The organism is Legionella worsleiensis, assembly GCF_001467535.1.
GTDB classification, from domain to species: domain Bacteria; phylum Pseudomonadota; class Gammaproteobacteria; order Legionellales; family Legionellaceae; genus Legionella; species Legionella worsleiensis.
In genome coordinates, this window is record NZ_LNZC01000027.1 from 232,460 (window position 1) to 290,130 (window position 57,671).

Below are 57,671 nucleotides of genomic sequence, written 5' to 3' on the forward strand. Positions count from 1 at the left end.
TTAGAAGACTTGCTTCACTGTGCAGGCTTTGGCATGCGCACAAAGGCAGAAACTATTTTCAAGATTTATCCTTCATTTTTAGTCTTGCGTAGCACGTTAACCGATATTGCCAAAATGACTTATGAAAATATTACAGCTTTTGAATATGCTGTTTTGGTAAAGGACTCCTATTTTGTCAGGAAGGTCGTTGACTTCCTTGAAACATATAAGGGCGAGGATAAATCCGAAATAGTTACAAATATTTTGGAACAATTTGACCGATGTTTTAGTAATGGGCGCCTTGCCGTTGTGCATGGATTTCTTGAAGCAAGCAATGCCTGGTGCGCTGATTTTCCGAACCGAACGCTGGAAGAACGAGTTCACCACTTAGTAGAGGATGTTGGTGAAGCGCAGGCAAAATTTCCGGCGCATATTCTACAGGAATATTGCCACCCGATTCGAGCATTTGACCCCATTCCGAAGTTTAGTGAAGCGGAGCTTCCGGAGAGCCTGAATTTTTATAACTGGAATTGCTTGCAGACCACTTCAATACTCGTTTCTTCTCCTGGGGTATCTGGTGATTTTGCTTTATTGCGCGGTGAGAAGGAGGACGCACAAGTTGGGTGGCCGATGCCCGACAGGGATAGGCGGGCACGCCGCAGTCTCGTAATTGATTGCGCCGCACTAGACGCATTAGATAAAGCACGGACGGCTGACTTGCTGGATCTCAGAGTGCGGCTGGTATCTATTCAAACAGCAGATGATTTTCTTGAATTGAATACTCCGATACCTCTGTGTTCGTCATAGCACCTTGAAACGGCTCTTTTGATGTGCAATTCAAGTTCTGAATTAATATTTCCTTAACACAACAATGATATCTTTATCTTAATTTATCTTATTTATTGAAAGCCAACATGGGTGCATAGTATTTTTTTAATGAAATTGGCTTAATGTTAAAGCTACTTTTTTTAGTGGATTTAATAAAGGGCTAATTGAGATCTATGCTGGAGCAGGGATGCAATGATTTGAAGAACCATAGAGATTGAAATCAGCTTAGAAACTGATGCTATTACACCTATTGTTTCAATTGCTATTCAATTTGAGTTTTATTATTGACAAAAAAGACAAATAAGTGTAAATTTGGTCAAATATTAATCGATATGCCATTTCGAAAGTCAAATGGAAGTTACATAATACCATCTTTTGCATTATATCTAACAAGAATGATCAGCGAAATCTTCTTGATAATAGACGCATCAGACTGATTGATAAGGGAATTTTTTTCGAGTTGGCTCTATAACTAGAGAGCTTGCCATGCCCAAACCTAATGACTTAAATGCGCTACAACAGATTTTATCCCAGGATTCCGCTGTTAGAAATCCTCATTATTTTCTGTTTATGTTGGGAACAGATACCGTATACACGCACAGACCAACTGCTACTGAACCGTTCACCAGTCCTGCAGATGTACCTAAACCACAAAGAGCGTATATCTATGGTGAAACCCTCTCTTATATGGCGCAGGTGGTTGCAGATCGGTTGGATGAAGGCGAGCCAGAGATTAATACTGCACAACCATTATCATTCAGTACGCCATCTGTTGATGTAGTCAATGGGCCTACAACTCTAGGTTATGAAGTTGGTGAGCGTATCGCCCAAGGTGTTTTTCTTGTGCTACAAGCACTTGCTGAAGGCAAGCAAACCATTCAAATTTCTGCGCACAGTCGGGGTGCGGTGGAATCCATTTTGATTGCTCATGAATTAGAACGTATCAAAACTGAACTGCAAATGGAACCAGGAAAAACACTATTTCAAATAATGTCTCAATCGCCTTGCACTTATACCAAAAAAGCGGTTGTAAAATTTTTTAGTGAAGTTAATGAACCAGTTGAGGTGAGGCAGGAATTATCTAAACGATTAACATCTTGCCAAATAAACATGTTTTTAATCGACCCAGTTCCTGGCGGTAGTTATCTGGGGCTTGGTCGCAAAATCGCCTGGAGGGATGATAGATTTTATCAAAAACCACCGTGTTCACATGCAGAGTTAATCATTTTTCGCGATGAACGTACCCGTTGCTTTATTCCGGTTAAGCCTCAAGGTCTTATCCCATTAATTTTACCAGGACATCATGGTACCGCTAGCGGAAACGTGTACACTCAACAATTTGATGATATAACGATTACTGATTCGCACAACGATACATCCTTGGTTCAAAAACTCGCAGTTTTTAAGTTGCTGCATTTTATTAACAAGTCTACAAACCTTCTTAATCGCATCCCTAAAACTGTTGCGCTCGAGCACTCCGAACTGGATATCATTTCAAACGAATTCGGTCGAAAAAACGAGCAGGAACGTGCTCAATTTATTTTGGAGCTTTATAAAGAAATTAGGAAAAACGATCAGGCCTATCAGTATTTTTCCGCAACTTCTTATGCTGTTTTGGGTAGAGAAGCTTCAAAAACCCATGCACGTTACATTCATGCAGATGGTCATAATTATACCTCTTTAGATACTTTGTCATCATCTTTCGGTAGAAAATTCATCAATAAAGAACATGCTATTTTATATTTGTTGCAACTGGGTAATTTTGAGCAAAGTGCTGAGGAATCTCAACCTGATGACCTTATCAGACAATTAGATTCATTACTCAATACGATATTGACAGCATACGATCAAGCAGTGTCTGCGCCAGTTGATGGTTTAGCAAGTTTAGTATTAAATTCTCAGGCCTTATTGCACAACGATGAAGATCGCAAAACAACGTTCGAAGCACTTTCCCTGATTTTAGAAACTATAGGGCAGCGCTTTTTACGTAATCACTTATCAGTTGCCGAAAAATCAAATTTATTAAGTTCAATTGACGGTATTTTTGGTACCTTGCAGAGATTCAAAAAACCAGCACATGACGCTCCCATCAATAAAATCATCAGTGAATGTGAATCGATTTTAAGAACTAATTTTAAAAATACGGCACAAACCTATTACAGTTCGTTGATTGAACAATCAAACAGAATGCTTGAGCAACTTCGCAGTTATGGTAGTCAGGGGGATCAAATCAACGGAACCGTGAATTCATTTATTGCAGGACTCGAACGTTCGGTTACACCAGATGACGAACACTATCCGTTAATAATACAGGTAATTACCGCCTTAAAGGCAGTTTCTCCGGTCAGTATTTCTGCTTTTAGAACCGCATTAAACGAGCAAATTTCATCAATTCAGGATGAAAATAAATCGGGTATGGAACAGGCTTTAACTATTATTGCCCAAAATGTGACGAGTCCAGAACATAATTTGGATTATTATTTAGAACTTGATTCAGAAAGTGATGACTCATTATTTGCCAAGTTGGATCGTTTGCATGACGAATTTGAGTCTTTGATTAATGGCTTTAACCATGTGAAGCATTTGGCTGGTGAACAAGAGCTTAATATGGATATTAATACTCTTACCATACACTCTGATTTACTGATCCGATGTGCAGCAGATAAACTTGTCAAAAGTAACTCGGATTTGCGTAACAAACCTGAAGCTATGAGAGATGACTTTTTTAACAAAGTAAAAACTCAAGCGATTATTTTGGGTGGTACAAACCCAGAGGTTGCTGATTTGTACAGAGATGTCCAATCATTAAGAGTTGATCTTGCTCATATTCAAGAGCATGTGCACCACTTAAACAGTGTGCAACAGGAGGAAAACCAAAAACTTACTATACTGCGTGACCAATATCAGCAGTTAGCTGAGCGTATTCCTCAAGACAGAAAATATACTGAAGCCGTGCATAAAAATCTAAAAAATTTTAAAGAGCAGTATAAAAGTGAAACGGCTCAACGCACACAGCAACACGAGGAATTAAATGCACAGTTGTTGGAATGTAATGCAAAACTCGAGGCTCTGAGTAGTGAACTTGCAGAGAGTAAATCTGCCCGCATAACCGAAATGCAAGAACTTAGAGAAGAGTATAATCGCTTGTTTCAACAATTAGCTGATAACCGTTCAGCTTTTGATGAGTTGCAAAGAGATTTTGGACAGAGTAAAACAGCTCAAAGCAATCAAATTCAGATTTTACGAGATGAGCAAACTCAATTGACTCAAAGCGTGACGAAAAACCGCTCGGCTTTTGACGAACTACAAGAAGAATTTAGACAAACTAAGGCTGGGCTTAATAACGAAATTGAACAACTCAAAGCAGAAGTTAGAGGATTAGCGCAACAACTGACGGATATTAAGGCCAATAATGACTCGCAAAACCATTTGGACGTTCAAGCTGATGATGTTCAGAAATTACGAGACGAGCAGCGCAGGCAATTAACTCAAGAGTTAGATGGAATTAGAGTTCAATTTAATGCTGAGTTACAAAAAGTTCAAGAAGAACAGCAGGTAAGAAAAGCTGAAATAGCTGCCCAAGCCATGCAACTTAAAGCACAGGAAGAATTAATACAAAAATTATGCACACCAGCAGAAATGTCTTGCATGCAGCTTATAGAAACAAAGTTAATTCCTTTGACTAAAGATTACATGATTCATTTGCTTACGGAAGCTCGGAAATTTAATCCTGCAGTCGATCCGAATAGCCTGAATACTGTTCTTCCAGAATTGACAGGTAGAAACGAGTCAGACTTGGAAAAATATCAAAAAATTAGTACCAAACTTACTGTTTTGAATGATCTGTTGAATGATTTGGAAAACAAAGAAAAGACCCCGTTACCTAGTGCGCGGATTAAATTATTTACCCAATCGCTCAAGGATCATGAACGTGATATAAAACAGCACCGAGATTCCAAATGGATGCAATTTTATAAAAATTGCATGGTAAGCATAGGGATAATCTGTTCTGGAATTATTCCCGGTTTGGTTGCTCTTGTTGCGTACTCACGCTTTGAAGAGAAATCCTCACCTTTGTTTTTTACCCGTTCAAAAGGTGATGAGTACACTCATCAAGTGGCTGAGCGCTTAACTCAATTGCCGAAAAATATATAATTAATCAGGGTGTTGAATGCACAAGTTTGGCACCCTTATTTTCAGCTTAATGAAATATCAATAAAATACACCATCTAAAACCCGGTAAGGGAATATTTAGTCTTTAGGGTCTGTTGACAATTCACTGCTGCCAACGTGCCGTGGTCAAGCCACGGCACGTTGGCGTTGCTGAATTGTCAACAGACCCTAAAAACAATTGCAAAAAAAAAAGCGGGCAGGGATGACGCAGCTTAAGCATTCTTTGCATGCTAAATTCCGAATGTTGGCATATTTTTAATGAAACAGCAGTAGTTGCCATCCTCGCTAAAAATGACAAAGATAAACTTCGTGTGATATTCTTCACCATTATGCATTTCCTTGGTTAAGATGTTAATTTTACGAACAAACCGTAGGGTTTTGCTTTCATACATCACTTAAAAATGAGATGTGAAATTGTTTAATGTGATCGTTTAATGAGATTATTTCCATGAAGAGAATCAAACAAAGGCCAGATCCTAAAATCCAAAAAGCGCAAATTGTGAATTTAAGCCATGACGGAAAGGGGGTTGCTCGAATAGATGGAAAAGCTACCTTTATTCAAGGAGCACTTCCAGACGAGTTAGTAGAGTTTCAATACACTCGAGTAAAAAAAGATTTTGATGAGGGGAGACTGATATCCGTTATTGAACCTTCTCCACTCAGAGTAGAGCCTAAATGCCCTCATTATCAATTGTGTGGCGGATGTTCGCTACAGCATCTAAACGAAGAAGAGCAAATCCTTCTGAAACAGAATCAATTGCTTGATCTGTTAACCCGCTTTGGACACACTAGCCCGCAAGTCGTTTTGCCGCCTTTAAAAAGCGCTCATTGGAATTATCGAAACAAAGCACGATTAAGCGTTCGTTTTGTAGAAAAAAAACAGTCGGCTCTGGTTGGATTCAGAGAGCGGAATAATCCACGATACATAACTGAAATTTCTCAATGCCCGGTTTTGCACACCAAACTGGATGCTGATATTGTACCATTGCGGCATTTAATTGATTCTATGGAAGACAAACATTGCATCGCACAAATTGAAGTTGCGGCTGGAGACAGTGAGATAGGATTAATTTTCCGTAATTTATCACCGCTTCATCCCAATGATGAACTTAAGATTCAACAATTTGCAGAACGCTACTCCTATAAGATATTTCTCCAGCCAGGTGGTCCTGATTCGGTTTATTGCTATTATCCTCCTGAGGCCAGTGACTATTTAAGCTATCAATTACCTGATTATAATATTAATTTTCAGTTTCATCCTACCGATTTTACTCAGGTAAACTCTGAACTCAATCGCAAGATGGTACGCTTGGCAATAGAACTTATGGCGCTTAATAGTTCAGATAAAGTGCTAGACTTATTCTGTGGGTTAGGAAACTTTTCTTTACCAATGGCAAAATTTTGTTCTAAAGTGATTGGTGTTGAGGGCAGTAAAACTATGGTTGAACGCGCCTATATGAATGCTCAGGCCAATGGCTTGGCCAATGTGGAATTTTATGCAGCAAATCTCGATGACATTTCTGAAGTTAATAAGCTTACCCGCCAATCGGTTAATAAAATGCTAATAGATCCGCCACGATCAGGTGCCTTGGAACTGGTAAAACAAATTGACGCCATTAACCCGGAACGTATAGTTTATGTGTCATGTAATCCCGTTACATTAGCCAGAGATACTGATATATTGGTAAATCAAAAAGGCTATGTCTTGATTAAAGCAGGTGTAATGGATATGTTTCCTCATACTGCGCACGTTGAATCCATAGCTTTGTTTGAAAAAGGATAATTTTCATGGTTAGAGTAAAAGATACTACGCCGTTGCTGCCAGATGGCAGCATTGATGTTGAGCAATGGCTGCATCAGCTTGGTTCCAAGGGATATTTGGATAATCTTGAACTCATCCGCAGTGCCTGTAGCTTAAGTCAGCTTGCTGGACAAGATATGGGTACTGAGACAGGACAATCCTGTTTACAACAAGGCCTATCTATGGCTGATTTACTGGCCGATCTGGAAGTAGATCACGAAACGCTGGCCGCAGCAATTATATTTGAAAACGTTCACTACTCGGATTTATCTCATGAAGATGTTGAGGAACAATTAGGCCATAACATCGCAAAGCTGGTTAAGGGTATTGAAAAGATGGGAGCCATGCATAATGTGCAGGCTTTAAACAAATACCCACAGAATAAAAATCAGATCGATAACATCAGAAAAATGTTGTTGGCCATGGTTGATGATGTTCGTGTTGTACTGATTAAACTTGCAGAACGTTTGTGCGTTTTACGTTCAGCTGGCCATTTGTCTGAGGCGGTACGTAAACAGCTCGCAACGGAAGCAATGGAAATTTATGCTCCGCTAGCCAATAGACTGGGTATAGGAGCTATAAAATGGGAAATGGAAGATCTGGCTTTTCGTTATCTCCATCCCGAAGAGTATAAATCCATAGCTAAGGGGCTGAAAGCCAAAAGACTGGATAGAGATAATTTTGTTAATATGATAGTTGAGGAACTCAACACGCACATTAGAGCCACCGGCGCCCATCATTTTGCGGTATATGGAAGATCAAAACACATTCACAGCATCTATAAAAAAATGCAGCGAAAAAATGTTTCTCTCGAAGAAATTTACGATGCTACCGCTGTTCGTATTTTGGTTGATACTGAAGCCCAATGCTATGAAGTTTTGGGTATGGTTCATACCTTGTGGAAGCAAATACCAGCAGAGTTTGATGATTATATATTTCATCCAAAACAAAATGGCTATCAATCCTTGCATACCGCTGTTGAAGGCCCTGAGGGGCGAGTCTTTGAAGTGCAAATCAGAACATTTCATATGCATGATTTAGCCGAAATGGGTGTTGCTGCACATTGGAAATACAAAGAAGGTGGAGTGTCACACAAAGAAAGTCATGAAAGAAAAATTGAATGGCTTAGGGATGTTTTGGCATGGCATCAGGAAATGGCGGCCAATAAAGGGGTAGCAGAAAATATTTCAACAGAGTTTCTTGAAGACCGAGTTTATGTTTTTACCCCTGATGGTGATGTTCTTGATTTACAACAGGGCGTAACTCCTCTTGATTTTGCCTACCATGTTCACAGTGATTTAGGTCATAGATGTCGTGGAGCAAAAATTAATGGGCATATCGTTCCATTGACTTATCAGCTAAAAACGGGTGACAAGGTTGAGGTGTTGACCGGAAAAGAAATCAAACCGTCCCGAGATTGGATTAATCCTCACCTTAATTATCTAAAAACAGCTCGTGCTAAAGCAAAAGTGCTGCATTGGTTTAAGATGCAGGATTATGATAATAACGTTCAGGATGGTCGGGAATTATTAGACAAAGAGTTGAAATCCCTAGGCATTAAATCCGACAAACTTAATGAAGTTGCTGTAGCTCTCAATTATAAAAAGGTCGATGATCTTTATGCCTGTCTTGGTCGAGGGGATATCAAGATTAGCCAAATTGTCAATCGGTTGGCTCCTCCTGAGACCTCTGAACACTCGGCTATCAAGTTAGCCAAACCACAGCAAATGCCTGAAATTACCGGAAGTGATTTACGCATAGAAGGGGTAGGTAATCTATTGACCTTTATGGCCAGATGCTGTCAGCCTGTTCCGGGTGATGAGGTGATAGGATACATTACCATAGGACGTGGCGTTTCAATTCATCGTAAGGATTGTCCCAATATCCTTCATGCCAGTGAAAAACAAAAACAGCGATTTTTACAGGTTAACTGGGGAGCATCTACCCGTGAGAATTATATAGTCGACGTGTTAATTAAAGCATTTGACCGCTCAGAATTATTGAAAGACGTGACTTCATTACTCTCAAACGAAAAGGCGCACGTCTACTCTCTACAAACCAGTACAGATAAGCATGAAAATATGGCCTATATTACTTTGACTGTAGAAATTGACGGGTTAAGCAGTTTATCCAGACTTTTGGCTAAACTGGAGCAAATCCCTAATGTATTAGAAGCACGACGCCAGGTATAAATTTTAATGGCGTCGTATTGTGAGTGGCGTTGTCGCTAACAGGTTAATGCTACAAGAATATATTGACCGTGCTGATGATCACTTGCGTTAGATGACGTCAATAAGGACGCATTATTTACCTTAATAAAAAAAACAGTGATCTACTGCGATTAAAAGATAAATCCAGCAACAACTTTGCGGTATTCGCCTAATAAAATATTATAAGTACGGCAAGCAGCCCCAACCGACATGGTTTCCATACCAATTCCAAGCTGAGATAATTTGCTGATAATGGAAAACGGGGGGAATGTTCCTGGGCGTTCGTGTCCTATGATGATTATTTCAGGATTAAATTGCGTTAACAAAGTGACATAGTTTTCGTCTATGTTTTGAATGTCGTTAATTGCAACTTCAGTAATGATTTCTTCTCGTGAAACAATTAAACTACGTTCGTAAATGACGGAATTTATCTGAATCTGTTTTTCACCGTATGCCTGAATAGCATGTTGTTCCGCAGTTTCCAGAGTGATATTCATGGTTTTAGAAAATTCCTTAGGTTATAGTAGGTATATTATATCACAGAGGTTAATAATATCATGAGCCAATTTCCACGCATTAAACGGTTACCTCCTTATGTATTTAATACGTTAAATCAATTAAAAACAGAAGCTCGGGCACGTGGAGAAGACATTATTGATTTTGGCATGGGCAATCCGGATAAGCCTACACCACCGCACATTGTGAACAAACTTGTAGAAGCTGCTTTGCGGCCAGATACCCACAGGTACTCCATGTCAAAAGGGATACCTCGTTTAAGAAAAGCCATGGCTCAATGGTATCAGCGCAATTATGGGGTTGAACTCAACAGCGAAACTCAAATTCTTGCAACTATAGGTTCAAAAGAAGGCTTAGCACATTTGGCATTGGCTATTAGTGGTCCTGGTGATACCGTTTTAGTACCTGATCCTGCTTACCCCATTCATACCTACGGGTTCATTATTGCAGGGGCTAACGTCAAGCAAATCCCTTTAATTGATGAAACGCAGTTTCTTGCTGCCGTTGAAGAGGCTATAAACCAGAGTTGGCCCAAACCCAAGGCTTTGGTTATTAATTTTCCGGCTAATCCCAGTACACATTGTGTTGATTACTCCTTTTTTGAACGAGTTGTCGCACTGGCCAAACGAAATAATATCTGGATTATTCACGATTTGGCTTATGCGGATATTGTTTTTGACGGTTATAAAGCGCCTTCTATTTTGCAGGTTCCAGGTGCTATAGATATCGCCATTGAAACCTACTCTATGTCCAAATCGTATAATATGCCGGGGTGGCGGGTGGGATTTGCTTGCGGTAATGAGGAATTGGTTGGTGCCTTGACTCGCATTAAATCCTATCTTGATTACGGTACATTTACTCCTATTCAGGTTGCTGCTATAGCTGCCTTGGAAGGGCCTGATGATTGCGTTAAAGAAATCAGAGATAGGTATGAACAACGTAGAAATTTACTGTGTGATGGATTGAATGATATAGGATGGGCAGTGACCAGGCCAAAGGCAACTATGTTTGTTTGGGCACCTATTCCTGAACATTATTTATCCATGGGTTCGCTGGAATTTAGTAAATACTTATTAAAAGAAGCACATGTTGCCGTATCACCTGGAATTGGTTTTGGGCAACAAGGTGATGGTTTTGTTCGTTTTGGATTAATAGAAAATAAGGATAGAACTCGTCAGGCTTTAAGGAATCTAAAAGCGTTATTCAAGCGAGATGGTTTACTTAAGGCGGGGTAACATGGATATTATTATTAATGCCAATTGTGCACGTGTTCCCGCAGATGTAATTCCTTTACAGTTTATGCCAGAGGCATCTCTTAACTTGCTGGCCTGTCTTGGTTATGACTCTGCCAATTTACCTTTGGCGCAATTATTAGCACGTATGTATGGTCTTGATGGTTCTTGGGTCGTATTAAGCCCAATTCATTGGCAGGCGACTCATAATGATGCCATGATTATTACTGCTGGAAGCGAGTTGCAATTGAGTGACGAAGAATCTCGTGATGCATTTCAACAATTGGCGGATTATCTTAAAGTGGATGGCCTGACTTTGCATTATCACAATGCGTTTACCTGGCTGATGAATGTTTCTGATAAGCCGTGTTTGCATGCAAAACCTGTTTATTGCCTGCAAGGTCATTCATTAATGCCTGAATTGGCACAGCTTGACACAACCATGTATTGGCAGCGATTTTTTACAGAATGCCAAATGTTTTTCGCATCACTTGCCCATCCAACGCTGTTAAACGGTGTTTGGGCATGGTCTGGAGGCAGTTTATCTTCTCGAAAATCTACATCGATTTGTGCTGATGAATCCTTTTATCCTATGGCGCAAGCCTGTTCAACTAACGTTACTTTATACAGTCCATCTGCTTGCCTTAGCAAGGAGCAAATACTTCTTGTGAATGCTATTGATGTACTGGGCGTACAACATCGGGCAGAGGTAAATACATACTCTGCCAGTTGGTATTGGCTTAACTCAGCATATGCTATAAAAAAATACAATTGGTTTACTCGTATTTGGAGAAGTTTGACCCATGCTCATTAAACAACGTCCTGTCCCTGATTATTCCTTAAATCTTCCTTCTGTTCCTAATGTACTGAAACGTATCTATGCCAGCCGCGGTATTCAGGATGAGTCGCAACTGGACAAACAATTACAAACACTACTCCCGTTTTATACATTGAAAGGAATAAATGAAGCCTGTTTGCGTCTGGAACATGCTCTTGGTGCCCAACAAAGAATTTTGATTATTGGTGATTTTGATGCGGATGGTGCTACATCCACAGCCCTGGCTGTCACTGCCTTGCGGGCTTTAGGAGCTGAGCATGTTGAATATCTGGTACCGAACCGGTTTGAGTTTGGTTATGGTTTGACTCCAGCAATAGTCGATGTGGCGCATCAGTGGAAACCTGATTTGATTATTACCGTGGATAATGGAATTGCCAGCTTTGACGGGGTAGAGCGGGCAAATCAATTGGGTATTGATGTGCTTATAACCGATCATCATCTTCCAGCAGAACGTATACCGAATGCCTGCGCTATTGTAAATCCCAATCAGGATGGATGTGACTTCCCAAGTAAATCAATTGCAGGAGTCGGGGTTATTTTTTATGTGATGTTGGCTCTAAGACGACATTTAAAAAATGCAAACTGGTTTGCTGAAAAAAACATTACAGAACCCAATATGGCCTCTTTCCTTGACTTGGTTGCTCTCGGAACGGTAGCTGATGTGGTTGGTCTTGATCAAAACAACCGGATTATGGTGAATCAGGGGATGGCAAGAATTCGTCAGGGTCTTTGCAGAGAGGGTATCAAGGCCTTAATCGACATTTCAGGCCGAGAGTGTTCCAAATTAAGAGAATCTGATTTGGGGTTTGCCATAGCTCCTCGACTCAATGCCGCTGGGCGACTTGATGATATGGCTTTGGGAATAGAGTGCCTGATTACATCAGATCCTCGTCTGGCAAAAGATTATTGTCAACAACTGGACGAACTGAATCAGGAGCGCAAACAAATAGAGGCAGAAATGAAAGAGCAGGCTATGCTTGCATTGGACAAATTAACCCTAAATCCTGATAAAAATAATCAGCTACCCATAGCATTATGTATTTTTGATAAAACCTGGCATCAAGGGGTTATTGGTATTTTAGCCGGACGAATAAAAGAACGATATCATCGTCCAGTTATTGCATTTTCTCTTGTTGGTGAGAATGAACTCAAAGGTTCCGCACGGTCAGTTCCTGATTTAAACATCAGAGATGTACTGGCTGCGATTGACAAAGATCATCCAGGTTTGATTACCAAGTTTGGTGGGCATGCTATGGCCGCAGGATTGAGTATTCGTCATGAATCATTGGGGGCATTTCGTGACGCATTCGTGTCTGAGGTAAATAAACATCTTCAATTATCTCAATGTGAAGGTGAGCTATTAACCGATGGACCATTACAACCAGAAGAGCTTACTTTGGAAACAGCTCAAATAATTCAAGAGGCGGGTCCTTGGGGACAGCAGTTTGCCGAGCCTGTTTTTGATAATGTATTTGAACTTCTGGATCAACGCCTGGTTGGCAAAAACCATTTAAAAATGACACTTGCGTTAGCGAAAAGTAGCTTACAGGTTGATGCAATTGCGTTTAACATTGATTTGAAGGCCTGGCCTAATCATCGTATTAAATACGTTCATGTGGCATATAAACTGGATATTAATTGTTACATGGGTCGATCTCGATTGCAGTTATTAGTTCAGGCTATGAATACGATTAACCAAGAGTAATGGTTTATTTAAGCTTGTTTTTTGCTCAGTTGGTATGGGTTGATGTATAATCCAGACTTTAATTTTATGGTGTCTTGCCGTGCACGCAAAATTATCTATTGCCCCTATGATAGACTGGACTTATACCCACTTTCGAGTATTGATGCGCTTAATGGCTCCTTATGCGCTTTTGTATACTGAAATGCAGACTACAGGGGCTGTACTTAATAATCCGCAAAGGTCGCTCTATTTTTCTGCGATGGAACATCCTCTTGCATTACAGCTTGGTGGTTCAGATCATCTGGCGCTATCTAAATGCGCCCTGATTGCCGAGCAAAGAGGTTATGATGAAATTAACCTAAATTTGGGGTGTCCCAGTGATAAAGTTCAGGCAGGGCGTTTCGGAGCCTGTCTGATGAACGAGCCTGAAAGAGTTATGGAGTGTATTCAAGCGCTCAAACAGGCTGTTGCTATCCCTGTTTCTGCTAAAACAAGAATAGGGATAGATAATCAGGACAGTTATGCTTTTTTTAGTGACTTTGCTCATCGTTTGATTAATGCAGGTTGTGATAAATTAATCGTTCATGCTCGCAAGGCTTGGCTTAGTGGCCTTAATCCGAAGCAAAACAGAACGATTCCCCCAGTAAATTACGATTATGTATATAGGCTTAAACAGGAAATTCCCCATGTTCCAATAATAATCAACGGAAATATCATGACCGTTTCAGACATATTTGAGCATCTCAACCATGTTGAGGGTGTTATGCTGGGACGCCTGGCTTGTGACAATCCTTATCGCATTGCTGAAATTCATCATGCGTTATATCCTGAGACTGAATTGATCAAACGCAGCACTCTAATGATGAATTATCTTGATTATCTGACTGCTGAGCAAAAAAATGGAACACCACTAAGTTTGTTAATTAAACCTATTTTTAATCTGGCCCATGGATTACCGGGCGCAAGTCTTTGGAAAAAGAAATTAATGCAGGTTTTGCAATCAAAAAACACTGAGTTATGTGCAGAATTGATAACCTACCTTACGGAGCTGGAATTAGAAACGGCGTACTAGAATTCCTGGAGTTGAGTAATTAAAAATCAGTCACTCCAAATAATAATTTAATGTTTGCATTCAACCAAATTTTACTATTAGAATCATAGAGATTCTTCAAGCAAAGGAACTGAAATGCATAAAAATACATATGGAATTATTCTTGGTTTAGGAGTTAGTCTAGGATGCTTTGCCGGGGACATGGGAGCAGAGCAAACCGGTAGTTTTTATATTCAAGGTATGGTCGATTACAATTGGCTGGATTACTCTGATGCAAACACAGCGTCTTATTTTGGACCACAAAACATTCAGGCGAGAGCAGCATCTATTGACAATCGTTGGGGCTACGGCGTTGGCGCTGGTTATGTCTTTAATGATTATTTACGTGCTGGTGTTACCTTCCAGGGTCGACCCAATGTAGGTTATTCCGTAACTGATGATGCTCCTGAAACAGCATACGGTAATTTTGATAATTATACTGTGATGTTTAATGCCTATTTATCAAGTCCTTCTTTTTCAACAATGGGCTTTAGTCCATACATCATGGGTGGTGTTGGTGTAGCGCGTAATAAAACCAGTGATATATTTTGGCCTTTAGCTAACCAAATTGAATATGGTGCAACAACTACTCCTTTTGCATGGCAGGCAGGAATTGGTACTTTGTTCAATTTTAATGAGTGCCTATACCTGGATCTGAACTATACCTTTGTTTCATTGGGTGAAGTGAAGAACTCCGGCCAATATAACGCTATAGCGGCTAACAATACACCCGCATTTGGTGCTCCTACACGATTTAACACCGTGTACAGTAACCAGGCTGAATTAGGTATACATTACCGTTTTGCAATTTAACTGCTTTTGAGTAAGGGATTGAAGACGTATTTCAATCCCTTATTAATGTCTTGCTATTAAAAATATACATTTCAAAAACACCCAAAAAATAGATTTTAAAAACAGCTCCTTAATAACGCAGAGGGGTGATGAATTTTAAACAGTCCTCATGGTTTATGATCATGATGTCCATCCGATTCAAGTCTTGCCTTAATTAATCATTCAAACATCATGTATTCGTGGCATTTTATCTGGTTTTCTAGTACATTAACGAGTTTGTTATAGAGAATATCCAGAGGATTATCCAGGCCATGCTGAATACGTTGATTAAGAAAATGTTTGGAAGCCGAAATGAGCGTACATTACGGCGTATGGAAAAGGCAGTATTGGCCGTCAATGCATTTGAATCTCAAATGCAAGCATTGACCGATGCAGAATTAGCTGCCAAGACAGAACACTTTAAAGCTCGTTTTAACGAAGGGGAAAGCCTTGATGAATTACTTGCAGAAGCTTTTGCAACGGTCAGGGAAGTGTCTGTTAGAACTCTAGGCCTTCGTCATTTTGATGTTCAGCTCATAGGCGGAATGGTTCTCCATGAGGGAAATATTGCAGAAATGCGCACTGGAGAGGGTAAGACTCTTGTTGCTACGTTGCCGGCCTATCTCAACGCAATTAGTGGCCGTGGGGTGCATGTAGTTACTGTAAACGATTATCTTGCCAAACGTGACAGTCAATGGATGAAACCTATTTTTGAATTTTTAGGTTTGACTGTTGGCGTTATTTATCCAGATATGTCACATGCTGAGAAACAAACAGCATACAAGGCTGATATAGTCTATGGTACCAACAATGAATTTGGTTTTGATTATTTGCGCGATAATATGGCATTTAGCCTTGGAGATAAAGTTCAAAGAGATTTGAATTTTGCCATTGTTGACGAAGTTGATTCCATTTTAATTGACGAAGCAAGAACTCCACTCATTATATCCGGAGCCGCAGAAGACAGCTCTGAATTGTACATAAAAATTAATAAACTCATTCCCCAGTTAAAAAAGCAGGAAGAAGAGGGCGATCAGGGTGATTTCACTATAGATGAAAAACAAAAACAAGCACATCTGACTGATGCTGGTCATCTTCATATTGAAGAGTTACTGACTAAGGCAAAACTTCTGGATGCTGGAGACAGCCTATATCACGCCAGTAATATTATGTTGATGCACCATGTAAATGCAGCGTTAAAAGCACATGCTATGTTTCATCGTGATATAGATTACATTGTTAAAGACAACCAGGTTGTGATTGTTGATGAGCATACTGGACGAACTATGCCGGGTCGACGTTGGTCTGAAGGTTTGCATCAAGCGGTTGAAGCTAAAGAAGGCGTAGCAATACAAAATGAAAATCAGACGCTTGCTTCAATTACCTTCCAGAATTTCTTTAGAATGTATAACAAGCTCTCTGGAATGACAGGAACAGCAGATACAGAGGCTTATGAGTTTCAACAAATCTATAACCTTGAAGTTGTTGTTATTCCAACAAACAAACCCATGTCAAGAATAGATGAGGCCGATTTGGTCTACTTGAATCAAACCGATAAATATCAAGCCATTATCGAAGACATTAGGGAATGCAGTACCCGTAAACAACCCGTTCTGGTCGGTACAGCATCTATTGAGGCATCTGAATACCTAAGTCAACTTCTTAAGAAAGCCAATATCAAACATCAAGTACTGAACGCCAAATTCCATGAAAAAGAAGCTCAGATTATCGCTGAAGCGGGACGTCCCGGAGCGGTGACTATAGCAACTAACATGGCTGGTCGTGGAACGGATATTGTTTTGGGAGGGAGCTTGTCTGCTGATCTGGCTCAGCTGCCTGATACGGCTACAGAAGAAGAGAAAAAAGCCCTGAAAGCTGATTGGCAAAAACGTCATGAAGCTGTACTGGCATCAGGCGGTTTACGTATTATCGGATCGGAGCGTCATGAATCTCGTCGTATTGATAACCAATTAAGAGGCCGAGCCGGACGGCAAGGCGATGCAGGAAGCAGTAGATTCTATTTATCTCTTGAAGACAATCTGATGCGTATTTTTGCATCAGAACGTGTTGCATCCATGATGCGTCGTTTGGGGATGAAGCCGGGAGAGCCTATAGAGCACAGCCTGGTAACCAAAGCCATTGAAAATGCCCAGCGCAAGCTTGAAGGACATCATTTTGATGTTAGAAAGCAGTTATTGGATTATGATAATGTTGCCAATGATCAGCGTCAGGTTATATATACCCAACGTGCTTCAATTATGGAAATAGAAAACACTGAAGAAGTTGTTGCCATGATGAGAGATGAGGTAATAAACAGTCTGGTGGATACTTATATACCTCCTCAAAGTCTTGAAGATCAGTGGGATCCCAAAGCATTGTCTGATGTTCTTATGGATGATTTTAAAATAAAGGCACCTGTTCATGAATGGATAGATGCAGATCATCATATTCAACCAGAGCAAATCAAAGAAAAAATAGTGACACTGGCTATAGAACATTATGATGAAAAAGTTCGTAAAACTGGACGTCCTGTTATATCCCAGTTTGAAAAATCGGTGATTTTGCAAACCCTGGATAACCATTGGCGGGAGCATTTGGCTGCAATGGATCAATTAAGACAAGGAATTCATTTACGTGGCTACGCTCAAAAAGATCCCAAACAAGAGTATAAAAAAGAAGCCTTTACCCTTTTCACGATGATGCTCGATAATTTGAAGTATGACGTGATCAAATTGCTTTTGTCTGTTGAGATCCAAACTGAGGAAGATGCACATGCGGTTGAAGAGTTACGGCGTGCTGAGCAGATTCGTAAAATGAATCTGCAACATGAAAGCCCAAATGATGATACACAACATGATGACTCTACGTTCAGACGTCAGGAAAGAAAAGTAGGTAGAAATGATCCCTGTCCTTGTGGTTCCGGTAAAAAATTTAAATCCTGTCACGGCAGTTTAGTGTGAAAGTAGCCGTTGCAGTTATTACTGATAGAGAACAACGGGTATTAATAACCCAGCGTTCTCTTCATGTTCCGCATGGTGGATGTTGGGAATTTCCAGGTGGCAAAATAGAGCCTGACGAATCTCCTCAGCAGGCTCTAGTCAGAGAGATCAAAGAAGAGTTAGGTATTACTGTGGTGGATTCAGTCTTTCTTGGTGAAGTGACGCATCAGTATCCAAACCAAATGATCCATTTAATTATTTTTCATGTATCACGCTTTACTGGTGAACCTTTTTGTAAAGAGGGACAGCTGAATATGAAATGGGTGCATAAAGACAAATTGAGCGATGAGGATTTTCCTCAAGCTAACAGAGATATCATTAACATGATTCAACAGACAAGTCAGCACGCTTTAAATTAATAGCAATCAATAGGCGAAATCTTCAATTTAAAAATAACAAATCCAGAAATTGGTCTAAGAATATTATTCTGTCACAGGTTAATGAGCCGGATATTCATGAAAAGGTACTATACCAATGGCAATGTAATCTTTACATTGACGAATAGTCACACGCTTGAGAAGGTAACTCTGATTGTAGATAAATTGGATAGGGTACACCTTGGCGATAACCTGAAAATCGAGAACCCTCTTCATGTCTGACTAATTTGCAATTAATTTATTACCAAATTAAGCCAAACCGATATATTCAGCACTTGATTGGATTTAGTGAAGTTAAAAGGATTTTTTATATGATAACAAATGATAAAATATCTCCGGATATTATCGGATATCAAGGGATGCCATCTGGAAATGCAAATGAAGTTATTATTCAGGTGTCAAAAAAAGATGGAGCTGTTTTAAACGGTACCTTTAGCTTTTATGACCTTAAAACGCTAAAGTCACTCCCCGTTTTTCACCAAACGGAGCCAGAAGAAGTTGAACTTTTGGTATCGCATTGGCAAACCAAAATCGCCCCGGGAGTCATTATAAAAATATGCGACTGAAAAACATGTTGCGTTTGTATTTACTTCAAAATACTCTGTGGAAGACTCATTCAAATTATTTATTTCAGTTGCTGGTATTTTTGTAAGTAATCTAACTCTTAAAGCCAAAAAGATTTGCTATTTTGATGAGATGAGGTTTATAGATTTTCTTTCATCTCATTATCTGACTTTGGATATGTTGTACCACGATTATCGTTTTAGTAAACGTCAAGTATCTTTGCTTGCAAAGCATCAACATAATTTCGATACTTTATTAAAACATGGAATCAGTCTTTCCCAAATAAAAAAGATTAATCCTAAATTACTTGGGGTATCTGATATAGAGAATGTATTAAGGCTGGTAACCTTGGAGCAAATCGCAGGAACAAGTACTACACCGCCACCTATACCAGAAAAAGTATTTAGCTACCCAAAATTGCACTTTACAGACGGAATTGTTCGATCTTTTAAAGTATATACTTACTCAAAGCTACATCCTGTCAGCAGGATTTCTCAATTTTTTAATGAACCATTTAATATAAAATCAACTACTAATCTGTGTGAAGTGGAGTATCGTAACAACAAAGGCGACATTGTGAAAATGAGCCTTAATACCTATACGCCGACCGTAGAGGAGAAAAGCCTGCTTGATGAAGAAATCAAAAACATTATTCCTGAACGCCTTATTCATGATTGGTATCATCTCTCCGAGTCTCATTCTGATTCAACTGTTGAAATCAATAAAAAAATATACAGTCCAGAGTGTAATTTTGTTATTAATAAAAAAATATCCTTGGAATTTCCTGAAAAACGCTTTAATGATGCTGTTCCTCAACCTTTTGGTATTAATCCAGCCTATCACCAGGAACAAAATTTTACACATTTTCTCATGAAAAAAGGCTATCCTTTGGAGGCATATCGTCAACTGCCTGGAATGACAACCATTAAATTATTAACTCTATGTACTCACTTTGATTTTTTAATTTTTTTATTAGAAAAAGGAATGGTTTTAACTGATTTTGTCGACATTGATGAGAATAGCCTTTTATACGTTTTTGATAATCAGTATGCAGAAATCACGGCATTAAAATTTGTTGATCCGCACGAGCTTTTTGGTTTACGGCAAAAAAAATTAAATAGTTCATCAGTAATATTTTTTAGCCAGGCTCCGTCAGAACGCAATAAAATTGATTGTTGTACTTCAGAGTATTCACACGCCGCATCAAGCACTCCAGAGTGAGAAAGTTATATTTGTAATAAAACTAAAATTTTTTCGCAATACGGGAGGATAAGTTAGATTCTATTTACGAGATCTGAATATGAAATTTACTTAACGTCTAATGTTTGGTAGTTGCGGTTGGCCTTTTTGATATGACTATTCCTTATGATAATGATAGCCATCACTTATTATCGATAACGTTTAATAACCAATATAATGCTCAAATCCTAGTTCGTTGTTTGCTTAATTATGACTGGTTCAGGTACGGGTAGGCCTTTTTCAGTTTGACATTCAGAACGATGCGGTGCAAAATTTGGCTGCATGAAAAAAATAGAGCAAAATAAACTTTGTTTGCCCAACCCCCACGAACACGAACCATGCCTTATAGAGATTTCTCATCGTTTCATAACATGAAACTATTATTTGGTAGCTCTAACCGCTCGCTTTAATTGCGTCTATAAAAAATCTGCCCCACATTAAATGCGAATGAACCCACTTTATTTGCGACTGAAGTTTTCGGCCAAAGCCAAAACTTGTTCAACCATGATTTTTTCTGTTTATTGCGATGAGAGCATTAGCGTCCTGTTATGAACAGATTCACAATTACGCATCTCTATATTCTAACAGGGCGCTTCTTTCTTAAAACATTCCTGGTTTAAAGCTTGAGTAGCCCAATATTTCACTGCTTTCTTCGGAATCGGGGCTTGTCAGAACAGTGTTTAGTTGTTCAGGAGACAACTGGAACAACTCGACAGATGAAATTTTATCATTTGTAACCAGATCAATAGCAACTGCAGAAAATTGCATTAATAATGTACTCTCACTGAGAGGAAGAGATACGATCTCTAAAATAGAAAAATTCCCCTTATTCACCAAATCGTATAAACAACCAAGATTGGTGGCAAGCTCAGCAATTAAAACGGGGTGCATACCAAAATAGCGTCATCATTATTTCAAAATCCATGGCATGCAACTGCTCAAAGGTAGCGTTGCATGCCTCTATCAATTTTCTCGCCATGTCTGGATTTTCTGAAATTAATTGGCGTTTCTCCACCGGTAACAAGTGAAATTGCGGTTGCGGAATGTCATAATAATTAATGGTTTAACACCTATTTATAATGATCGGCTGATTGAAGACCTAGACAAGAACCAAACTTCTGAGACGCAGTAACAAAACTACAAAAGGCTATTAATTCGATTAACTCATTACGAGAGAAATAGAACTCCATCTCTTGAACTTCCTCTTTAGATATAGATGTATGATCTATTGCAAATTTATTTGCAAACCTTAACGCAATCGCCGAACGTGCCGACTCGGGATTTCCTTCAGGAGGCCCTGCCTTTAACATACAATAGTGACATAAATTTTTAAAAGCCAAAGCACGCCTGATTTGTTCAAGAAACTCTAAAGTAAATGCATTACTTCGAAAAAAAACTTCCTCTAATTTTACCCATTGATTTAAAACCTCAGGTGCATGCCCCATTAATTTTTCAAAAGGTGATCCGCCGTAATTTGATAGCTCAACATGTGACATAAATATAATATTCCTAAGTACGTGTTAACATTTCTACTTTCTTTGGTCAAAAAAACATACAGGATCGGTTCAATAATTCGTATTTTCCTCAAAAGAACCCCTGTAAATGTTTCATTTATAAAAAATCGAGCAGTAAAGGTGAATGATCGGATACTTCGTCAGCCATTACCTTAAAATCATTCACTTTTATTTCCGGTGAAGTTAAAATGTAATCTGCAAATTTCTCTTCCTTAGTATAAAATCGGGTACGGGTTGAACGTATATTATAAGTCTTAATCAGGTTATTCATCCCTTGTTCTAAAATGCGCATGCTTTCAGTATCAGGTCTTAAATTAAAATCACCGCATAATATTTTGGGCGTATTTAGAGTATCCATAAATTGGCGAATACGATGAGATTGATTTAATCGCTCTGGCGTATCTTTTTTACCTTGACCGTTCCATAAACCATGAATATTGATTATGGCATAGAGTTTTTGGTTTATTTGACATTCAATCCATTGCAAATTTCGGTCATGATTTAAACCTATGCCAGGATAATGTTGTTTTTGATGAATGTTGATTTCACCTTCACTGATGATGTCTATGCTATTTTTAACTAAAAGAGCAATTCCATACACATTCTCAACAGCGGGTTTAAAAATTGCGTAATGATTAGGAAGTAATTTTTGCAAGTCGGAGAATATATTAAGGCTTATTTCTCGCTCTTTATCGTTGAGTGTGCGGTGAGCATTGGAGTAGACTTCCTGGAGGCAAAATATATCAATATCTCTGTTATGATGTATGAATTTAAGAAGAGGATTTCTTAGATGCCCACCCCAAATATTTAAAGTGATTAATTTCATTTAGATAGTGATCTCTGATGGCAATTAAAGTGATTATATTTGACAGAATGCAATTTCCATGTCTATAGATTCATCGTTGATTTCATGAGCTGTTGTTAGCTCATATAATCTGATAGTCAAGCTATTATGGCCTAATTGAAGTTTGGGAGTTATTCCCAGCGATTTATCCATCTTCAGTAAAATCAAATGGTTCATCGCTTTAGGTGATAAATTGTGTTGATAAAATCCATTTTGTGTTTTTATCGGTATGTATTCTGTAGCTTCACGCAGTAAAGACAGGTAAATTCGGACTGTATCCTCCAATTCTTTTAGTGCGCTCACCCATTGATTGATGTGTTTTTGTCTTAATTCAGGAGATGATTCAAACCAGAGAACCAGATGAGGTGAATTAAATTCACAATCTTTAGTATTAGGGTGGTGGATTTGTCTTAATGTTTTAAGAAACTCATCATCATGTATGGCATTACTGAAGCGACCAGGAACGTGATTCAAGATATGGATCTGGGTTGCCAGATCATCAAAAAGTACCATGTTATTTAATAAATTGGGTTTTTTAAGTACATGCTCTATTCTGATTAATTCTTTAATGAAACGGCTTTTTAGCTCGGGTTTTTCAACAATTTCGATTATTTCAATAATGTTTTTCAAGGCAAATCGATGTATGATCTCGTGCGATTCATTACAGGCTTGATTGATTGTTTTGAATAAAAATTCAAGTCTTAGTGCTATCCGGGATAAAAAATGGGTAGCCAATTGAAAGGTAATTGTTTTGTTACACATAACTCAAAGCCATCCTTAGCATAATCTTACCTTTAGCTTGGGTGTTACGAACACGTTAATTACGTGCTGATTTAAATCTACCCTTACTGCTCTAGGCATTGATAAGTCGCTAATATACAAAAGGGTGCAGATGCTTTTAAGACTAACACAAAACTCATTGAAAATAAAAGAGTTCTTTTAGGTGTGGAGTAGATAATTTAGTTTTCTATATGCATTTTTTTTCTTCAAAAGTAATATGCTGTATAAGTAGCATCAACAAAAAAACAGAACTAATCGGGCATCCTTTACTTGTCAGCAGAAGTGGCGATACTAAGTGGTGCACTTAAATAGTGAATATGTAACTGATTAACCGCTTGTTTTAATTGTTCATAATCTGAATCATTGATAATCACATCATCAGCTATTCTTAAGCGTTCACTTGGTGCGGGTTGAGCTGAAAGAATAGCAAGTGCATGCTCTCTAGTACAGTTGTCTCTTTGCATCACTCGTTCAATCTGCAATTCCAGTGGAGCGGTGATTACTAAAACTCGGTCCAGGTAGGGATAAAGCGTTTTATCTGTAAGAAGGGGTATTTCCAAGATACAGTAAGGTGTAGTGCAGTTGTTTACTTTTTGTTCCAGTTGATTTCTGATGAGTGGATGCAGTAAATTTTCCAGCCATTTCTTTTCCTGTGGGTGTGAAAAAATGATTCCTCTTAAATATGTTCTGTTGAGATCTTTATTTACTAAAAGAGCCTCGGGACCAAAATGGGTCACAATTGCGTTATAAGCAGGGGTATTTTGATTGGTGAGTTCTTTGGCAACAGCATCAGCACTTAAAACATCGATACCTAAATCTGAAAAAATACCAGCAACAGTTGATTTACCGCTTGCTATATTTCCTGTTAAGCCAATACATCGTGTCATGGCAAACTTAACCCTTCATTATAGTTTTTACATGTGACGAAATTGATAAAACACGTATCAGGGACACTGCTGTATTCTTTGCAATATGCTTTGGCAGCGAGAGCCGCATCATCTTGTTCGGAATAAAAGTTACTATTCCATGCTGTAGCTGTTTGATCAATAGCGCTACATCGCCATAAAGGTTTTGTACTCATACCCATATAAAAACCTTCACAACTGGACTGAGATGTTTTACAACTGGTGGGAAATTCGCTTTCTTTTTTACATAGAGCAAAAGCCTGGTTCAAGGCAACTTTTTGATAAGTGTTTTTAACCGTCCATTGTTTATTCGTTTTATCCTGGGTAATACATTGCCAGTAGCTGGAGTCGGCATTGGCAGATATTGAAATACCTGAATAAGAGACCCAGAGCAAAACAAGGAAACACCTCACGCAATAGTTCATCTTTTTTCTCCCTTAAAAAGCGTTACTAATTTATCAATGGGCAATGCCTTTGAAAAATACCAGCCTTGTAAAAATCGTACTCCGTTTTTCGATAAATAATCAAACTGCTCTTTTGTTTCAACCCCTTCGGCGATTACGGTAAGATTTAAGCCATGCGCCATGTTTATTATGGCATCATTTAATGATTCTGTAATGGCTTTGGTTCCTATGGCCTGGATAAACAATTTGTCTATTTTTAAATAGTTAAATGGAAAATGTTGCAGATAGCTGATGCTTGCATGCCCTGTACCGTAATCATCAACAGCAAGTGAATAACCGCTTGTTCTCAAATGGTGCATGGTATCGATAAACACACTATTGTTTTTGTCTAATAATTCCCGCTCAGTTAATTCAAAAATTACTTGGTCAGGAGCCAGGTCATAGCGTTTGACAAGAGCATGAAATGCAACAAAAAAAGAGGGTTCCGTGAAGTGAATGGCTGAAATATTATAAGCAAGGTGAAAGTTGCTGTTTTTTTGTAAAATGGGCTGCATGTCCTTAAGCGATATTTCAATAATTTGCAGTGTTATTGGAACAATTAGCCCTGTATTTTCAGCCTCGGCAATAAACAAATCGGGCATAATGAGTTGTTCCTCTTGATCTTTCCATCTCAGCAAGATCTCCACCCCTGTGAACGAGTTACTCTCACAGTCAAAAATGGGCTGATACTCAGGATAAAACTCTTTGTTTTTAATTGCTCGCTTGATGGCGTTTTTAAGAGAGTAGCGATCGGTTATTATTTTTTTGAGTAAAAAATACAATAGAGCAGAAAGGCACAGAATAAAGAGGGTAATCCCTAATTCAATATACAAAAGTTGTCTGATTAATTTTTCACGAGGCTCAACAACTACTACGGACATTTGATCAATATTTTGTATTTTATCAGCAGCAAATATTTGCTGTGTATTTGTTACAACTAGGCTGCTGTGTGCGGGGTTAATTATTCGGGCTTCATTGTTCTTACTTTGCTCCAGGCTCAATAGATTTTTTTTACCTTCATTATCGTATAAAGCGATCTTATGTATGTTGATACTAGGGACTTTAAGCGCATTTTCCACAACAGAGGAGAGGACGAGTATGCCAATCTGATAGTTACCTATGTTTTGCTGTACCAGATAGATGGGCTGATCAAAATACGATAGATCATAAGGCCCACTAAATGAACGAGCATGAGATGAGGTTGAAGAAATGGTGTAATTATCGGGTAATGATGAACAAACGATATGCCGTTTGTTGTCAGTGATGGTTATACCAGCAATATGTAGATTATTTAAAGTAATGTGCTCCAAATAAGGATATAACTCTGTTTTACATTCAGAAAACCGGGTGCCGAATATGGGTAAGGAGTACGCTTCCTGAAATAAATCTTCTACAAAACCATCAAAATGATTACTGATTTGTGTGGCGACATGGTTTAAATGCTCTTGAGCTCTGTTTAAAAAATAATACCAGTTAATGTAAACAGAACCTACGATCAATACGGCAGTCAGCAAAATCCAAAATAATTTGAATTGCTTTATCACAAATTCTGATAGTTCCTCAAATACCTTATTCATCGTGGCATACTTTAATATAAGCAGATTCTATTGATTCTAGTGTGATTTCTGCTAATTTCCCAATAGTTTCTGGTTCTGTATTTAAAGGTGGCATCCAGTATAGTGTATTTCCTATGGGTCTTATTAAAGCCCCATATTTTATTGCTTCCTGATACAGTTTGTTACCAATACGAGATGCCCCGGTATCCGTTAACTCTGCAGCAACGACAGCTCCTAACCCGCGAACATTAACTAACTTTCCAGATATTTGAGCAATACTGTTAAGATGTTGCAGCATTAAATCGCCTAATGCTCGTGATTTATTAATAATTCCTTCGTTATGAAAGGTTTTAATCGTTGCCAGGGCAGCACTAACTGCCAGAGGATTTCCACTGTATGTGTGTGAATGCAAGAAAGACTTGCCTGATTTATAATCATCATAAAACAGATCAAAAATAGCACTGTCTATCATGACGCAGCTAAAAGGTAAGGTTCCAGATGTTAATCCTTTGGACAAGCAGATCAGATCGGGCTCTATACCTGCATGTTGACAAGCCAGCCATTCGCCTGTTCGTCCCATACCCGTCATGATTTCATCGGCAATCAGATAAATTCCTTTCGATTTTGTCCAGCAGGATAATTTTTTTAAAAAATCTGGACTGTAACACAGCATTCCACCAGCCCCTTGAACCATGGGTTCAAGAATCACAGCGCAAACTTGATCGCTTACCTGTTCGAGTTGATTGACGATTTTTGACCAATACTCATCACAATTATTCCATAGAGGATCGTCAGGAGAAGTCACATAGGGGATTGGGTCAATAAAGTGACATCTTACCCCAAAACCTTCATAAGGTGCTTTATAAATCCCCAAATCGCTGACGCTCATGGTGCCAAGCGTTTCGCCATGATAACCATTTTTGAGGGCAATGAATTCGTTTTTATTATTCAATTCTTTTATTTTTGATCCATGAATTGCCAGCTTCATTGCTATTTCTACTGCACTGGAGCCATCACTGGCAAAGAATACATGTTGTTTGCCCGTTATTTTGGTTAATTCTTCTGCTAATTCTACCAGTAGGGGATGAGTGGTATTGGCGCCAATGACATGTTCAAAATAATTCATCTGTTTTTGTATCGCTGCAAGTACCGCAGGATGGCCGTGCCCAAGAGATTTGCACCACCAGCTCGATATGGCATCTATCAAGGGTCCTTGGTTAGTATACAAAAAGCTTCCTTTGGCACGTTCTACAACCAGAGGCGGGCAAGTTTCAAAATCTTTCATTTGAGAACAGGGATGCCAAATGTGTTTTAAATCTTTGGAGATAAGTTCGTTAATGTTGACCATTTTTTTAGATTTTGGTTGACAAGTATGGGCATGACTTTATCATGTTCATTATTACGAATTAAAGGGGGTAGTTGTGACTGAGACTAAGAAAAACTGGACTGTATCCGAAATCGCTGCAATTTATCAGCAATCATTTAATGACTTATTGTACCAGGCTCATACAGTACACCGGACGCATCATGAGGCAAATACCCTGCAATTTGCAACCTTGTTAAGTATTAAAACAGGAGCATGCCCGGAAGATTGTGGCTATTGCTCTCAGAGTGGACATGTAAAAACTCACGTTGAAAAAGAAAAATTAATGTCAGTAGACGAGGTTTTAAAAAGTGCTCAAGAAGCGAAAGAGGGTGGCGCTAAAAGGTTTTGTATGGGAGCTGCCTGGCGTTGTCCGCCTGATAAAGTAATGCCACAATTGCAAGAAATGATAGAAGGGGTTAAAGCGCTTGGTTTAGAAACCTGCATGACTCTTGGAATGTTAAATGAGGAGCAGGCTCATTGTCTGAAAGAAGCGGGGCTTGATTATTACAACCATAATATAGATACCTCTCCTTCGTACTACGATAAAGTAGTCACAACACGTAAATTTAGCGATAGACTTGATACTTTGAATGCCGTCAGGGCAGCAGGAATTAATGTGTGTTGTGGCGGTATACTTGGTTTGGGAGAAACTCGAGAAGATCGAATAGAGTTTTTGTTCACTCTGGCGAATATGGATACGCCACCAGAAAGTGTACCCATCAATAGACTTATCCCTGTAGAGGGAACCCGATTAGCACAGGCTGAACCGGTTGAAGGGATAGAATTGGTCAGAACTATTGCGACTGCCCGTATCCTGATGCCTGTGAGTGCCATTCGTTTAACAGCAGGAAGAACACAGATGAGTGATGAACTACAGGCGCTATGCTATTTTGCTGGAGCTAATTCTGTATTCATAGGTGACAAATTACTTACCGAAGAAAACCCGCAACGAATTAAAGACAAGAATTTGTTCGATAAATTGGGTTTAACCGAGATGGTTTGATGACTCTTGATTTAAGAATTCAGGAATACACTGAAAGCCTGCAAGCTCAGAATTTATTGCGAGTACGTCAGATAGCACATCATGGGCATACTGAGTTTATTCATTTTGATACGAATGACTATCTGTCCTTAACGACAGACCAGGGTATCGCCAAAGCCTATCAGGATGGTTATACCACTTATCCAACAGGTAGTGGTGGTTCGATGCTGCTCAACGGGTATCATCATGTCCATCACGAATTAGAACAGGCTTTTGCTACATTATTGGGCGTGGATGAGTGTATTTTATTTTCTTCAGGTTATGCGGCAAATTTGGCAATAGCTTCTTTGCTAGGCAAAATTGGTGCTGCATGTATTGTTGATAAAGCGATACATGCCTCAGTTTATGATGGTTTAACTCTTTCCAAGGTTCACTGCACGCGCTACCTTCATAACGATGTAGACGATTTAGAGCGTAAATTAAAAAGTAACCCTCACGAGAGCGTTATTATTACTGAAGGTATTTTCAGTATGAGTGGGCAATTGGCACCCCTATCCTCCATAGCTAAGATTGGTGAGCACTATAATTCGGTAGTTTTGGTCGATGAGGCTCATTCCTTTGGTATTTTAGGTGCTCAGGGCAGGGGAGCCGTTGCGCATTATGGGTTAACTCAAAATAAGGTTCCACTTCGAATTATTCCTTTTGGCAAGGCTCTTGCCTCTCAGGGAGCATTGATTGCGGGTCAAAAATCCTGGATTAATGGATTACTGCAAGCAGCTCGTTCCCTTATTTATTCAACAGCGTTAAGCCCTGCACTTGGGTATGGCTTACTTAAAACCCTTGAAGTGGTTGTTCGTGCTGATGACCGAAGAGCAAAACTGAATCAGTTAACAGCTTATTTTAAAGAGAAGGCACGTAACTCTCCCTTTCGCTGGGGTAACTCCAGTTCACCTATTCAGCAACTGCAATTGGGTTGTCCTAAATTAGCATTACATTACAGTAATGAATTAAAGAAGGCTGGTTTGTGTTGCTCCCCGGTTCGCTCGCCTACTGTAAGTCCCAAACAGACCGGTTTACGAATTATTTTAAATTTTGATCATCAAGAAGAGCATATTAACAGGCTTTTTAAGGCGTTAGACAGGATTTATGAATCTACACATCACTAGTTACGGTACAGGCATACCTTTGGTATTTTTTCATGGATGGGGATTTGACAGTCAAATTTGGCATTCACTTATTCCATATTTAGAACAAAAATACCAAATTCTTTTGGTTGATTTACCTGGATTTGGATTAAGCTCAATCCAGGATTGGCATTCTTTTAAACGTAATTTACTCACTAGTTTGCCGCCTCGTTTTCTATTGGCAGGGTGGTCTTTGGGTGGCTTATTCGCCACTCGACTGGCCATAGAAGAACAGCATCGCATCATTAAACTGGTCAATATAACCAGCTCGCCACGTTTCATTGCCGAAGAGATGTGGCCTGGAGTATCTAAAGAAGTTTTTGCTCGTTTTTACCAAAATTTATCGAGAGATAATAATAAAACAGTACAAGAATTTATTAGTCTCCAATTAGGCAAGCAAAAAATCGAGTTACCACAAACAACATTATCAACTCAAAAGGGCCTGGAATCTGGCCTTAAAATTTTGGAAGAATGGGACTTACGAGAGCGACTAAATTCTTTGCAACTTCCGGTATGCTATATGTTTGGCCGATTGGATCCCATTACGCCATTAAAAACCATGGAGCATATGCGCCGTATCTATCCCGACTTTAAATATGTGGTATTTCACAAAGCCGCTCATATGCCCTTTTTATCTCATACCGATCTTTTTATCGATGAATTTACTGGATTTATACAATGAAACGTTATTTTATTACAGGTACAGATACAGATTGCGGTAAGACGTACGTGACGCAAAAATTAGTTGACTATTGTTCCACATCAGTCGCTATCAAACCAGTTGCTAGTGGTTGTTATGCAGAAGAGGATCAGCTAATTAGTTCAGATGCGCAAATTTTGTCACACAAGAGCAGCCTAACAATGGAACAAATTAATCCTTGGCGGTTCCCACTACCGGTTTCACCTCATTTAGCAGCAAAGAAGGTTGGTCAAGTTCTGGATGCTCATGAACTAGCCTCGTATTGTTTAAATCTGGAGGTTAAAGAAGCTGATATTCTATTTATAGAAGGGGCGGGAGGTTTAATGGTCCCCCTAAATGACCAACAAACCTGGATTGATTTTCTTCAACTAAGCAATATCCCCGTCATTTTAGTCGTGGGTATGCGCTTAGGGTGTATTAATCACGCATTATTAACTGCGCATTCCCTAAAGAATCATGGCATTGAGTGTGCGGGATGGATTGCTAATTGCCTTGACCCTGATATGTTACTTTTGGATGAGAATATTGAAACTTTAAAAAATGCTTTGCAGTGTCCTTTGTTGGCAATAATACCTCATGCCGGAGATTTATGTGATATTCAACATGTACCAACGTACCTTAAGCACGCCCGCCTTTAATTCGTCTTTTACAGGGATATACATGTCCCGGTAGCGAATATAAAAATCAGTGCGGGCATGCAACTGTTATAGTTTAGTGGGATAGCTGGATAGAATCAGATAATCCCCCGATCCAACTGTAATATTTTTCGCTTGATGATTTATCCAACTCTATAGACTTAAAGATTCCAAACAGACTTCATCTGTAGGAGCAACCCTGGCTGGTTTTAATGGTTTAAAAAAGAATAGCCTTGGGTTGCCATCATATTTTGTTATTGGTTCAGACTCTACATGCTTCAATCTTTTTTGCAAAATGGCGCATGAGGCTATATTGTCAGGGTGTGCTGTCGCTACAATTTCTTTTGGTACAGAACTTACATGCTCAACAAAAATAACTCCAACAGCATGTTTAATATATTTTATTGCAGCAATTGCGATTTCAGTACCATAACCTTTACCCCAAAAAGTTTTATCTAAGAAAAACCCAATTTCTATAACATTTGGATGACCGAAGCCAGTTGTATTGTAGGTTTCCAACTCATGTTTGATTGAAACCGAACCAATAAATTGGTCTGTTTCATTTTCATAAACTGAAAACAGACTAAATGGATCACCATTATTCCAAGTAGAAGTTTTTGTATCAATTACCTTTTGAATCAGCTCAATAGACCATGGTTTTCCATCATTGAGGAATTTAACAACTTCTGAATCACCAAGTAACTTTGCATAATTGCATACCAAGGTTGCTTGCAACTCTTGGTTCAATGATTTAAACGTAAGTCGACTTGTGTGTATCGTTGTTTCGTGTGCGGAAGATTTAATGGATAAATCACCAATTTTTTTAGAGTTGTAATAAAATATAGTCATTAGAAATCCTTAATGATCCAGTCGTAGCGAAAATTGGTTTGCAAATGAACCCATCTGAAAAAAATTCACTAAGTATAGGGTATCATCACATTTCTCTTGGTTACTTGCCAGATTTAAAAAATGATGAGAACAGGAGAGCTGTTCATGTGGATGACGTCTCTTTGTACTGTGAGCATCAAATGACTCTGGGATGACTTTATTTGTTTCCGTATAAAGAGTTTGAGACGGTACAACCCTGTAAACGCTTATTTTAAAGGTTGTCCATCCTGCTGGACTTGGTTATAATGCACTGTTAAATTATATTTTTTCAAGTTGACGGAGTTATTTCGATGCCAATTTATGAATACGAATGTGCAAGTTGTCATCATCATTTTGACTTGATGCAAAAATACACAGACAGTCCGGTCACTCAATGTCCTGAATGTTTAAAAAACACAGTAACCAAGCTGATTTCTCCTGCAGGATTTCAACTTAAAGGTACGGGTTGGTACGCAACTGATTTTAAAGATAAAGGAACTGCAGCAAAGTCCTCTACTGATTCGTCTAAAACTGAATCAACCACCTCTAAGGATACTACTACAACAAAAAGTACTGAATCGACCAAAGGTGATTCAGCGTGAAGTATCTTTCCATACGCAGGTATCTGCTTGCAGGGCTGGTTGTATGGTTACCCATTTTGGTAACCATAGGTGTTTTGCGCTTTATCATTGATTTACTTGATAATACCATGGCCTTAATTCCTGCAGCTTACCAGCCTGAACAGCTGTTAGGAATTCATATTCCAGGTATTGGCGTGGTTATCTCTCTTTTTCTACTAATCGCCACAGGAATTTTTGCGACCAATTTTTTCGGTCAACGATTGGTGAGTTGGGGAGAATCTCTTTTAGCACGAATTCCTTTGGTTAGGTCTATTTACAATGCAGTCAAGCAAGTACTTAACACGGTATTGTCTTCCAATAGCGATGCTTTTCGTAAAGTTTTATTAATCGAATACCCCCGAAAGGGCGTTTGGAGTATTGGTTTTCAAACCGGATCTGGTTATGCAGAAATTAACGAAAAAACAAATGAAGAGATGGTATCTTTGTTCATTCCTACTACGCCAAATCCTACATCCGGGTTTCTGATGATGGTTCCCAAAAAGGACGCAATAGAATTAAGTATGAGCGTGGATGAAGCGCTAAAGTTTATTATCTCTCTAGGCGTAATGCAAACCAAGACAGCTGGCAGCATTGGCAATAACACAATAAAAATATAAAGGTGGTTTTATGCGTACACACTACTGTTCAACTGTGAATGAATCCTGCTTAAACCAGGAGGTCACTGTATGTGGTTGGGTACATCACAGAAGAGATCATGGTGGTGTCGTTTTTCTGGATGTTCGTGATCGCTCGGGTTTACTTCAGGTGGTTTATGAACCAGAAAATCAGGAAACATTCGCAATAGCTGAAAAATTAAGATCCGAATTTGTCGTCCGGGTAACAGGAGTTGTGCGAAACCGACCGGATGGCATGGTCAATGACAAAATGGCCACTGGCAGGGTTGAAGTTGTGGGAACCCGACTTGAAATTCTTAATCAGTCACCAACACCGCCGTTTTTGCCTGATGATCATCAAATAGTTAATGAAGATTTACGTTATAAATATCGTTATATCGATTTAAGGCGTACTTCAATGCAGAATAAACTTCTGTTACGTCACAACTTAACCAGTTGTATGCGCAATTACCTGAATCAACAGGGTTTTCTCGATATCGAAACGCCTATGCTAACCAAAGCTACCCCTGAGGGTGCTCGTGATTATCTTGTACCATCACGAGTACATCCTGGGCAGTTTTATGCCTTACCCCAGTCACCTCAATTGTTTAAACAGATGTTAATGGTGTCAGGGTTTGACAGATATTATCAAATTGTACGTTGTTTTCGTGATGAAGATTTACGTGCGGACAGACAACCTGAATTTACTCAGCTTGATATTGAAATGGCTTTCATTGATGAGGAAGACATTTTAAAATTGATAGAAGGTCTTTTAAAGGTTATTTTCAAAAATATCCTCAACATTGATCTGCCTGAACAATTGCCCAGAATGTCCTATGCGGAAGCTATGAGTCGATTTGGCAGCGATAAACCTGACTTGCGCAATCCTCTCGAACTGGTAGATATTGCGGATTTGGTTAAGCAGTGTGATTTTAATGTATTTTCGAGTGCAGCAAATGCGGCAGATGGTCGTGTTGTTGCTATGAAGCTTCCTAATGGCTGTGATTTAAGTCGCAAAGATCTCGATGGTTATGGGCAATTTGTGGGAATTTACGGAGCAAAAGGGCTTGCTTACATAAAAATAAATAACCTTGAAGACGGTATGGCCGGGTTGCAGTCTCCTATATTGAAGTTTCTCTCTGAAGAAGCTGTTTTTTCTATAATCAAACGTGTCAATGCCCAAACGGGTGACGTTATTTTCTTTGGTGCGGATAAAACGCATATTGTTAATGAATCAATGGGGGCTCTACGGGTTAAAATAGGTCATGACAGAAATCTGTTAAGTGCGGATTGGAAGCTGCTTTGGGTCGTTGACTGGCCTATGTTTGAGGTGGATCATCAAAATAACAGGCTGCAATCCATGCACCATCCGTTTACCTCGCCACAAAATTTATCCGCAGAAGATCTGCGGGCAAATCCTGAAAATGCATTGGCTAAAGCTTATGATATTGTGATCAATGGATACGAAATTGGTGGTGGATCTATTCGAATTCATCAACCAACCCTGCAACAAACCGTATTTGAATTATTAGGTATTGATGAGCATGAAGCGCAGGAAAAATTTGGCTTTTTATTGGATGCATTGCAATACGGTGCACCACCGCATGGTGGAATTGCGCTGGGGATAGATAGATTGGCTATGCTACTTACAGATTCTGCATCTATACGAGATGTCATAGCATTTCCCAAAACGCAAACAGCATCCTGTCTTTTAACCAGTGCGCCGTCACCTACTGGAAATGCGCAACTGAATGAATTGGGAATTAGACTTGCACCAACCACTACGACAAAATAAACAAACAACAAACAGTGCCGCCATGGGATGGCGCTGTTTGTTTTTATTTTTAAGCATGCTTTTACTGGGTATGAGTGTGCTGGCTCATGCCGTGCCCACCCCAAAACACGATACCTTACCTGATAAGCAAATCAGTGGATCATTGGTTGAATATTTAGCTCAGGAAAAAACTCATTTAACTATATTGATTAATGATGCTAAACAACAACCAGCCCCCTTAAACGAGGATCATTACATCACGAAAATGCAGCAGACTTCTGCATTGCTTTCAATGAATCAGGCCAAAATAAAAAGCCTTGAAGGTTTTCTTGAAAATCAGTACAAACAAGAACTCCATTTAAACCAGCGCTTGAAGCATCTTCAACAATTACCGCTTGCCAATGGTGAGGCCAATATTCAAGAACGGGTAGGTAAAGTGGAAACGTTACTTACTGTCAACAAAAAAACACTGGAACTGATCAGTGAAAATATTGACTTGGCAAAACAATACCAACTCATTTTGAACGATGAAATAAAAAAATTAAAACTGTGGAAAGCTAATTTTGAATTAGAGCAAAAGTTAATTCACATCAAAAAGTCAAGTGCAGAACTTGATAATGAGCTTGGTTTGTTGTACCAAAATAATGTTTCAAATCAGCGTACTATGCAATCGCTAACCAATGCAAATGAGCAAATTGAACTCGAAGCACGTTTGTTTATCAATAACCAGCATATAGCCATAATACATCAGAAACTTGATGCCTTAATGGTACAAAAAAACGTGATTAAAGCCAGAATTTTGTTGTTGAATAACTCAGATACAAAAACCTTGCAGCAGGTTACCGATAGTTACAAAGATTCCATACACCAATACATCACTATAGAACATGCTTTAAAACAAATATCAGCCACCCTTGAAACAGGAAGCAATGCGTCAATCAAACCTGAACTCAAGAAATCCCTTCATTTTTTAGAAACGGGTATTAAAGACCAACTTAAAGAAGCCGACGTTCAGAAAAAACAATTAATCCAGAGCTTGGATGAATATCAAAACGAATTAAAAAGGCAAATATCAACTCGACAGTCACTGGCAGAATACAACATTAACAGCTGGCCAACAATTTTGCATAAACTTGTTGATATGCCCAATTTATTTTACAAGTACATTAAAACTCTAACCCTAAAAGTATATGACAGTTACAGCTGGCTAGATACCTTTCCTATTGCGATTTTGTGGTCTGCCCTGGCTTTAATCTTTGCCGTTTTTTATATTTTAAATCGGTTCTTGAAAACACTGGGAAGTGATAAAGAGCGATCCAGGCTAACGGGTTATCTGTATGATGGGATCTTGACTTTGGTACAGAGAAATATTCCGTACTTATGTCTTTTTAGTATGTTGTGGGTTGTTCTTTACATTACCAATATTTCCTATTCTAACTATCAACTCTTGTTCAATCTTATTGCAGTCTGGTTTACATTTAGAGTATTGATTTTAATTGCACGATTGGTCTTGTTAGAGCGTATTTCTGATTCTTCAGGAAAAGATGTAAAACTGTATTATCGTTTAAAATGGTTGTTCTTGTTTGGTGGGTGGACTACCGCATTAATGGTATTTAGCCACATACTCCCGTTAATTGTATTACTCCAGGATATTTTTAATCGGTTATTCATGTTATTTATTCTCTCCGTTTCTCTTGTTGCCTGGAAAAGTAAAGACGTTATTCCTTATTTGTTACGCCCCTTGTTAAAAGGCAAAAAAAGATACATTAAAAATGCAATCTCTTTACTGGTTGTTTTGATACCCATCACCTTATTCACAACGGCAATTATTGGCTTGCTGGGGTTCATTAATTTGGCATGGACCATGAGTCGATATCAGGCATACATTCTCATGGTGCTTGTCGGATACATTCTTGCTCGCGGATTAGTCTTTGATGCTTTGGAGCTTTTATCTGAATGGATGATTTCATCGTTACAAAATGGATGGCTATGGATAGAAGTTTTTCTCAAACCTCTTGATGGCATTTTGCGCATTGTTTTGTTTTTGTGCAGCGTTCTGGTCTTATTTCAGTTATTTGGTTGGCACCCCGACTCGCTGGTTATTACTAGCATAGAAAAAATGGCACAGTACAGTATCGTTAATTTTACTGGAATACACATTACTGTATTTAGTGTGATTGAGTTTTTTATTCTTCTGGCTTTATTTGTATGGGCTGCCAAGTGGACCAGGGAATTTTGTTACAGGTGGCTTTTTAAAAATGCCAAAGATGTTGGAATTAGGAACAGCTTATCTGTATTTACCCAATATGCGGTTATCTTGTTGGGTAGTTTTATTACGTTGCATGTATTAGGCCTGGATTTTAGTGGTATGTCTATGATTTTGGGAGGTCTTGCTGTAGGGATGGGATTTGGCCTGAGGGATTTCGCATCAAACATTGTTGGGGGCATCATGTTACTTATTGAACGCCCGGTCAGAGAAGGTGATTTAATTACCATTGGTGAATATGAAGGCCAGGTTGCTCATATAGGAATACGTTCCATGCGAGTTTCATCCTGGGATAACACCCAAGTACTAATACCTAATGCAGAAACGTTTAACAAGCCATTCACTAATTGGACTCATCAAGATGGCATTGTCAGAACTGTTATTCCAATTAAAGTAAGCAGAGCTGATGATCCTGTCATGATTCAGCAGTTGATTCTTGATGTTCTGGCTATAATTCCTGAAATAGTAGCAGATCCTCCTGCACAGGTGTTTTTAAAGAAAATTGATACCGCTTTGATAGAATTTGAAGCTCGGTACTTTATTAATGTTCAGGAACATAATCGTGTTGAAATACGCTCCAAAGTTTTGTTTGCGATTACGGCACAGTTTAAAGCCGCAGGAATAAAACCACCTATTGAACCCATTACTGTGGAACTGAAAGAAGGGCATGCCGATTTATACTCCAAAAATCAATCCACCAACGACTGAATGTGAATTGCTGGCACGAAGTAACGCCATTCAAGGGTTAAGTTTCGTTCAGTTAAGTATGGCTTTAAAATTATCTATCCCCGCAAATCCCGTACATAGGAAAGGTTGGGTTGGCATGGCTTTGGAACTCGCCTTGGGTACTGATGCGAATAATAAAGCGGAGCCTGATTTTCAGCAGCTTGGAATCGAGCTAAAAACATTACCTATAGCCAGATCGGGTAGGCCGGCTGAATCTACTTTTGTTACCTCCATTCCATTACTTACTGTCCATCATCAGAAATGGAAGTCTTCACAATGTTATGCCAAGCTCAAAAGGGTTTTATGGTTACCTGTTGAAGGTGACAAAAACATTCCGTTTGAACACAGACGAATAGGCAAAGGTTTTTTATGGTCGCCCAATGACGATGAGGAACGTATTTTATCAGCAGATTGGAACTATTTAACCGCTCAAATCAGCACCGGTAACCTTGAGCAAATCAACGCTACAGTAGGTACCTATTTACAAATAAGGCCAAAAGCTGCCACGGGTAAATGTTTGTGCTTTAGTTATGATGCTGATGGAAATAAAGTAAAAACACTACCGCGAGGATTTTATTTACGTACTGTGTTTACTAACCAGATTTTAGTTAATTATGGATAATAGAATCATTCTATCAACTTAAGAAAGCCATGCGACAAGCAATTGCATACAAGAGTATAGTGGGGTGTGGGCATTTTATGATTTATTGCATCGCAAATATGGTTGACCACTTCATTTTTTTACTATTAGGTGTCCTGTGGAGGAACTGACAATAAGTTGTATTTCAGAATAAAACCAAGCCCCACCATCTACCCCACATTCTTTTAGTTGATTGGAACATGGATCATAAGATTATGTTCTTTTGTGATCTCTGGAAAACTATCAAAAAGAATAAACGCTGGCTTGGCCTCATTTATTTTGTTAGCTGATTTATCTGCCCATTGTCCAAAAATATAATGGTAAGCTAATCCAACGCTATTGGGCTTCCCCGTATATCGAAATCTAACATATTTTCCTCCCAATATTAAGAATTGTTCCGCCTCAATATTTCTTCCTTTATGCGAGGTACATGCGCTAAATCGACTTTTATTTTCTGGTACGATTCCATCATGAGGATTATCGTGTCCAATACCAACGAACACTCCTGTAAAATCATCGGTCAGTTCTTGTTCAGTCAATTTTTCTTTCAATTTAATCCAAGCCTTTGGTGCAGAATCATAATAATATCCTGTTTCAGTAACTGACTGCAGGTGTAAATCCTTCAATTCAACGATATCAGGTTCTTCAAGAATGACACATTCAAGTTCATTCACAATTTTGATTTTTTCTCTGGCATGAGTCGGAGAATACCCGAAAGTCTCCTTAAATTGCCTTGAAAAAGAAGTGTGATCATCATATCCAGAAGCAAGAGCAACTTCTAAAATTGAATTTTCTCTACTCTGCAAAGAGCGAAAAGCCAACTCCATTCTGAGTTTTCTGATAAAAGCTCCTGGAGATTGATTAACGGATTGTTGGCACAATCGTTTTAATGAATTAACCGACATTCCAATCTGTAATGATAGTTCATCGAGTGTTATTGGTTGATCAATTTTTTCATATATTATGCGGACTAATTGCCCAAATTTATTATGATTCATAGTGCCCTAACGTAAAAAGTAAATAAAACAAGCACTATATCAGAGTAAGTGAATTTTGTTTGTGCAGAAAAGCTCAATTTTAAGTGACATTATTTGAGGCCGGAATCCAACGATACAAAGCTGGCACCGATATGCCAAGATTTTACGCAATATCCTTTGATAACGTGCCAGATGCAAGTAATTGTTTCACTGACTCAATTTTACTTTGAGTCATTTTCCGGTTGCAGCCACCTACACACCCTTTTTTATTGGCAGCAGGGAGACCTGTACACATGGGGATGGTATGGAGTAATAAGAACCGCATTTAAAGAACGAGCGAATTTATTTCTTTGGTTGTCTTATTACCCCTGGTTTCTATAACCTGATGCTTTAAATCAACTATTAAGAGGTAAATCCATAGTCTCGAATTTGTCGGACATTTCCCCGACGTATTCTGGATGATTGACCAGATCCAGTTTTTTTATAGCTTTTTGATTAAGATCAAAATAATCCAAGTGAACTGAAATCAAATTTTGATTTTCAGTGGATTGAAAATAATAAATACGGTGCGTTAAATCTGCAACGGTGCGCCAGATGGTTAATGAAGTGTTTTTTGCAGAATAAGGATAGGCGACGTTATTTAATATCCCAAGTATTCCAGCCAGCTCCATATTTGTGGACTTAAGTTCGGGCAAGACTTTGGTGTAAAAGTGTGCACGTACAAAACGATGCGGTGAATTGGTTGATCCGGGTAAGGGTCTGGTGCCGCCAAAAACTTTATATTGGGTTATTTTTTGTAACTGTTTATCGTAGGTCGGATCATTGGTTACCGTAGTGTAATCTCGATTATGGTAGATTTTCAATGAACCGTTGATGTACTCAAATATCGCTGAATCGCCCGAAGCATCATCAAGAACAAGATGTAATTTTCCCCACTGTTGGGTAGCAGGATGAAAGTAGGGCGTTATCTGAATAGGATGTTTTTGAGTATATTGAACGGCATCGTTTACATTTTTAAAGTTATCCAGATAGTATTGCATCCATTGGGTTATAGAAAGACTTGGTTTGGATTCATCACGAGTGCCATAATCAGTTTCATCAAGCCAAAGTACATGAGCAGCTAGTCCCATTTCATTAAATCCATCCGTGGTGAAATCTTCATAGCCCGTTGCAACAATACTTCCATATTGCGATACCCAACTAATCCAGTTAGTACGAGACGAACTATCAGGGTCACAGCCAGAGCGTTTTATATTTTTGGGATACACAAGCAGATTAGTGGCCATGTCTTCATTCCAGTCCATACTTCGCCCAACCATAACTGCATTGTTATTGTCGGCGACCAGAACCCGGGTACAAGCAAAAGACACAAATACTGAGCACGATAAAATAGAAGACAGTACAAACAGCAGAAATCCTTTTCTTGGTGCTGCGGACATTTTTACTCCCCTTAAATTAATTATCATCCTGGATTGTTAATTTTGAGCTGAATCAATAGGAGTATGTTATGGCCTGATGATTAAAGCAATAATATGGACTGTATTTGCTGTTATGATTTTTCTATTGTTTCAGCCAGTCGTGAATGTGGATCATTGTTTCTTCAAATGAATCAATATTTTTGTAGATTTAGACATTTTGAATATTTTTTTGTTGTGAACAAGAAGCTATTTTAAAAGATATGAGCTATGCTGTTTTTTATATCACAATATCTCTTTAAGAGAATAAATTTAAGTAATCTTTAAAGGCGTATTTACATAAACTGGATTTCTTGCAGAGAGATTGTTTGGGTATTTTACGAAAATCATTTAACCACTGGAGTGACACACTATGAGTAGGGTTTCTTTAAAAAATGTTGTGGTTGCTGTGAGTTTTGTGTTGTTCTCATTATCCGCTTATTCCGCTGACACAGCATCTAAAAGTGAGTCTTTTCAATCGGTTTGTATTAATTCCTGGATGAGTAAGGCCGAGCAGGTTGCTGATAAAGTGGATTATAAAAATTTTGGCGAGAAATATTGTGCCTGTGCATCTGGCCAGCCTATGGACAATCAAGTAGCAATAAACAAAGCCATCCAGGTTTGCCTCTCTCAAACGTTATTGCATGATGCAATGGATTCCCTTGAGGAAGAAATAGGCCTGTCTGATGCCAAATCCAGTGATTTAAGTGAATACTGCCAAAACAGATGGGGATTAATTTATCCCAAGCAAACAGATGAAGAGAAAAAGTTTACCACTTCTTATTGCGCCTGTGCACAACCCAAACTGATGGAACTCATCAAAAAATCAGAAACTATTACCGACAAAGAATACGATGAAGCCATTGATTCTATTGCCGCAGACTGCTCTGGCGATCCAAAAGTCGAACAACAAGCTTATTCCATGCATAATACATCGGAGCATTAGAACTCACAGAAGAGTAACAAATTTAAGTCGCCACACCATCCTGATCTAGGAATTTTGAAGGGAAGGGGCGTGGCCCGTTTCAACAAAGTGTATTCATTAAGTCGCTCAATTATACTACCCAAATCAATGAAAATGGTGATTTGGGTTAGATGAATTAATTCATGATGCCATTGCTTTTTTTGCTGCGTTCTTTAAGTCATCAGATACAGCGTGAGTTGCAATACGCTGTAAACTTGATAGCATGAGTTGTCGTCTTGATTGTTCAAATTTATCTTTATTACTAAAGCAATCGGTTAAGCGTACCGCAAGTGTTGGATTTATTTTATCCAAAAGCAGAATGTTATCAGTAATGAGCTGATAGCCTCGTCCATGGTCTGCATGAAATCCATGAGGATTTTTAATAAACGTTTGCAATAATGCGTATACTTTGTTGGGATTTGACAGGTCAAAAGCAGGGCTATGAGTTAATTGTTCCACTCTTTGAACTACTGTAGGTGAGTGAATTGATGCCTGGATGTTTAGCCAGTAATTCATTGCGTTTGGATCATTTTTCCAGTGTTGGTAGTATTCGTGTAACAAAACATCCAGTTTATTGGAGTCCATCTCACCCAAAAGCTTAAGCGCTGAGCATGTTTGAGTCATATTGGTGCTCAAACTGTTTTTAAATTGCAACTCCAGTGCAGCTTCAGTTTGCGCTGGTTCGTTCCATCGAATGTAGGTAAGGCAGGTTTCTTTTAATCGTCTTACTCCTGCATCTTTAATATCAAAAATAGAAAACTGCGGTGACTTTATCGGTTTTTGTGTAAGCAATTCATGATAACGCTGTAATAAATCAGGTTTTAGTTCATAAGCCAGTGCCTGCTGAATCAGTTGGCGTGCTTTAGCAATGCATGCAAAATCAACCGTGTCTAATTCAAGAGTTAAATCAGATTCTGAGGGTAAAGTAAGCAGTTCAGCTTGCAACCATTCATTAAGTGAATCATCGGTTATTATTGCTTTGTAATGTTCAAAAAACGATGCCGAAAAAGCCATTGGGGCACCGGAACAATAGCGTTTAACCAGCAGCGTGATCATTGATTTTGCTGCTTCATTACGATTATAAATGTTCGTATCGTGCCGCATAATGACCGCTAATTGCTCTTCAGAGTAAGGGTATTTTAGATATACAGGTGCAGAAAAACTGCGCAACAATGACGGAATAGGGCGGGTTTTAATTTCATTAAATGTTAATTCTATATCGGGTTGATCCACCACGATTAAGGTATCCCCTTTAATTTCATTGCCGTCACTATCCAATAATCCGATAAGCAAAGGGATAGGTCTGGCTTTTTGGTCTGTGATTTTTACGTTTAAGGTATACCGTTGTGTGTGTTCATTGTAATCATCTTTAATCTGTAATTCAGGAATTCCTGACTCAGTAAACCATAATAAAAAAGCACTGACATCAATCCCGCTTGTATCACTGATGGATGCTAACATCTGCTCAAGAGTAATCGCACAACCATCATGTTTTTTTAAAAATACAGTTATTGCCTGATCAAATACTTTTCTACCCAACACGAGCATCATCATACGAAAAATATCGGCACTTTTCTCATAAGCTGCAGCGGTGTATAAACTTCTGACCGCAGTATAAGAACTTGGCCTTGGTGGGCGTGGGTCGAGATTTTTACCGTCGAGTATTCTTATCAAATCCGTTCCGAATAATTCTTCACGAAACAGTGCTGCCCGAAACGTGGTTAATCCTTCCTTAAAGGACAAATTAAACCAATCCCTGATAGTTACTCTGTTGCCAGACCAATAATGAAAAAACTCATGTGCTACAACCTCAAGAACTCTTAAAATTCCCATGTCCGTTGTATTTTCAGGAGTAGCATATAAATTGGCAGTATTAAACAAATTCAATCCAGTAGGTTCCGAAGCACCCGAGGCATACTTATCGACACCTGCAACCATATGCTGATACAGATCGCATTCGAGGTTATATGTACGCTCATCCCAGGCCATCGCCGCAGCAATGACTTCTTTGGCAAACTCACATTGTTTTACAGTTTTTTGGGGAACATAAAAAATAATGGGCAAATTCCTGCCTGAGCGAGTAGTAAAATGCGTTACAGAACGCTGTAAATTACCTGCAACCAGAGCAAATAAATAACTTGGTTTAGGAACATCATCCATCCAGGTAACGGAATGAAGCCCATCAGGTATTTTTTTTTTGTTGATTTCAATTCCATTACACAACAGCACAGGATAGTCCTGTTCCTTAGCGATGATTGTTGTTTTATACGTTGCCAAATTATCCGGTCGGTCAAGACAATATAAAACTCGTCGCAATCCTTCTGTTTCAGCTTTTACAAGAATTGTTCCTTCGGTTTTGTATAAACCAAATAAGTCTGTATTTTCACCAAGAAGGCTTGTGGTTGTAAGGATAAAAGGAGTTTTTAGAGAGACATTCTTGACGATTAGTGCATGTTTTTTTAGCTCGTAGTTTGCTTTATCCAGTGGCTCGTTGTTAAGGGCAATTGAAGTTAATGTGATGTTTTCTCCATCCAAAATCAACTCTTTGGCATGAGGTTTAACCTTGGGGTTAGGTATTACTGTTATGGAGGCTTTGGTTTGCACCGGATCTTTTGATAAATCAATTTCCAAATCGACATGGCTAATAAAATAATCAGGAACTTTATAATCCTTTAGATTAAAGATTTTTATTCTGTTTGGCTTCATTCTTAGTGGAGTCCTTTTATCTAAACGCTAATCAAGATTATGCTTATTTTTTTTATAAATATAGGGGCTTGTACTAATTTTCTAAAACTTGGCTTTGGCATCAGGGTACTCTGCATATGATACTCCACCAATTAATTTTTTTAACATCCAGAAGAGTGTTAAACAACCTCCCATTAGAAAGAACGTAAAGATCCCTCTCAAGCAGCGATTTTACGAAGTTGGCTTGATTCTCATGTACTGCCAACTTTTTCAGATAGGATTTTAAACATAGACGTCGCAGTTGCACACCGTTGTGCGAAACTACATATTCCTGATCCTCGTTCAGAACGAGATGCTCTGATATCAGCGACTGCATTAGTTCATGGTCTAATAGTAGTAACAAAGAAATATTAAAGATTTCAAAGAGACAGGTGTAGAGCTTCTTGACCCTTGGGAAATTGTTATTTAACGTCAGTTATGGATAAGCTGAGGATACAGTTGCTCCATTCGGGTTACCCAGTATGCCAGCCATGATTATTGCAACCTGTTTACTTATTGGCGCTGCATCGGTAGCATGAGCAGAAAAGGTAATTGTTGGGATAATGTTATTGACTGGATAAAAAATATTTGTGATCAATTTTTCTTCGCAGGGACGACCCTGTTATGTTATTAATTCATTGAGGACGGCCTCGTTTTTAGAGGCAACCTATGTCTTGGATTGTTTACGTTCTTGCCAATTTCAGCGAGACTGCTTCTAAAAGCAAACGCTCTTATATTGGATTTATCATTTCTGAAATTTGGGAACAATAATATGAACATTGTAAAGATAATAATTCTATCAATATTATTTCATTCAATCACTAACGCACGATGCGTCATTTATTATAACGATTTACCTCTGACAAAATCAAAGCTTGACGCTGTAAGCGTTCTATTAAATCAAGAGTCAACATGTCCTGAATCAATACAGAGTTTTAAGCGGTTAATAAAGAATAATAATTTACAGATTAAGACCAGCATGGTAGCTAATCGAGGTAAAAACAATCCTTATTTAGGAAGTTTTAGTTTTTTTGAGTCAATTACAGGAACAATGCAAAATGGCTTTCAAATAAATCCTGGGAGCTTTTATCTTGGTTATTTTTCAAAACTTGAACAAGACGAAATCAAACTAGATTACTTGCCAGAAAAAAACAAACTATTAATTGAGCTTATCGCTTGGGATAGAAAAAAATGCCTTTTTAATTTTTATGAATTACGTGGTATAGATTCTACAAAAACACGTTGGTATTATCGCGGCAACTCTGAAGATGCCTTATTAGATAATCAATATTTATATCGAGACACTCCACCAAATTCAACAAAGTTCGGAAAAAGAATGCGCTGCTCTGCCTGCCATAACTCAGGTGGACCAATAATGAAAGAGATTAAAACGCCACATAACGATTGGTGGAATAATTCAAACCAACTCATTTTTTTACCTAATAATCCTGATGATGAAATTAATTTACTGATAAATGATATAGTAGATGCACAAATATTTTCAAATGAGGTTCTTTCTGGAATAAAAAAATTAAATAAAAGCGTTCCTTTTAATACCTTCAAGCGCACACTAACTCTCCAGGAACAGTTGCGCCCATTGTTTTGTACTTCTGAGATCAATATTGAGTCTAACAAAACATCAGGAATTCTTGATCCTGTTACGATCCCTTCGGGATTCTGGCTCAACCCTCTACTTGATGAAGTTAAAATAGTTATACCAGCGCAAGCATACCAAAAATTGCTAATAGAAAATAAAATGCAATTTCCAGAAACCAAACTAAGCGATGCAGATCATGCTTGGCTCACTCCAGTCAATGGAATAGGTGATATAAATTCTATAAGACATCTGATTAAGAATAAGATTATTACTCGACATTTTGTGCAGAGTGTTTTGATGATTGATTATTCACACCCTTTATTTTCAAAACAACGATGCGACCTTTTAAAGCTGATCCCAGCTAAACCTGATTACGATTGGGTTAACATTTTTATTAATAGACTATATCAGGTCCAAGAACAGCAACCAAAAGCCTTGCTATTAGCGTCTTATTTAACAAACAACAAAAAGTACAATCAGAAATATTTTCAACAAGTGCTACATCAGTATAAAAACAAAATTAATATGGCGATAAAATCAGATCATGGTCTTCAAGAAATGTTTAATCAACTGCTACAAACGAGACAAGATGTTTTTGAGAATGAATTATCGAATAACCCTTTAGGACAAATTTTGGAGCCTGGATTTAGAGTAATTTTTCCTGAACCCCTTAGGTCTGATTATCAAAATAATCAGACCTAAGGGGTGTGCTAACCTCATAGAGTTTCACCAAATCATGAATCAAGCTATGATTGGAGTATTTCTTGTTTAAGGACGAATTTTATATGACCACCTACATTTTCCCCGGCCAAGGATCGCAAGTAGTCGGTATGGGAAGCGAATTGTTTCAGGAATTTAATTCATACGTCGCCGAAGCAAATACGATTCTAGGGTACGATTTAATTGATTTATGCATGAATGACACACAACAGTTGTTAAGCCAAACTCAATTTACTCAACCAGCTTTATACGTAGTCAATGCGTTATCTTATTTAAAAAGAATTCAAGAACATCCTCAAAAACCAGACTTTGTCGCTGGACACAGCTTAGGTGAATACAATGCGCTATTTGCAGCTGAGGTCTTTGATTTTACAACTGGTTTAAAACTGGTACAAAAACGTGGCGAGTTGATGAGTAAGACTCAAGGTGGTGGAATGGCCGCTGTTATAGGTTTGAGTGCGGAACAGGTGAACGCTGTGTTACAGCAGCATCAGCTGACAACCTTAAGTATTGCGAATTACAACAGCTATACTCAAAGTGTTGTTTCAGGTCCTGCGCAAGCTATTTTGCATGCACAATCTATTTTTGTAGCCGCAGGAGCGATGGCCTATATCCCCTTAAAAGTAAGTGGTGCGTTTCATTCATCTTATATGAGCGATGCACAAAAATTATTTTCTTCGTATATCAATCAGTTTAGCTTTGCTAAGCCATCTATCCCTGTTATTTCTAATATTAATGCCAGCCCCATGATTACTGATGAAATTTCACGTTGCCTTGAACATCAAATCACCCATCCGGTAAACTGGTTACAGACAATTGAGTATTTGCTGGATCACGGTGAAAAAGAATTTGTAGAAATAGGGCCCAAAAAAATACTTACCAATCTTGTGAATAATATTAAAGTGGGTATGTAGGCCCTATTCTGCTCAGCAACTGTGTAGAGCTAGTTCTGATGATAAATACAGGACATATGAGTTTGACTTATCTCATTATCCATTGCACTAGTTTGAAGGTCAGTTCCTTCAATGAGTAATTGATTATTTTTTTTAGTCATGGTGACTCGACTAAAAAATGAGTGAAACGACTCCGCTTCACCTAAATAATGAGCTGAATTAATAAAAACTAATGCTGAATGATCTTTGTTCCATTGAGTTAGTGTTGTCGCATGCATTGATTGCTTTATTTTAGCGGACTCGCTACCCTCAAGTGATCCTATGTCGTATTGTTCAGTAAAAAAACCATATGAGATTTTAATATGGTCTCCTTGATGATGGATGGTAATATCTATTGCCGGAGTGTTATCACACTCCCCTTCCCAAACTCCTGAAAAATTTACAGATTCATTTGTTGAAGAATCAGCTGATTCTGATTTTACTGCATTAAGTTTGTGTTGAAACCAGGGCAAAGCCCATAAAGTATTTACATGAAAAGCTAATATTATAAAAATTGCATTTATTATTTTCATCAGAACATCCTTTTATTCTAAAGATACCGAGTTTACTGACCGTATACTCATAATACTCATAAGGAAGCAGGCATTAAAGTCACAGACAACAATATAATTAATTTATAATCTCACCCTATTACCATATTGAGCTGAATATTTCGGGTTCTGTGGAAGAAACGCCAAAAGTGCCTAATCTGAGATAATGACCTAAATCAATGGAAAGATGATCAAATTTTTTATTATTTATCTATTTGCATTGCTAAATGTGGAAAGCCATCTTCTTCATAGATCTCTCCATGCACTTTAAACCCAAAGTTTTCATAAAATTGCTTTAAATAAGCCCGAGCAGAACATTGAATGCTAATTCCTGGAAAATTAATATCACAGTAAGCTAATAATTCTCCAATCAATTTTTTTCCATATCCTTTGGCACGAACAGTTCGTCCAGTAGCTACCCGACCAAATACAATATAATTTTCAATACTATTAGGAGGAAATAGACGAAGATAAGCTACCAATTGATCATTCTTCATACCTAATAAATGCAATGCAACAGCATCTTTTCCATCTGGGTCAAGATAAGCACCGTTCTGTTCCACTACAAATACATCGGCACGTAATGCAAGAACAGCATAAAGCTGTTCAACAGTTAATTCAGAAAATTTATACCAATTAAAATGAATCATGAGATGCCTGTGGTCTATTTTTATTTCATATGAATATGCCGTCGTTTTAACCATTTATACAAAGTTGATAGGGAGTACTCAATTAGTTTAGCGATCGAACGTTTGTTAATTCCTTTTGTAATCTCATCATGATAAGCGTCCAGTTTAAGAAGATCCGCTTGTCCTTTAGGTCGTCCAAGTATTACCCCGTCACTTTTTCGCTTTGATAGAGCTTCTTTCGTCCGAGCTGATATAAATTCCCGCTCAATTTGCGCAGCCAATCCTAAAATGGTTGCGGTTATGGTGGATTGCATAGATCCATCCAACACCATACTCGCATATATTTTATTTTACAGCACGGATATTTCAAAGCCAAACAACAGTTTTTTTAATTTGAATTTGAAGAAGTACCTACGGACAATGAGTACATTCGCATTATTTTAAATGCTATTTATGAAAAAATGGTACAGGATGGTGTGGCAAAAGAAATTATCGACGAGTTTGCAAGAATTTCGCCCATTGCCTGGATACATATTCTCTTTACGGGGCGATATAGTTTTAATAAAAGTAACGGGGATATTGATGTTGCCGAAATGGTACGAATGATTGAGACTCATTTAAAACAACACTTCAGGAAAACGGCTTAACTCAGATTAGGCAGTTTTGGCGTTTCTTCCACAGGCCCCGTATTTAAAAACCATATTTTACAGAGTTTGTTTGTGCCTCATTTTCCTGCGATTCAGGCTGGAAACACGGTACAACGCCATCTTGGAACTTCTGGTTGACAAAAATAACCCTGTTTCTATAATTAAATTAGCCACAAACAAAAAGACAATGTGAAATAATTTTTAGCAATAGCGGCGATTTTAATTCATATCAGTTCGAAATTATATTTTGTTACTGAATATTACCCTATTCTCAAAGATTGATGATTCATGCAACTGGTGTAATGGAATTTCCAGGGAAAACTTATGAAACTGAATAACATACTGATTGCCAGTGATTTTTCCAAACATGCCGAGTGGGCTTTACAACGAACACTTGATTTAGCAAAGCCACATAATACCAAGGTTCATTTTATTCACGTAATAACACCACCATTGAGCAGTATAGTTACTTTTTCTGATACGGAACAAAACCCTGATTTTTTTTCTGAAAAAAAGGATCTGGAAGACAAGATTTTAAATAAACTCAAAGAAAATCATTACGACTCTTTTGCCAATATTTCTGTAATATTGGGCAGACCTTCTGATGAGGTGGTCCGATATGCAGAAGAACATGATTGCGAACTGATTGTTTTAGGAGCTCATGGTGCATATTACATCAACGATTACGTGCTTGGAACCACCTCAGGCTCCATCATCAGACAGAGTCATACTCCCGTATTGCTGGTAAAAAAAGAACCTGATTTTACATACAACAAAATTTTAATTGCAACGGATCTCTCTGAATCCAATAAGGACATGGTGCGAATGGCTTTTCAGTGTTTTCCTAATGCTACTTTTCAGTTATTGTATATTGTTGATATCTATTACCGCCAACTCGAGGCCTCTCGTCATCCAGACAGTACACTTACCAATACGCCCCACCCCAAAATGCAAGCGATTATTGAAAAGCTGGAGCTTTTTCTTGATGAGTGTGACGTTGATAAAAGCAAATTTACCAAAAAAGTTATTGGCGGTTATTATGCTGATGCCATTATTGAGCAAGCAAATAATTGGAACGCCGACCTGCTGATTTTTGGAACACAAGGTAAATCTGGATTGCATTATTTGTTAATGGGCAGCGTTGCTAAACGCATCATTTATCTTAGCAGCGTGGACATGCTGGTGTTTTCTCCGAGAAACCAGGTTTCTTAATTGTTAAATAGTACACGTTTCAAATTTGTTGGTTGCTTTGTTGCTCACAGGAAGACAAATATTTTCATTCTTTATTAAATTTCTTTATACTTGCTCAGCAAATTAATCTTTTAGGACAAAATATGAACGCTAATACTGAATCAGCACCAACTGCTGAAGAATACTCTCAGGCCATGAATCTTATCGGGTCAAATTTATTCTCATCTTTAGTTCAAAGTATGGAGAAATTACAGCCTCATTTTCGCAATCAAAAAATGGTTTCTAATGCCCTATCTTCTTTTTTAGTTAATGTAATCTATAAACAATCCTCAGGAAATACTGAAAAAATACAGCAAATGCTGGATGAGATTCTCAATTTGGTAAAAATTCAATTGGACAGTATCCCTTAAAATTGTATATCAGTAGTTGTCAGAGTTTATGTTCTTAAACAGAACGTATTTATCAATTACAAGTTATTAAATATTATCCATTATGCGATGAGAATGTCATCAATCCATCGCATAGTCAGTCATGGCCAAAAATACCTGTATTGAAAACTAAATCTACAATCAGAAAGCTACTGATAAATTTCCTATGACAAATGAATTATATGTTTTTAAACGAGAATTTTAGCGATTAGATATTGAGTTTTATGAAGAAAACTACAGGGTATTAGTTAAATACCAGAAGCCTTTATCCCATTACTTTCCAAGCTCAAAACACCTCATTTCCCATAGCGGTTTAGAGCATATTCACTCATACTTTTAGCAATTTCACCTGCAGCAAAAAAAACTTTACCATTAATTTCTTTTTGTAAGAGTATGGCTTCTTCTTCCTCATGAGCTCGAATCACGATTTCAATCTCAGGATTAAGCGTTTGAGCGCACTGGATCATTTTTCTAATCTTGACAACATCAGATATGGCTATCATTAACATATCGGCACGAGCAATGTGACTTTGAACTAAAACAGAAGGATTTGCAGCATCTCCATAAACCGCTTGAAAATTAGCTGCTCGCAACGTACTTATAGTCTGCCTGTTTTCGTCAACAACCACAAAGGGTATGTTTTTTGGAGCAAGTAATTGAACAATATGTTTTCCTACCCTCCCATACCCAATTAAAACGACTTGTCCTGCAAGATAATCCTCTTTGGTGGTCATAGGCAACTCGGCTAATGGATCATCCGAGCTCTCAAATAAGGAAAAAAGACGTGGATATGATTTTATCGTATTATAAATTGGATTAATTAATTTAAAAACGAGTGGATTTATTGCTATAGAAATAAGTGCCCCGGCAAGTATAAAACTCTGCCCCGCAGTAGGAAGCATACCCAGACGCACCCCAAGCTCGGCAAGTATAAATGAAAACTCACCAATCTGAGCCAAACTCGCTGAAACAATAAGGGCTGAATGAAGTGGATACCGAAATGCAAGAACAAGAACAAATGCTGCAATAGATTTACCAATCACAATAATCCCCACAACAACTAAAATGTGTAATGGGTGATCCACTAAAACGGATGGATTGAACAGCATTCCAACAGAAACAAAAAACAAAACCGCAAATGCATCTCTTAAGGGTAAAGATTCCTCGGCCGCTCTATGGCTGAATGAAGATTCACGCATAATCATGCCAGCAAAAAAAGCGCCCAAAGCAAAGGAAACTCCAAATAATCTTGAGGCGACATAGGCAATACTGATTGCTGCTGATATAACGCACAAAGTAAACAATTCTCGTGAACCGGATCTGGCAACAAGCCAAAGCAGTTTTGGAAAATATCGCCTGCCAGCCAGAAGCATAAACGCAAGGAATGCGGATACTTTTATTAAAGTAAAACTAAAAACCTGCCATAAAGGCTCATGAGTTGCAACAGAGGTCCCCTCTCCCAACCAATGTGCCAGTGGTGGAAGCAGCACAAGAACGATAACCATAGCCAAATCTTCAACCAAAAGCCAACCTACCGCAATGTGACCATTGATGGACTCAAGGGCTTTTCGCTCTTCAAGAGCCCTTAATAATACAACCGTACTGGCTACGGAAAGAGACAGTCCAAAAATAAACGCACTACCGTAACTCCAATTCCACATAAGAGCCACACCACTCCCCAGAAGTGTTGCAGCAAGGATTTGTGCAATTGCCCCCGGAATTGCAATTTTGCGCACACGCTTTAAATCTGATAGTGAAAAATGCAACCCTACGCCAAACATCAAAAGCATAACGCCAATTTCTGCAAGTTCCTGAGCGATACTGATGTCTGCCATTAAACCTGGTGTAAAAGGGCCGATAGCTACCCCGGCTAACAAATAACCGACTAAAGCAGGAATTTTGAGGCGTACGGCAATTAAACCGAAGATTAACGCCAAAGCAAATCCCATTGCAATGGTGGTAATCAGAGGTAGCGAATGATGCAATTGAATTAATCCTTTAAGTGATTCGTTCTCTATCTGAAATTATCATGCATGGTTGCAGAAAAAAAGTCTAGTAATCCCTCACCGATCAATGATGAGTTAAGCATTTAACTTACCCTAAAAGCAAAGAGAACCAAACCAGTCAAAATCATAACCTCACACTGTGTCATCCCTCACTCTCGCTGAGCTTGAGTTTGGGATGCTGAGGAATCAATCCATCTTATTTAAAACGAGGATCATAAGAAGGAACATCGCATGATGATGAAACAACACATGGCCTATTCGGGTCAAAAAACGAATAGGCTCCGGAAACTACTTGCTGTATAGCTGGTGATTCCATTCTTAGTTTTAGTTCTTCGACTGGATCAAAAGAACTGGCGTTAGGATTGAATCCTATAAGCGGTGATTTTTTATGGTACAGCTCAATTTTTTTTGGCAGAACTGTCATTAAAATCCTTGCTTTAAACATATCTTTTTCAGGAACCGCAAGATGAATCCAGGCCTTCATGTGCTCAATAATTTTTGGTGCTGAGTTTAGAAGGGTCAATGAAGAAATGGCAAGGAAGTCTTCAATAAATTCATATTCATTACCCGAAGCAATAACCAGAAATGCTCTTTTGATAAAATCGGATAATTCGACAGGTAACGATTCCTGAGATGGTTTCACGCCAAAAATCGCAGGAAAGAGATTAAATTTAAGAAAAGAATCGAGGTTAGCCACTGCAATATTGATATTTTGCGGAAAACATTTACGTAAATGTTTGATTAGTATTAACAAGGGTACAGATTTCAAGTAAGAACGTACTTCGGGTATTGCATTGACCTCTGGCAAACATAATTCCCATCCCAATTGATTCGATAATCGAATCAAGCGAAACAGCCGAACCGGATCGGTTTCTATTGATTTTTTAAATTCAATGATTGTTTTTAATTTACGTTGATTTAAATCCTTAATACTCTGAGGATAAGGTACCAAAAGCTTGTTTTTGGATGTTATCCCAAAACAATGTACGGTGAAATCACAGGTAGACACTAATTCTTTAAAGGTATCACCCTTTCGACACGTAATATCAATGACCAGTCCTTTAGCATGGGGATCGGTTATATGAAAAACGTCATCATAGGTCTTGCTTTTGTCTATATTATCAAACAACTTCATTAAAATGTCAGGTGGGCAATTAGTTACCAAATCCACATCCTTGGGATTTAGACCCAACAAAGTATCTCGAACAAAACCGCCATAAATGTAGGCTTGATAACCTGCACGTTCAATAGTCTCAATTATTTGCTGAACAAAGTCTGAATTTTGGTAGCCTTTAGGCAAATTAATGTATTGTGTTTTAACCTTGGGTTTGGGGCTGCTTAAAAAGGTAACGGGATAAGGCAAAGATCGCTCACCATCAGTTTGTGTTGGTGTTGTCTCTGCTAAGCCCGTATTTTGGACGTCATGAACAGGAGTGCTTTCTGCAATGACATGATTATCCATAAATGCGGCAGAAGAGGTGCTTGCATCAATTCGTGTTTTTCGCCCCTTCTTACCAACACCTCTGCGAGGTTTTGCCACTTTGGGCTTTAAACTTTTTTCCATACTTTTTTTATTGTATTGCTCTATTTCCTGTAAACGTGAAAATTTAAGCGGTGTGTGAATTTTCTTTGTTTCTGGTAAATCAATAGGTTTAGACTCTACGGTACACATCGATTTTTTTTGTGGCATATCTGAAGTCTGAGCATAAGGTGTATTATCTGGAAAACGATAATAATGCTCGGTCCAAAACCGGCATAGCATATCCTTGGTTTTTTTAACACGGCATTGCCCAAATTGAGCAAACCATGCCTGATAAACCTCTCGAGCATCCCCTTTACTTTTAATCAAGCCAGAATTGAATGAAAGTGCGTACCAGGCCGCCTGAAATTTTTCTAGCAGATTATTACTCTCACTTGTTCCTTTAGCTGGTGGTAAATAATCGTGTTCCACAAAGTTAGGCTTTTGTGGATTTTTCAAAAAAGTAAGCAAATCCGAGTAGTTTTTTTGTGAAGATATGACCCCATACATATTTTTAATTGATTGTTCTGTATGCAAAACCTCGTCTGGTGTTGATACTTCTCTTATCACATTCCATAATGCGTTTACCTCGCCAAGAACAATTTCAGCACGACACGATTCACCCTCTTCAAACCAATGTAGCGCCTCTTTACAAAAAATATCCAGTATTTTAAGAAAAGTTTTTTTCAGCCGAATATTTTTGACCAAATCGCCTTGAAGTGGAATGGCAAGAAACATATCATGAAGGGCTGTGTATCGTTCAACCAAATCCGCCCTATTAATGCATTTTTGCTGTTCAAACATAGCGACAAACAATATCAAGAATCGATTTTGTAACTGGTCGCTTCCTGCTGATTGGGTCAGATGTCCGAACACTTTAGCAAATAGTCTAAAATTAATGTGCTCCCATTTTTTTTTCCTTTGCATCTCTTTTTCCAGAAGCTCAAGAAATACAGTGGATTGCAAGTTCCTCTCTAAGGCCTCTGATTGATTGAAAGACGAATCAGATACTGGCTTCTGAATTTGATACGACGAAGGATCCTCCAGCGAAATCATCAATTCACCCACCTTGGGTGAAAAAAATTCGACTAACAGACCATAAGTGCTGTTTTTAATTTTGATAACATGTGCCTGCAGCATTTCTAAAGCGTTTTTTAAGATGAAATGATCGAAAATTTCTGGATTGGTTCGCTTTAAACACAACTCAAGTATGGATGCAAGACGTTTTGAGAGTTCTTGTCTATGCACAAAAGATCCGGACAAAATACCATGAGATAATTTTAGCGCCAATTTCTCTACCTTTCCGGCGATATCCGCCAGAAAAACCGCTTTTGGCAGATCTTTAATGAGAGCATTGGCAGCGTCAATCATCACGTTCACATCATGACTCACTAGATTCTTGGGAGCAGCAAGCTCAGATACGTTGAGTAAGGTATTAACTGTAAAATGCAGTGTTCTGGCTAATTGAAGACATGGAGATGGAGGGGCATTTATAATTACTCTTGCTTCCGTAAATGAATATCCCGGAAGGATGTACGAATCTTCAAGAAGATGGGTCAAATATGAGGCGTTTTGTTTGGATGTTCTTTGACGACTTATGTTCGTCAATAACTCAATATGTTGAAGTAATAGTTCTGCGTTTCCTGTATTATTTTCCAGTACAGTTTCGATTAAACTAAACTGAAATATTCGCAAGGTTTTAAGTATGCAATCATCAATTTTTAACAAAATCTCTTTATTTTTATCCGGGATAAGTTCATCCAACTGTTCATGCTTTAACGTCATATCCAAAATAGTAACTAGTCTGCCGTTTATACGGTAGAACGTTTCAAAGAAATTTTTTCTAAGTTGACGAAAAGTACTTCTATCAAACTCATCAAGGTGATATAAATTTCTCAAATCAATTAGTTCAATACATCCCAAATGATAACGCCACAGGTCAAAAACTACTCCATTACAAAAAGACATTTCATGAGCATTAGGTGACGTTTCAAACATATCAAAAAAGAATAGAAGCACCTTTTGAAATTCATTGTATGCTTTGAATAATGCAAAATCAGTTGAACTGCTTAAAGAGTCAGTTATTAATTTGCTAGAGTTTGACAGAGCCTTAAACTGATAACTGAAAGCCTGCAAAATAAATTCAGAACATTTAGACAGTGTTTCAGGTTTACCTAACCAATCTTTTAATGAAGAATAAAAGTCAGGATTTTTGGAAATTTCTGGATAGTTTCTAATGACAATAACCAATTTAACGAACAAACCAATCGTTAACAATGGATTGCTCGAAGCATCATAGAGTTCAAGCTGCCAATCTTGGGCGAACGAGACAATAAACGGAGAAGTATGGGGTAATTGGGCATTAAACATAAATGCCAAATGAATGTCATCAATTTCTTTTTTAGTGTATTTAAGGGCTTCGCAAAGTGCCTGAATTGCAAAATTCGGTTGCGTCAATGCGCTTCCTGAATGTTCAGGTATTTGAACCTCAGTACGACGCTGTTCCAGCAACCTGCTAAGTAAATGATGTAATTGCAAGTATCCACTAATGGCTC

The 57,671-nt window shown here is 38.4% G+C and carries 48 protein-coding genes and 1 pseudogene (1 of these 49 cut by a window edge); 29 read left to right on the plus strand and 20 right to left on the minus strand.

All coding sequences use genetic code 11. The annotated features are described in order from the left end of the window. Positions 1-786: pseudogene (locus Lwor_RS10590) on the plus strand (hypothetical protein); the annotation flags it as partial. A gap of 507 nt (positions 787-1,293) precedes the next feature. Beyond that, the gene (locus tag Lwor_RS10595) at positions 1,294-4,962 is read left to right on the plus strand and encodes a coiled-coil domain-containing protein (protein WP_058493845.1); all 3,669 of its coding nucleotides are present in this window, start codon (positions 1,294-1,296) and stop codon (positions 4,960-4,962) included. 121 nt (positions 4,963-5,083) lie between these two features. Here the strand turns inward: Lwor_RS10595 and Lwor_RS10600 are convergent, their stop codons facing one another. Then, positions 5,084-5,308 (minus strand): hypothetical protein, encoded by a 225-nt coding sequence (locus Lwor_RS10600; RefSeq protein ID WP_058493846.1) that lies wholly within the window; start codon positions 5,306-5,308, stop codon positions 5,084-5,086. A gap of 120 nt (positions 5,309-5,428) precedes the next feature. Between Lwor_RS10600 and rlmD the strand changes: the two genes are divergently transcribed. Both rlmD and relA read left to right on the plus strand, forming a co-directional pair. Further along, positions 5,429-6,763 (plus strand): 23S rRNA (uracil(1939)-C(5))-methyltransferase RlmD, encoded by a 1,335-nt coding sequence (rlmD, locus tag Lwor_RS10605; RefSeq protein WP_058493847.1) that lies wholly within the window; start codon positions 5,429-5,431, stop codon positions 6,761-6,763. 5 nt (positions 6,764-6,768) lie between these two features. After that, on the plus strand, positions 6,769-8,973 hold the full coding sequence (relA, locus tag Lwor_RS10610; protein ID WP_058493848.1) for a GTP diphosphokinase: 2,205 nt from the start codon (positions 6,769-6,771) through the stop codon (positions 8,971-8,973). A 149-nt stretch (positions 8,974-9,122) separates the two neighbouring features. On the opposite strand, the gene Lwor_RS10615 is transcribed toward relA, so the two are convergent. Further along, positions 9,123-9,488 (minus strand): Mth938-like domain-containing protein, encoded by a 366-nt coding sequence (locus Lwor_RS10615; RefSeq protein ID WP_058493849.1) that lies wholly within the window; start codon positions 9,486-9,488, stop codon positions 9,123-9,125. A 60-nt stretch (positions 9,489-9,548) separates the two neighbouring features. Between Lwor_RS10615 and alaC the strand changes: the two genes are divergently transcribed. The 7 genes from alaC to mutT all read left to right on the plus strand — a co-directional run bounded on the left by alaC (position 9,549) and on the right by mutT (position 18,540). Next, positions 9,549-10,742: an alanine transaminase gene (gene alaC, locus Lwor_RS10620; protein ID WP_058493850.1), complete on the plus strand. Its 1,194-nt coding sequence runs from the start codon at positions 9,549-9,551 to the stop codon at positions 10,740-10,742. A gap of 1 nt (position 10,743) precedes the next feature. Further along, positions 10,744-11,553 carry a hypothetical protein gene (locus Lwor_RS10625; RefSeq protein WP_058493851.1) on the plus strand — a complete coding sequence of 270 codons (810 nt, stop codon included), beginning with the start codon at positions 10,744-10,746 and terminating at the stop codon, positions 11,551-11,553. Continuing rightward, a complete protein-coding gene (recJ, locus tag Lwor_RS10630; RefSeq protein ID WP_058493852.1) occupies positions 11,543-13,282 on the plus strand; it encodes a single-stranded-DNA-specific exonuclease RecJ in 1,740 nt (579 codons plus the stop codon). Before Lwor_RS10625 ends, recJ begins: the two co-directional genes overlap by 11 nt. 79 nt (positions 13,283-13,361) lie before the next feature. Continuing rightward, entirely contained in the window at positions 13,362-14,333 is a 972-nt protein-coding gene (gene dusA, locus Lwor_RS10635) for a tRNA dihydrouridine(20/20a) synthase DusA (protein ID WP_274519234.1), read from the plus strand. Positions 14,334-14,447: 114 nt separating this feature from the next. Further along, positions 14,448-15,164, plus strand: a complete 717-nt coding sequence (locus tag Lwor_RS13355; protein ID WP_065235856.1) for an outer membrane protein — start codon at positions 14,448-14,450, stop codon at positions 15,162-15,164. 290 nt (positions 15,165-15,454) lie between these two features. Beyond that, positions 15,455-18,142, plus strand: a complete 2,688-nt coding sequence (secA, locus tag Lwor_RS10645; RefSeq protein WP_058493853.1) for a preprotein translocase subunit SecA — start codon at positions 15,455-15,457, stop codon at positions 18,140-18,142. Further along, complete coding sequence (mutT, locus tag Lwor_RS10650) at positions 18,139-18,540, plus strand: 8-oxo-dGTP diphosphatase MutT (protein ID WP_058493854.1); 402 nt, start codon at positions 18,139-18,141, stop codon at positions 18,538-18,540. Before secA ends, mutT begins: the two co-directional genes overlap by 4 nt. 78 nt (positions 18,541-18,618) lie before the next feature. Here mutT and Lwor_RS13965 read toward each other — a convergent pair whose 3' ends face one another. Next, positions 18,619-18,774, minus strand: coding sequence for a hypothetical protein (locus Lwor_RS13965; RefSeq protein ID WP_157063147.1), 156 nt, complete (start codon positions 18,772-18,774; stop codon positions 18,619-18,621). A gap of 95 nt (positions 18,775-18,869) precedes the next feature. On the opposite strand from Lwor_RS13965, the gene Lwor_RS10655 reads away from it, so the two are divergent. Continuing rightward, on the plus strand, positions 18,870-19,124 hold the full coding sequence (locus tag Lwor_RS10655; protein ID WP_058493855.1) for a hypothetical protein: 255 nt from the start codon (positions 18,870-18,872) through the stop codon (positions 19,122-19,124). A 130-nt stretch (positions 19,125-19,254) separates the two neighbouring features. Then, complete coding sequence (locus Lwor_RS10660; protein ID WP_147279884.1) at positions 19,255-20,343, plus strand: hypothetical protein; 1,089 nt, start codon at positions 19,255-19,257, stop codon at positions 20,341-20,343. A gap of 618 nt (positions 20,344-20,961) precedes the next feature. Here Lwor_RS10660 and Lwor_RS10665 read toward each other — a convergent pair. From Lwor_RS10665 to bioA, 8 genes are all read right to left on the minus strand, one after another. After that, positions 20,962-21,252 (minus strand): hypothetical protein, encoded by a 291-nt coding sequence (locus tag Lwor_RS10665; protein ID WP_058493857.1) that lies wholly within the window; start codon positions 21,250-21,252, stop codon positions 20,962-20,964. A gap of 179 nt (positions 21,253-21,431) precedes the next feature. Further along, complete coding sequence (locus Lwor_RS10670; RefSeq protein WP_058493858.1) at positions 21,432-21,857, minus strand: carboxymuconolactone decarboxylase family protein; 426 nt, start codon at positions 21,855-21,857, stop codon at positions 21,432-21,434. A 115-nt stretch (positions 21,858-21,972) separates the two neighbouring features. After that, positions 21,973-22,701 (minus strand): endonuclease/exonuclease/phosphatase family protein, encoded by a 729-nt coding sequence (locus tag Lwor_RS10675; protein WP_058493859.1) that lies wholly within the window; start codon positions 22,699-22,701, stop codon positions 21,973-21,975. Between the two features lie 33 nt (positions 22,702-22,734). After that, on the minus strand, positions 22,735-23,481 hold the full coding sequence (gene zapD / locus Lwor_RS10680; RefSeq protein WP_058493860.1) for a cell division protein ZapD: 747 nt from the start codon (positions 23,479-23,481) through the stop codon (positions 22,735-22,737). A 284-nt stretch (positions 23,482-23,765) separates the two neighbouring features. Further along, a complete protein-coding gene (gene coaE / locus Lwor_RS10685; RefSeq protein ID WP_058493861.1) occupies positions 23,766-24,386 on the minus strand; it encodes a dephospho-CoA kinase in 621 nt (206 codons plus the stop codon). Next, complete coding sequence (locus Lwor_RS10690) at positions 24,383-24,829, minus strand: hypothetical protein (protein WP_058493862.1); 447 nt, start codon at positions 24,827-24,829, stop codon at positions 24,383-24,385. The genes coaE and Lwor_RS10690 overlap by 4 nt, the downstream gene beginning before the upstream one ends. Continuing rightward, positions 24,826-26,424: an EAL domain-containing protein gene (locus tag Lwor_RS10695; RefSeq protein WP_058493863.1), complete on the minus strand. Its 1,599-nt coding sequence runs from the start codon at positions 26,422-26,424 to the stop codon at positions 24,826-24,828. The genes Lwor_RS10690 and Lwor_RS10695 overlap by 4 nt, the downstream gene beginning before the upstream one ends. Further along, positions 26,417-27,751 (minus strand): adenosylmethionine--8-amino-7-oxononanoate transaminase, encoded by a 1,335-nt coding sequence (bioA, locus tag Lwor_RS10700; protein ID WP_058493864.1) that lies wholly within the window; start codon positions 27,749-27,751, stop codon positions 26,417-26,419. The genes Lwor_RS10695 and bioA overlap by 8 nt, the downstream gene beginning before the upstream one ends. Before the next feature lie 73 nt (positions 27,752-27,824). On the opposite strand from bioA, the gene bioB reads away from it, so the two are divergent. The 4 genes from bioB to bioD are packed head-to-tail and all read left to right on the plus strand — an operon-like array spanning position 27,825 to position 31,273. After that, a complete protein-coding gene (gene bioB / locus Lwor_RS10705) occupies positions 27,825-28,772 on the plus strand; it encodes a biotin synthase BioB (protein WP_058493865.1) in 948 nt (315 codons plus the stop codon). Continuing rightward, the gene (locus Lwor_RS10710; protein WP_058493866.1) at positions 28,772-29,917 is read left to right on the plus strand and encodes an aminotransferase class I/II-fold pyridoxal phosphate-dependent enzyme; all 1,146 of its coding nucleotides are present in this window, start codon (positions 28,772-28,774) and stop codon (positions 29,915-29,917) included. The genes bioB and Lwor_RS10710 overlap by 1 nt, the downstream gene beginning before the upstream one ends. Next, on the plus strand, positions 29,898-30,617 hold the full coding sequence (locus Lwor_RS10715; protein WP_058493867.1) for an alpha/beta fold hydrolase: 720 nt from the start codon (positions 29,898-29,900) through the stop codon (positions 30,615-30,617). The genes Lwor_RS10710 and Lwor_RS10715 overlap by 20 nt, the downstream gene beginning before the upstream one ends. Next, the gene (bioD, locus tag Lwor_RS10720) at positions 30,614-31,273 is read left to right on the plus strand and encodes a dethiobiotin synthase (protein WP_058493868.1); all 660 of its coding nucleotides are present in this window, start codon (positions 30,614-30,616) and stop codon (positions 31,271-31,273) included. The genes Lwor_RS10715 and bioD overlap by 4 nt, the downstream gene beginning before the upstream one ends. Positions 31,274-31,423: 150 nt before the next feature. Here bioD and Lwor_RS10725 read toward each other — a convergent pair whose 3' ends face one another. After that, the gene (locus Lwor_RS10725) at positions 31,424-32,119 is read right to left on the minus strand and encodes a GNAT family N-acetyltransferase (protein WP_058493869.1); all 696 of its coding nucleotides are present in this window, start codon (positions 32,117-32,119) and stop codon (positions 31,424-31,426) included. A gap of 329 nt (positions 32,120-32,448) precedes the next feature. On the opposite strand from Lwor_RS10725, the gene Lwor_RS10730 reads away from it, so the two are divergent. From Lwor_RS10730 to mutH, 5 genes are read left to right on the plus strand one after another with little or no spacing between them, the layout of a single operon-like run. Further along, positions 32,449-32,739, plus strand: a complete 291-nt coding sequence (locus Lwor_RS10730) for an FmdB family zinc ribbon protein (protein WP_058493870.1) — start codon at positions 32,449-32,451, stop codon at positions 32,737-32,739. Then, positions 32,736-33,374, plus strand: a complete 639-nt coding sequence (locus Lwor_RS10735) for a DUF502 domain-containing protein (RefSeq protein WP_058493871.1) — start codon at positions 32,736-32,738, stop codon at positions 33,372-33,374. The genes Lwor_RS10730 and Lwor_RS10735 overlap by 4 nt, the downstream gene beginning before the upstream one ends. 10 nt (positions 33,375-33,384) lie before the next feature. Then, a complete protein-coding gene (gene aspS / locus Lwor_RS10740; protein WP_058493872.1) occupies positions 33,385-35,166 on the plus strand; it encodes an aspartate--tRNA ligase in 1,782 nt (593 codons plus the stop codon). After that, entirely contained in the window at positions 35,141-38,119 is a 2,979-nt protein-coding gene (locus Lwor_RS10745; RefSeq protein WP_058493994.1) for a mechanosensitive ion channel family protein, read from the plus strand. Before aspS ends, Lwor_RS10745 begins: the two co-directional genes overlap by 26 nt. Continuing rightward, positions 38,079-38,759, plus strand: coding sequence for a DNA mismatch repair endonuclease MutH (gene mutH / locus Lwor_RS10750; RefSeq protein ID WP_058493873.1), 681 nt, complete (start codon positions 38,079-38,081; stop codon positions 38,757-38,759). Before Lwor_RS10745 ends, mutH begins: the two co-directional genes overlap by 41 nt. A 203-nt stretch (positions 38,760-38,962) precedes the next feature. Here the strand turns inward: mutH and Lwor_RS10755 are convergent, their stop codons facing one another. Both Lwor_RS10755 and Lwor_RS10760 read right to left on the minus strand, forming a co-directional pair. Beyond that, positions 38,963-39,775, minus strand: coding sequence for an AraC family transcriptional regulator (locus Lwor_RS10755; protein WP_058493874.1), 813 nt, complete (start codon positions 39,773-39,775; stop codon positions 38,963-38,965). A gap of 374 nt (positions 39,776-40,149) precedes the next feature. Next, positions 40,150-41,193 carry a linear amide C-N hydrolase gene (locus Lwor_RS10760; protein WP_058493875.1) on the minus strand — a complete coding sequence of 348 codons (1,044 nt, stop codon included), beginning with the start codon at positions 41,191-41,193 and terminating at the stop codon, positions 40,150-40,152. 388 nt (positions 41,194-41,581) lie between these two features. Between Lwor_RS10760 and Lwor_RS10765 the strand changes: the two genes are divergently transcribed. Next, on the plus strand, positions 41,582-42,154 hold the full coding sequence (locus Lwor_RS10765; protein ID WP_058493876.1) for a hypothetical protein: 573 nt from the start codon (positions 41,582-41,584) through the stop codon (positions 42,152-42,154). 159 nt (positions 42,155-42,313) lie between these two features. On the opposite strand, the gene pepN is transcribed toward Lwor_RS10765, so the two are convergent. Further along, positions 42,314-44,878 carry an aminopeptidase N gene (gene pepN, locus Lwor_RS10770; protein WP_058493877.1) on the minus strand — a complete coding sequence of 855 codons (2,565 nt, stop codon included), beginning with the start codon at positions 44,876-44,878 and terminating at the stop codon, positions 42,314-42,316. A 306-nt stretch (positions 44,879-45,184) separates the two neighbouring features. Here pepN and Lwor_RS14350 point away from each other — a divergent pair, with 306 nt between their 5' ends. The 3 genes from Lwor_RS14350 to fabD all read left to right on the plus strand — a co-directional run bounded on the left by Lwor_RS14350 (position 45,185) and on the right by fabD (position 48,127). Further along, positions 45,185-45,271, plus strand: a complete 87-nt coding sequence (locus tag Lwor_RS14350) for a hypothetical protein (protein WP_420798143.1) — start codon at positions 45,185-45,187, stop codon at positions 45,269-45,271. A 604-nt stretch (positions 45,272-45,875) separates the two neighbouring features. Further along, a complete protein-coding gene (locus tag Lwor_RS10780) occupies positions 45,876-47,195 on the plus strand; it encodes a hypothetical protein (RefSeq protein WP_147279883.1) in 1,320 nt (439 codons plus the stop codon). An 83-nt stretch (positions 47,196-47,278) separates the two neighbouring features. Continuing rightward, complete coding sequence (fabD, locus tag Lwor_RS10785) at positions 47,279-48,127, plus strand: ACP S-malonyltransferase (protein ID WP_058493880.1); 849 nt, start codon at positions 47,279-47,281, stop codon at positions 48,125-48,127. Positions 48,128-48,156: 29 nt separating this feature from the next. On the opposite strand, the gene Lwor_RS10790 is transcribed toward fabD, so the two are convergent. The 3 genes from Lwor_RS10790 to Lwor_RS14230 form a co-directional block, all read right to left on the minus strand. Next, positions 48,157-48,678, minus strand: a complete 522-nt coding sequence (locus Lwor_RS10790) for a hypothetical protein (protein WP_058493881.1) — start codon at positions 48,676-48,678, stop codon at positions 48,157-48,159. A gap of 221 nt (positions 48,679-48,899) precedes the next feature. Next, positions 48,900-49,346, minus strand: a complete 447-nt coding sequence (locus Lwor_RS10795; RefSeq protein WP_058493882.1) for a GNAT family N-acetyltransferase — start codon at positions 49,344-49,346, stop codon at positions 48,900-48,902. A gap of 20 nt (positions 49,347-49,366) precedes the next feature. Then, a complete protein-coding gene (locus Lwor_RS14230; protein ID WP_058493883.1) occupies positions 49,367-49,639 on the minus strand; it encodes a hypothetical protein in 273 nt (90 codons plus the stop codon). Positions 49,640-49,801: 162 nt separating this feature from the next. On the opposite strand from Lwor_RS14230, the gene Lwor_RS10805 reads away from it, so the two are divergent. The 3 genes from Lwor_RS10805 (at position 49,802) to Lwor_RS10815 (ending at position 51,573) form a co-directional block, all read left to right on the plus strand. Further along, positions 49,802-49,972 carry a hypothetical protein gene (locus Lwor_RS10805; protein ID WP_175042913.1) on the plus strand — a complete coding sequence of 57 codons (171 nt, stop codon included), beginning with the start codon at positions 49,802-49,804 and terminating at the stop codon, positions 49,970-49,972. Between the two features lie 324 nt (positions 49,973-50,296). Continuing rightward, positions 50,297-51,184, plus strand: a complete 888-nt coding sequence (locus tag Lwor_RS10810; protein WP_058493885.1) for a universal stress protein — start codon at positions 50,297-50,299, stop codon at positions 51,182-51,184. Between the two features lie 122 nt (positions 51,185-51,306). Next, positions 51,307-51,573 carry a hypothetical protein gene (locus tag Lwor_RS10815; protein ID WP_058493886.1) on the plus strand — a complete coding sequence of 89 codons (267 nt, stop codon included), beginning with the start codon at positions 51,307-51,309 and terminating at the stop codon, positions 51,571-51,573. 314 nt (positions 51,574-51,887) lie between these two features. Here Lwor_RS10815 and Lwor_RS10820 read toward each other — a convergent pair whose 3' ends face one another. Together Lwor_RS10820 and Lwor_RS10825 are read right to left on the minus strand one after the other, a co-directional pair. After that, complete coding sequence (locus tag Lwor_RS10820; RefSeq protein ID WP_058493887.1) at positions 51,888-53,576, minus strand: cation:proton antiporter domain-containing protein; 1,689 nt, start codon at positions 53,574-53,576, stop codon at positions 51,888-51,890. A gap of 217 nt (positions 53,577-53,793) precedes the next feature. Then, a protein-coding gene (locus tag Lwor_RS10825; RefSeq protein ID WP_162262303.1) for a CCA tRNA nucleotidyltransferase crosses the window boundary here: on the minus strand, positions 53,794-57,671 show its 3' portion. Its footprint extends 637 nt past the window's final position; the window shows 3,878 of its 4,515 coding nt (coding positions 638-4,515); the start codon falls outside the window, past its right edge — the gene reads right to left on this strand; its stop codon occupies positions 53,794-53,796.

What these genes read in the sequence shown, in the direction of transcription:
- Lwor_RS10670 (WP_058493858.1), bottom strand. Translation starts at nt 21,857, where the DNA reads ATGTCACATGTTGAGCTATCAAATTACGGCGGATCACCTTTTGAAAAA.
- Lwor_RS10665 (WP_058493857.1), bottom strand. Translation starts at nt 21,252, where the DNA reads ATGCACCCCGTTTTAATTGCTGAGCTTGCCACCAATCTTGGTTGTTTA.
- Lwor_RS14230 (WP_058493883.1), bottom strand. Translation starts at nt 49,639, where the DNA reads ATGCAATCCACCATAACCGCAACCATTTTAGGATTGGCTGCGCAAATT.
- coaE (WP_058493861.1), bottom strand. Translation starts at nt 24,386, where the DNA reads ATGACACGATGTATTGGCTTAACAGGAAATATAGCAAGCGGTAAATCA.
- Lwor_RS10660 (WP_147279884.1), top strand. Translation starts at nt 19,255, where the DNA reads ATGAGGTTTATAGATTTTCTTTCATCTCATTATCTGACTTTGGATATG.
- Lwor_RS10595 (WP_058493845.1), top strand. Translation starts at nt 1,294, where the DNA reads ATGCCCAAACCTAATGACTTAAATGCGCTACAACAGATTTTATCCCAG.
- Lwor_RS10780 (WP_147279883.1), top strand. Translation starts at nt 45,876, where the DNA reads ATGGTAGCTAATCGAGGTAAAAACAATCCTTATTTAGGAAGTTTTAGT.
- zapD (WP_058493860.1), bottom strand. Translation starts at nt 23,481, where the DNA reads ATGTGTAACAAAACAATTACCTTTCAATTGGCTACCCATTTTTTATCC.
- Lwor_RS10755 (WP_058493874.1), bottom strand. Translation starts at nt 39,775, where the DNA reads ATGAATCATAATAAATTTGGGCAATTAGTCCGCATAATATATGAAAAA.
- alaC (WP_058493850.1), top strand. Translation starts at nt 9,549, where the DNA reads ATGAGCCAATTTCCACGCATTAAACGGTTACCTCCTTATGTATTTAAT.
- Lwor_RS10815 (WP_058493886.1), top strand. Translation starts at nt 51,307, where the DNA reads ATGAACGCTAATACTGAATCAGCACCAACTGCTGAAGAATACTCTCAG.
- Lwor_RS10760 (WP_058493875.1), bottom strand. Translation starts at nt 41,193, where the DNA reads ATGTCCGCAGCACCAAGAAAAGGATTTCTGCTGTTTGTACTGTCTTCT.
- Lwor_RS10765 (WP_058493876.1), top strand. Translation starts at nt 41,582, where the DNA reads ATGAGTAGGGTTTCTTTAAAAAATGTTGTGGTTGCTGTGAGTTTTGTG.
- Lwor_RS10625 (WP_058493851.1), top strand. Translation starts at nt 10,744, where the DNA reads ATGGATATTATTATTAATGCCAATTGTGCACGTGTTCCCGCAGATGTA.
- Lwor_RS10600 (WP_058493846.1), bottom strand. Translation starts at nt 5,308, where the DNA reads ATGGTGAAGAATATCACACGAAGTTTATCTTTGTCATTTTTAGCGAGG.
- rlmD (WP_058493847.1), top strand. Translation starts at nt 5,429, where the DNA reads ATGAAGAGAATCAAACAAAGGCCAGATCCTAAAATCCAAAAAGCGCAA.
- mutH (WP_058493873.1), top strand. Translation starts at nt 38,079, where the DNA reads ATGCCGATTTATACTCCAAAAATCAATCCACCAACGACTGAATGTGAA.
- Lwor_RS10810 (WP_058493885.1), top strand. Translation starts at nt 50,297, where the DNA reads ATGAAACTGAATAACATACTGATTGCCAGTGATTTTTCCAAACATGCC.
- secA (WP_058493853.1), top strand. Translation starts at nt 15,455, where the DNA reads ATGCTGAATACGTTGATTAAGAAAATGTTTGGAAGCCGAAATGAGCGT.
- Lwor_RS10795 (WP_058493882.1), bottom strand. Translation starts at nt 49,346, where the DNA reads ATGATTCATTTTAATTGGTATAAATTTTCTGAATTAACTGTTGAACAG.
- Lwor_RS10730 (WP_058493870.1), top strand. Translation starts at nt 32,449, where the DNA reads ATGCCAATTTATGAATACGAATGTGCAAGTTGTCATCATCATTTTGAC.
- bioA (WP_058493864.1), bottom strand. Translation starts at nt 27,751, where the DNA reads ATGGTCAACATTAACGAACTTATCTCCAAAGATTTAAAACACATTTGG.
- pepN (WP_058493877.1), bottom strand. Translation starts at nt 44,878, where the DNA reads ATGAAGCCAAACAGAATAAAAATCTTTAATCTAAAGGATTATAAAGTT.
- aspS (WP_058493872.1), top strand. Translation starts at nt 33,385, where the DNA reads ATGCGTACACACTACTGTTCAACTGTGAATGAATCCTGCTTAAACCAG.
- Lwor_RS13355 (WP_065235856.1), top strand. Translation starts at nt 14,448, where the DNA reads ATGCATAAAAATACATATGGAATTATTCTTGGTTTAGGAGTTAGTCTA.
- recJ (WP_058493852.1), top strand. Translation starts at nt 11,543, where the DNA reads ATGCTCATTAAACAACGTCCTGTCCCTGATTATTCCTTAAATCTTCCT.
- Lwor_RS10690 (WP_058493862.1), bottom strand. Translation starts at nt 24,829, where the DNA reads ATGAACTATTGCGTGAGGTGTTTCCTTGTTTTGCTCTGGGTCTCTTAT.
- Lwor_RS10615 (WP_058493849.1), bottom strand. Translation starts at nt 9,488, where the DNA reads ATGAATATCACTCTGGAAACTGCGGAACAACATGCTATTCAGGCATAC.
- Lwor_RS10710 (WP_058493866.1), top strand. Translation starts at nt 28,772, where the DNA reads ATGACTCTTGATTTAAGAATTCAGGAATACACTGAAAGCCTGCAAGCT.
- relA (WP_058493848.1), top strand. Translation starts at nt 6,769, where the DNA reads ATGGTTAGAGTAAAAGATACTACGCCGTTGCTGCCAGATGGCAGCATT.
- Lwor_RS10715 (WP_058493867.1), top strand. Translation starts at nt 29,898, where the DNA reads ATGAATCTACACATCACTAGTTACGGTACAGGCATACCTTTGGTATTT.
- Lwor_RS10675 (WP_058493859.1), bottom strand. Translation starts at nt 22,701, where the DNA reads ATGAAATTAATCACTTTAAATATTTGGGGTGGGCATCTAAGAAATCCT.
- Lwor_RS10695 (WP_058493863.1), bottom strand. Translation starts at nt 26,424, where the DNA reads ATGAATAAGGTATTTGAGGAACTATCAGAATTTGTGATAAAGCAATTC.
- Lwor_RS10790 (WP_058493881.1), bottom strand. Translation starts at nt 48,678, where the DNA reads ATGAAAATAATAAATGCAATTTTTATAATATTAGCTTTTCATGTAAAT.
- Lwor_RS13965 (WP_157063147.1), bottom strand. Translation starts at nt 18,774, where the DNA reads ATGAAGAGGGTTCTCGATTTTCAGGTTATCGCCAAGGTGTACCCTATC.
- bioD (WP_058493868.1), top strand. Translation starts at nt 30,614, where the DNA reads ATGAAACGTTATTTTATTACAGGTACAGATACAGATTGCGGTAAGACG.
- fabD (WP_058493880.1), top strand. Translation starts at nt 47,279, where the DNA reads ATGACCACCTACATTTTCCCCGGCCAAGGATCGCAAGTAGTCGGTATG.
- Lwor_RS10655 (WP_058493855.1), top strand. Translation starts at nt 18,870, where the DNA reads ATGATAACAAATGATAAAATATCTCCGGATATTATCGGATATCAAGGG.
- Lwor_RS10725 (WP_058493869.1), bottom strand. Translation starts at nt 32,119, where the DNA reads ATGACTATATTTTATTACAACTCTAAAAAAATTGGTGATTTATCCATT.